Below are 50,412 nucleotides of genomic sequence, written 5' to 3'. Positions count from 1 at the left end.
AGCTTCTTCCTTATTGTCTTGTGGATAATTATTGTTATATTGTACCATAAAAAAATAAAGTTTTCCACAGATGTTGAAGAATAAAATCAACAATGTTAATTAAAGTTTTCCACAGACTGTGGAAATTAGAAAAGCTTAGAGAATCAACAGAAAAATAGCAAAATACCTTGTGGATAAGTTTGATTAAATAAAAAAATAATCAACACCCTTATTTTAGAGTGTTGATAATTCTGTTTAATTCTTCTTGGTTATCGAAAGCAATCTTTATATTGCCAGCACCATCTTTATTAATAGTAAGTTTCACTTTGCTACCTAGAAATTGAGCTAACTCATTTTCTTGATGTTTTAGAAAGACATCTTTATTTTGAAGTGACTTATGATTTGTTTTCTTTTCTTGTTTTAATAACTTCTCTAGTCGTCTTACACTAATATCTTCAGTGAGGATTCTCTGATACCAATCTTTTTGTTGACTAGCATCTGGTAGACTGAGTAGTGCACGCGCATGACCAGAGGAAAGTTTTCCTTCTTCAATAGCTGAAGTAATTAGTGGCGGTAAATTTAGTAGTCGTATCGTATTTGATATATAGGGACGAGATTTTCCCATATATTTTGCTAACTCTTCATGTGTCATACTTTTCTTTTGTAGAAGTTGAGAGTAGGCTTTAGCCTCTTCAATAGGTGACAAATTAGATCGTTGTAAATTTTCGACAATAGCTAATTGCATACTATCATCATTATTATAGGATTTTATAATTGCAGGTATACTTTCCAATTTAGCTAACTTTGCGGCTCTTAGCCGTCGTTCTCCGGCTACCAGTTCGTAACCAAAGACTGCTGACGGTCTTACAATAATGGGTTGAATAAGGCCATTAATTTTAATAGAGTCGGCTAATTCTTCTAGTTCTTTTGTATTAAATTCTAGGCGAGGTTGATACGGATTTGGAGCAATATGATTGATGTTGATCGTTTCTAAATATTCCATTTTAGACCTCAGATTCTATAGACTTACTAAAGGGATTAGTCTATCTGACCAACCCCTTTAATTTTACTATATCTTAGTTAAAATAACTAGAATTGATTTAGTTATTTGCTCGTTGTTTAGCTAAATCTTTACTAGTTTTAGTAAGTTTTATAGTTACTGTTTGTTTATTTTCACCACGATAAAAGGTTACTGTTATGGAATCCCCTACCTGGTGGCCATAGAGTAAACTTTGTAAATCACTTGGAGATGCTACTTCTTTATCGTCAACTTTAGTAATGACATCGTATTTCTTTAGTTTGCCTTGAGCTGGCATGCCAGATTGGATAGATGCTACTACAATACCATTAGTAACATTACTTGGGATTTTCAGTTTACTAATAACATCGGATGGTAAATTACTTAATCCAGCCATAGAAATACCTAGAGCAGGTCTCTCTACTTGTCCGTTACTCTCAAGTTGATTGATAATCTTAACAACATCATTTGAAGGAATGGCAAATCCCATACCTTCAACGCTATTTCCTGACGATTGTCCTGAGGTTTGATTTGATGTAGAAGAAATTTTACTAGAATTAATTCCAATAACCTGTCCTTCAATATTGATAAGTGCTCCACCTGAATTACCAGGATTGATAGCAGCATCAGTCTGGATAGCATTTGTAGAAACTGTTTGTCCTTCTTCATTAGTCATTGTTACAGTTCTTTTTAAACTAGATACAATACCTTGAGTTACAGAATTTGCATACTCAGTTCCAAGAGGGCTTCCGATCGCTATAGCAGTTTCACCAATGTTGAGTTTTGATGAATCAGCAAATTCTGCAATATTTGAAACCTTATCTGATGGAATTTTGACGACGGCTAAATCAGAGTAGGTATCTGACCCAACAAGTTTCCCAACTGCTTTTGAGCCATCAGCTAGTTGAATTTCAATTTGTTTAGCCCCATCAATGACGTGGTTATTAGTGACAACATAGGCATTTTTACCATCTTTTTTATAGATGACTCCAGAGCCTTCACCGTAAACTTGTAAGCCCTTATCAGTGTTGCCCCCCTGATTACCAAAAAAATGACTATAGAAGTCTGATAGGTCAGAACGACTCTCTTGTTGTTTATAATTGATAACAGAAACAACACTATTTTGTACCTTTTTAACAGCTTTTGTTGTAGGCGTTATGTTATTATAATTTACTTTACTAGTTTTAGTGACACCACCATTTGGAATATTGTCATTATGATTCATGACAAAACTAGCAAATGCTCCACCAGCAAAGCTAACAATAATGATTAGAGAACACTTTAGAAGTGATGAGACTAATTTTTTTTTCACAAATAGCTACCTCCGTAAATTTTTATACTAATCTTATGACAAGCTTCTTAATTATACCTTAAAAGCTAAAAAAAGGAAATATCCACAACTTGTGGATAACCTTGATTATAGTTATAGAATGCCTATAAAATAAGGGGATATGTAAGGATAAACATGTGGATAAATTGTGAAAATATTGTGGATTATGTTATAATGTAGCTATGAAATTAAAAATAATTACAGTTGGAAAATTGAAAGAGAAATACCTTAAAGAAGGTGTTGCAGAGTATCAGAAACGTCTGAATCGCTTTTCTAAAATTGAGACAATTGAGCTAGCTGATGAAAAGACACCTGATAAAGCTAGTATATCTGAAAATCAAAGAATTTTAGATATAGAAGGGGAACGTATTTTGAGTAAAATAGGTGAGAGGGATTATGTCATTGGTTTGGCTATAGAAGGGAAACAATTGCCATCTGAATCATTTAGCCATCTAATCGATCAAAAAATGATATCCGGCTACTCTACTATTACTTTTGTTATTGGTGGTAGTTTGGGTTTATCTCAAAAAGTGAAAAAACGTGCTGATTATTTAATGAGTTTTGGACTGTTAACCTTACCTCATCAACTTATGAAATTAGTCTTGATGGAACAAATTTATCGTGCTTTTATGATTCGTCAAGGCACTCCTTACCACAAATAATCGTTCCATTTATGAAACAACCGCTAAAAACAAATAAAAAAGCCTAGATAATCTATCTAGGCTTTCATTATCTGATTCCAGCAGGATTCGAACCTGCGACCGTTCGCTTAGAAGGCGAATGCTCTATCCAGCTGAGCTATGGAACCATCAACTCTGTTATTCTACCAAAATATTAGGCAGGCTGTCAAGTTTTCATATGTACTATTTATGAGTTGGAAATATATTTTTTTGCTCATAAGTAGGTTCAATTTTTTTGTAAAAATTATTGAACAAAAGTATAGACAAACCTTTTTTTTCTGATATAATATTAAGAGTACTAAGGAAACACCTAACCTATGGTCCGTTGGTCAAGGGGTTAAGACACCGCCTTTTCACGGCGGTAACACGGGTTCGAATCCCGTACGGACTATTGATAACTGCTTTGCAGTTTTTTATTTATCCGGCATAGCTCAGTTGGTAGTAGCGCATGACTGTTAATCATGATGTCGCAGGTTCGAGTCCTGCTGCCGGAGTGATAAGACACATCTAAACGTTGATTTGTCGGCGTTTTTTTGTTAATAAAATAGGATGAGAGTACTCTCATCCTATTTTATTTTTTCCAAATTTTAAATAATAGACAGTAAATAATACTATTCCAGTAATAGATAGGCCTACCCCAAATTTAAAGCCGTAAGGGATAAAAATTAATGTTACTTTGCCTTTTCCTTTAGGAATATTTATTTTCATAAAACCTTTCTGAGCTTTGAAAATTTTTATTCCTTTATTATTTTGATAAGCTTTCCAACCTCTATCATAGGGAATAGTGAAGAAAAGAGAACTTCTATTAGGACTTGTATAATTAGCAATAACTTTATTGTGATCAGTTCTTACTTTTACTTTTCGTTTATTAATAACAGTCATAGCTTTTTGATAAGCTTCTAACTTGAGCCCATAAAAGTGGGGAATTGGGAAAGAAACTTGATCATTGTGTGGAAATTGAAATTTTACTTTGATACGACTGTTTTCAGCAAAGGAACCAATATTAAAAAATGAATAAGCATTATCAAGAGTATTAGGTACAAATGGTCCATTATTAACGGAGATTTGAACAATTTTATTTTCCTCATTATTAAAATTTATAAACGGCATACTAACATATAACTGACTGTTTTTAGGGATAGTTATGTTATAGGTAATTTCAGTATTCCCTTGTTTATTCTTTTTAACAAATACTTGTTTATTAAGAGTGGTTTGCCCAGAAACGCTATTTGGAATAAGATGCTCAAAATACGTCTCTTTCAAACCACTTAATTGATTTAAAAGAGTTGTCTGATTATCCAAAGTATTCACAGTAAATGGTTTATCTTGATATACTTGATTCGTTAGTATAGCTAATTGACTGGCAAACTGATTTTTGTAAAGAATGGTTTGTTTATCTTGAGCTTTTCTGATAAAACCAAATTTATCAAAAGGATATTCTGTAAGGTTATATTTTACACCAAATAGACTATCTGCGATCAAAGTATTATTTTGATAACGTAAATTTAAATTTGTACCATCTGATTTAAAGCCAAGTCTATCAAGCACTTGACTGGAAGAACGATTTCTAATAGATGAAAATTGTGAAATTCCATTATAATTATATTTCATAGAGTCGTTGCCGGTTTGTCCTAACCAGCGCTCTGTACGGAAGAATGTAGAGTTATTTCTCTCAGTCTTTCTGACAAGTTTGCTAATGCTGTGATTATATTTAGCATATCCTTGCCTAGATGGAAATATCCATTCATCGTTAAGACTATTTAGTTGGTAAAAGGTGTTTAATGTCATCTCTAATACAACAAAACCAATAAGAAAGGGATAAAAAACTAATTTAGGGATTTGCTTACTGACAAAACTAATAGTTAGAATAATATAAGCTGAGAGGAAAGTTAAGGTTAAAAGAAGTAATTCAAGATTAAGGTAATGATAATGCTTTTTAAATAAAAACGTGATTATGAAACCACTTACTAAAATTAAATTGACCCCTAAAATCTTTTTCCAAGAAATGTTGTCTAAATACTCAAGGCATTCAGCAGCTAGCAGACAGATAAGTACTGAAAGTACCCAAGAGTAGCGATGGAGAAACATATTTGGAGCATGCATCCCTTGCCAAAATAAATCTAGAGGTGTTATATAAAAACTAGCAATAACAAATATTAGTAAAAATCCATATGCTAATCTAGTCCTTCGAGGAACTTCCTTTATTGTAAAGTAAAGTAAAGAAAGGAGTAAAGGAAGTAAACCTACATAAATCATAGGAATAGAGCCAAATTTTGTTGTATCATAGGCTCCAATCATATTTTTAGCAAACAAATCCATGTACCAAGAATTTTCTGTAAACATCTTCGATACCTTTGTCAACTTTTCACCATGAGTAGTTAAATCAAAATAAGTTGGCAAAATCATAATGCTACTAGTCATACCAGCTAAAAGAGATAAAAAGGTAAAATGAAGAAATTGTTTAAATGCAACCTTACTATCAGTATTACGGGTTATTTGTACGATGAAGTAAAGGCTAGTAAAGATGGCAGTCATAAAACCAAAATAATAGTTTTGGATGAATAAGGCTGTCAGAGAGAGGAAATAAAGTATAGGTTTTCTTTCCCATAGTAGCTGATCAACTCCTAAAACAACAAGGGGAATTAGAATAAATACATCTAGCCACATATTAATTTCAATTTGGCTAATTGAGAAACTCATTAAGCTATAGCAAGTAGAAATTACTAAAAGTAAGACACGATTAACTTTACAATGACGTTTACAAATAGTGACAAACATTGACAAACCTATCAACCCTATTTTACATATTGTTAAAAGGTAGATAGCATCAGGCATATTTTTTAGGTTAAAGAAATAAACTATTGGGGATAAAAAACTTCCCAAATAGTAACTACTCAGAGCATAAAAATTTAAACCTAAACCGCTTGTAAAGGTATAGAATAAGCTGTTTGAACCATGAAGAATATTTCTTAATGCTTGATTAAAGATAACATATTGATGAAAGCCATCGCTTGCTAATATGGTTGTTGGACTTCCCCAATAAATATTCTTAGTAAAGAGGATGCAGACTATGATTATGAAGGGGAGTAGAAAGCTTATTGTATAGTAAGGTATACGAAGCTTATAGTGGTTAATTGTCATATATATCTCCTAAGATAAAAAGGCTGGACACTATTTGTTCCAACCTTTTTATTTAAATGATTAATATAGTTTTAAGATTTTCAATCTTGACACGTTTATTAGGTTAGAGATATGCCAAAGGATTATTTCCAGAGTTGAGCGACCTTAGCTTGTACTTCGGCATTTTCAAGAAATTCATCGTAAGTTTCATCGATACGATCGATAACTCCGTTTTTAGAAAGAACAATAATATGGTTCGCTAAAGTTTGAATAAACTCGTGGTCATGACTTGCAAAAATAATAGATTCTTTGAAATCTTTTAGTCCATCGTTGAGACTTGAAATAGATTCCAAATCTAAGTGGTTTGTTGGATCATCAAGAACAAGAACATTAGATTTTAATAGCATTAATTTCGAAAGCATAACGCGTACTTTTTCACCCCCAGATAAGACATTAACAGATTTGTTAACCTCATCTCCAGAGAAAAGCATACGACCTAGGAAGCCACGTAAGAAGGTATTATCGTCTTCTTCTTTACTAGCAAATTGACGAAGCCATTCTAAGATTGACTCGCCAGAAGCAAAGTCTCGTGAATTGTCTTTTGGAAGGTAAGAACGACTAGTTGTTACTCCCCATTTGATTGTTCCTTCATATTCGATATCCCCCATCAATGCTCGAATAAGTGCAGTAGTTTGGATATCATTTTGTCCAATAAGTGCAGTTTTATCACCAGGACGAAGAATGAAACTGATATTATCAAGGATTTTTTCCCCATCAATAGTGACAGAGAGATTTTCAACGGTCAATAAATCATTTCCCATTTCGCGTTCGGCTTTAAAGTTAACGAATGGGTATTTACGGCTTGATGGTACAATCTCTTCAAGTTCAATTTTATCAAGCATTTTTTTACGAGAAGTTGCTTGTTTTGATTTTGAAGCATTCGCTGAAAATCGTGCAACGAATTCTTGAAGTTGTTTAATTTTTTCTTCTGCTTTAGCATTACGATCAGCTTGTAAACGAGCTGCTAATTCTGATGATTCTTTCCAGAAATCATAGTTACCGACGAACAGTTTAATTTTTCCAAAATCAAGGTCAGCCATATGTGTACATACTTTATTCAAGAAATGACGGTCGTGGGAAACTACAATAACTGTATTTTCAAAGTCAATCAAGAAATCTTCTAACCAAGTAATAGACTGGATATCAAGTCCATTGGTAGGCTCGTCAAGGAGAAGTACATCTGGTTTACCAAAGAGAGCTTTTGCAAGGAGAACTTTAACTTTGTCTCCATTAGCTAATTCACTCATATTTTGATAATGAAGCTCTTCCGAAATATTTAGATTTTGGAGTAATTGAGAAGCCTCACTTTCAGCCTCCCATCCACCGAGTTCAGCAAATTCTCCTTCTAATTCCGCAGCGCGAACACCATCTTCATCAGAAAAATCTTCTTTCATGTAGATAGCATCCTTTTCTTTCATGATACTATAAAGTGTTTCATTACCCATGATAACGACATCAATGACGCGCTCATCTTCATAATCAAAATGATTTTGGCGAAGTACAGAAAGGCGTTCATCTGGGCCAAGTGCAATATGTCCTGTTGTTGGTTCAATATCACCAGCTAAAATTTTAAGGAAAGTTGATTTACCAGCGCCATTTGCTCCGATAAGACCATAGGTATTTCCTGCTGTAAAGTTAATGTTAACTTCATCAAATAATTTGCGATCACTAAAACGTAGTGAAACATCTGAAACTGTAAGCAATTTTGTTACCTCTTGTGTATATTCTATCTGCTATTCTACTAGAAAAAGCTTTAATTATCAATCGATTACATTGGCATAAGAATGTCTTCATCAAGACGTCCATGATTTTTTTGAAGACTAAATCCACGTCCAGAAGCTTGTGATGTTGGAGTTACTGTTATGAAGGCTGTTTCGTCAATTTCTGCTATTGCCTCTTGTAATTTAGCAAACTCATAACCAGCAATAGTTGTCATAAGCATGATTTGATTAGTTCCAGAATATCCCCCTTTAACGGGAATTTCTGTTACTCCTCTATCTGCGACAGTATTGATATATGTCTTAATTTTTTGGTGCTCTTGAGAAACGATTAAGACAGTGCTTAAGGTTGTAAATCCAGTTTGGATAGCATTAATAATATAACTAATAGTTATCAACCCAATAATAGAAAACATAACCGTATCACTGTCAAAAGCTAGGAAACCAACAATTGTAACAAGTCCATCAATCAATATAACCCCTTGTCCAAGGCTTATAGGAGTATATTTTCCTAAGAATTGAATGATAATCCCCGTTCCACCAGTTGAAGAGTCGCTCCAAAAAACAATCCCCAAACCACATCCTACAATAACACCTCCAAAAAGTGCTGCGAGGAGTGGGTTGTGGGTCAAAGTTGGTACACTTTGTGTTAACTTAATAAAAACAGGAAAAATCCAAGAACCATAGACAGTTTTTAAAAAGGTTTGTTTACCTAAGCCAAAGTAGCAAAGAAGGAGCAATGGAATATTGATAATCATAATAAAAAAAGCAGAATCCCAACCAAATACTTCATGAAAACTAACTGCCAAACCACTAATCCCCCCCGTGACAATATGATTATGAAGGAAGAAAGCGTTGAAACCAAATGCAACAATTAGAGATCCAATATTTAATAGTATAAAATTCTTAATTTTTTTAGACATGATAAGCTCCTTAACTTTAGTAATAATAACATGATAAAAAGAGAAAGCTGTCAATAAATAATATTGACAACTCAGTCATAACATTTTTATTTTATCAAAACTTATTATTACCTATTATCTAACAGCGAGACTTGGTAGTCAAGTAAATTTAGAAAAGAAATTTCTCGATATTTTTAAGTTGAATGCCGATTTTATTGGTATATAATAGAAAACATGATAATACAAGAAGGAGAATTTGCTATAATGCGCAGAGATGATATTATAATGCCACAAGATGGAAGAAAAATGGCTGTATTATTGGGTTTTATTGGTGGTTTTATTGACGTTTATAGTCACATGCAGTTTCACTCCCTTGTTGCAACACAGACAGGTAATATTATCTTGATGGTGGCAAATCTCGGACAAAATGATTTTCACTTTTTTATCACTAAATTATTTTCTATTTTCTTTTTTTCAATTGGTTTTTTGGTTGGTATTGTGATTAAAGAACGTGCAGTAACAGCTTTTTGGCGTCTATATGCATTATGTCCCCTTTTACTGTCTACTATGTTTATTCCTTTTGTTGAAAATGTAAACCACAATATCTGGGTAGCTTTATTAGCCTTTAGCACAGGTATTTTAATGTTGACATTTTCAGGAAGTCGCATTGAATCTGAACCATATACTATCTTAATGACTTCTGGTAATTATCGAAAAATGCTACAATTTTGGTATGAGTATATTGTTAATCGTCAGAGAACGGCTATGCAAAAAAGACGAGCTATCAATTATTCACTGGTAGTTCTAGCATTTATTGTTGGAGCATTGGTAGCTGCAATAGTTTACGATATCTTTGCATATAGAGCTATTTTAGGTGTGACGATAACGCTTTTAATTATTATGATTCATTATACGATTGAAATTATTAAGAACGATTTAACGTTACATAATGTTTAATCATCTTAATAAGGTGAATGTTTCTTGTAGAGATGAATTGCAATAGGGCTTGTGACATGATAAGATAACTATATGAAATGATATCTTTGGTATATTAAGGAGTAAACATGACGAAACCAATTATCTTAACAGGTGATAGACCGACAGGAAAGTTGCATATTGGACATTATGTAGGTAGCTTAAAAAATAGAGTTCTACTTCAAAATGAGGGTAGCTATACTTTATTTGTCTTTTTAGCAGACCAACAAGCATTGACAGACCATGCTAAAGATCCGCAAACTATTGTTGAATCAATTGGTAATGTTGCACTTGATTATTTAGCTGTTGGGCTAGATCCAAACAAGTCGACTTTATTCATTCAAAGTCAAATTCCTGAGTTAGCAGAATTAAGTATGTATTATATGAACTTGGTTTCACTTGCACGTTTGGAACGTAATCCAACTGTAAAAACAGAAATTGCTCAAAAAGGTTTTGGTGAGTCTATTCCAGCAGGATTCTTAGTTTATCCTGTTGCACAAGCAGCTGATATAACCGCTTTTAAAGCTAACCTTGTTCCTGTAGGGACTGACCAAAAACCAATGATTGAACAAACACGTGAAATAGTTAGATCTTTCAATCATGCTTATAATTGTCAGGTTTTAGTTGAACCAGAAGGAATCTATCCAGAAAATGATGCAGCAGGTCGTCTGCCAGGGTTAGATGGTAATGCAAAAATGTCTAAGTCATTAAATAATGGAATCTTTTTAGCAGATGATATGGATACAGTTAAGAAAAAAGTTATGAGCATGTATACTGATCCAAACCATATTAAAGTAGAAGAACCAGGACAAATAGAAGGTAATATGGTATTCCATTACCTTGATGTTTTTGGAAGAGATGAAGACCAAAAAGAGATTACTGCTATGAAAGAACACTATCAAAAAGGTGGACTTGGAGATGTTAAAACAAAACGTTATCTACTTGATATCTTAGAGCGTGAATTATCACCTATTAGAGAACGTCGCCTTGAATATGCTAAAGATATGGGACAAGTTTATCAAATGTTACAAAAAGGTAGTGAGAAAGCTCAAGCTGTTGCAGCCTCTACTTTGGATGAGGTTAAATCAGCCATGGGTTTGAACTATTTTAAATAATATATGTCCTATAATAAAAGAGAGCTAGATATATCTAGCTCTCTTTTATTATAGGAATGCCTAAGGAGTGACATTAATAAGGAGTGTATGTAATGGTAATCTACATTGTTTAATTTGCAACAATTTGTGTCCCTGCATTTTCTGCTAAGACATTATCAATATTTTCAAGTGAAGTAATGATAGCACGCGCTTCTGGTTTATTTTCAACAAAAGCAATCGCAGCTTCTACCTTTGGTAGCATACTGCCAGGGGCAAATTGATTTTCAGTGATATATTGTTTCATTTGTGAAACAGTAACTTCTTCTAATTTTTCTTGATTAGGTTTATTAAAATTAACAAAAACGTTGTCAACGCCAGTTAAGACGATGAATAAGTCAGCATCAACAAGTTCTGATAAAGTTTGACTGGCAAAGTCTTTGTCAATAACAGCTTCAACCCCTTTTAATGCCTTTGTATTAGCATCTTCAATAACTGGTACACCTCCGCCACCTGCGCTAATAACAACCACACCAGAGTCCACTAACCGTCTAATAACAGAAGCTTCTTTGATACCAACCGGTTTTGGTGAAGGAACGACTTTACGCCATCCACGACCAGCATCTTCTTTAAATTTTGAACCTGTTTCTTGGGCTTGTTTCTTGGCATCTTCTTCAGATAAGAATGGGCCAATAGGTTTTGTTGGATTAGTGAAAGCTTGATCTTTTTCATCTACAATAACTTGAGTTACCACTGTTGCAACCTCTTTGTCAATGCCTTGTTCTTGTAATTCATTGTTAAGAGCATTTTGTAACCAAAAACCAATACTTCCTTCTGTCATGGCAACACAAGTATCCAAAGGCATTGCTGGATTTTTTTCAGAATCTGCAGCTGCTTGCTGTAGCAATAAGTTACCAACTTGGGGACCATTTCCATGAGTAACAATGACATCATGGCCTTCTTTAATCAGTTTGACCAGTGATTTTGATGTGTTGATTAATGCTTCTTGTTGTGCTTTTGCTGAAGCATCTGTTGATAGAATAGCGTTACCACCTAAGGCAACTACGATTTTTTGATGTTCTTTTACCAATTTATCCCTCTTTCTAATGACTAACCTGCTAGGATTGCAGCAATGTCAATTTGTCCAGTCATAATTTCAATAATACATAGTAAGCAAAGCGCTAGAATGACAATGGCACTAATTTTTTCATATCCCACAAAGATAGGAAGCTTGTCATCTTTTCTCATTTTAATATAGAGAATCATACCTAGAGTGTAAGCAATCATTGTCAAAAGTAAGTAATCAAAACCACCAGCATAGATAAGGTAAACAGCATAGATTGTAGCGAGGATACCGATAATTAAATTCTTTTGATGTCCTGGAGTTGACTTATCCTCACGGAGTGTGAATTGTAATTGATATAGTGCTGTAAAAGCATAAGGAATTAAGATAGCAGATGATGCTAATGCGAAACCAAAACGATAAGCACTTTGTGTGAATAAGAACGTGATTAAGAATGCTTGTACACAAAGATTAGTGACTAAGAGTGAGTTGATTGGAGCTTTGTTTTTATTTTCTTTTGCAAAGAATTTAGGAAAAGCACCTTCTTTAGCAGCTTGATATGGTAATTCTGCTGCAAATAAAGTCCAAGCAAGAATAGCGCCAAATACTGAAATGATAACACCAAGGTTAACTAAGATAGCGCCCCAGTGACCAACAGCCTTTTCTAGAACGTAAGCCATAGCTGGTGTTTTTAAGTTTGCAAGTTCTGGACGTGACATGATACCAAGTGATAAAACAGAAATCAATACATAAAGTGAAATCATAGTGAATAATGCTAGGATACTTGCTTTACCAATATCAGAGTGTTTTTTAGCACGACCTGAGAAGACAACGGCGCCCTCAATACCAATAAATACCCAAACAGCGGTTTTCATAGTTGAATTGACTTGGTTAAAAATTGATTGATGTAATCCATTTCCCCAGATATCAAGACTAAAAATGTTAAATTTGAAAGCTAATAACGCTGAAATTAAGAAAATAATAACAGGTACTAATTTTGCAAAGGTAACTATGGTATTAATAAATGCAGCTGTATTAACACCTCTTAAAATTAAGAAATGGACAACCCAAATAACTATACTTGCTCCAATAATTGAGATGATATTATTTCCATTACCAAAGAATTTAAAGAAATAACCGAGTGAACTGAATAAGAGTGCAGCGTAGGCAACATTTCCAAGCCAAGCTGATAACCAATAACCCCATGCAGAGTTAAATCCCATAAAGTTTCCAAATCCCTCTTTAGCGTAACTAAAGATTCCAGCTGTTAGGTCCGGTCTTTTTTCAGATAAATTTTGAAAACTTAAAACGAAAGTCCCCATCCCGATAGCAGTAATTACCCAAGCAATAAGCATTGGTACCAAACCGGCTCTGGAACTCATATTTTGCATTAAATCAAAGATTCCGCCACCGATAAGAGAGCCAATGACAAGCATTGTTAGTGGTAAAAGACCTAATTTTTTTTCTTTTTCCATTTTATACCTCATTTCCTAAAATAGGGAATTGACTATATGTCAACTCCCTATAGTCGTTTAATTTAAACTTTTGGAATGAAAAGATTTCCAAGGGTTGCAGCCATTACAGCTTTAATAGTGTGCATACGATTTTCAGCTTGGTCGAAATGACGGGCATATTTGCTACGGAAGACTTCATCAGTAACTTCCATTTCCTTGACGCCAAATTTTTCAGCGACGTCTTTGCCGTAAACGGTATTTGTATCATGGAATGCAGGTAAGCAGTGTAAGAAGATAAGATTATCATTATTAGCTTTTTTAATCAGATCCATGTTTACTTGATATGGTTGAAGAAGTTCAACGCGTTCTTTGAACTTATCTTCTTCTCCCATCGATACCCAGACATCAGTGTAAAAGACATCTGCTCCCTTTACAGCTTCGTCTACATTATCAGTAACGAGAACGTGAGCCCCAGATTCTTTGGCATATCCTTCAGCCAATTTAACAATCTCTTCAGCAGGGAAAAGTTCTTTTGGAGAAAAGATGTGTACATTGACCCCCATCAAAGTCCCAGCCACTAAAAGTGAGTTGGCAACGTTGTTACGTCCGTCACCACAGTAAACAAGAGTAATACCTTCAAGTTTACCGAAGTTTTCTTTGATAGTAAGGTAGTCAGCTAGCATTTGTGTTGGATGCCATTCATCTGTTAAACCATTCCAAACAGGTACTCCAGAAAATTCAGCAAGCTCTTCAACCATTCTTTGGCTAAAACCACGGAATTCAATACCATCAAACATACGCCCTAAAACCTTAGCAGTATCTTCTGTTGATTCTTTTTTGCCAAGTTGAATATCATTTGCACCAAGGTATTCCGGATGAGCGCCTAGGTCAATTGCTGCAGTTGTAAAGGCTGCGCGAGTACGAGTAGATGTTTTTTCAAATAAGAGAGCAATATTTTTACCTTCAAGATAGTGATGAGGAACACCACGTTTTTTAAGGTCTTTTAAATGAGCTGAAAAATCAATAAGATATTCAAATTCCTCACGAGAAAAATCTTTTTCTGCTAAGAAACTACGTCCTTGAAATACTTGTGTCATATGTTAATGTCTCCTTTAAATTAAATATTTTTCGAGTGTTTGACAGGATTCCCCGTCTTCCATATAAATATTCCCAATAGCTTGATACCCAAGTGTCTGGTAGAAATCTTTTGCTGTCAATTCAGCATGTATAGTTAGATAGTGATAACCATTTTCTTTTGCATAATTTTCTAGTGCTATAATAATTTTGGTACCATAGCCGTTACCACGATAACCTTTTAAAGTCGCAATTCGAGTCAAACGAGCTTCTGTTTGAGTTTCAGGAAGAAAGCGTCCTGTTGAAACTGGCTGTTTCCCATCATAAAGAACAGCATAAATAGTATCTTGCTCGTCATTATCATCGAATTCTTCTTCCATTTTTATATTTCTTTCGATAACGAAAACAGAAAAGCGAATATATAGGCTTGCAGCTCTTTGGTAAGGCAAGTGATTGACTAATAGCTTCATAAATTTTAAAGGTCTTCACGTTCAAATGGCATTGACATGCAGCGTGGTCCACCACGCCCACGAACTAATTCACTTCCATTAATCTTAATTAATTTCAATCCTTTGGACTCTAAGATTGCATTTGTAATTGTATTTCTGTTGTAAACGACAACGACACCTGGTGCTATAGTTAATGTATTTGAACCATCATTCCATTGTTCACGTCCAGCAGCGACTAAGTTGTCACCCCCGCAACGAATCAATTCCACTTTCTCAACTCCTAGGTTTTTCGCTAGAAGATCTGCCAAATCACCTTTTTCTTCTTCAATATGAAGATCTTGGTTTTCGTAAGTTACAGAGTAAACGCGAAGATCGCCTTCAATTTCTGGGTGAATTGTAAACTTGTCATAGTCAACCATTGTAAAGACTGTGTCAAGGTGCATAAATTTACGATTATTTGCAAATTCAAATGCTAAAACCTTTTTAAAACCTAAATTTTGTTTAAAAATATTGACTAAGAGTTTTTCAATAGAGGCAGCATCAGTACGTTGAGAGATACCCACGGCAAGGACGTCTTTAGAAAGGACGAGCTCATCTCCACCTTCAATACGAGTTGTTTCTTCACGATCATAGACCATAGGGACTTTTCCACCGTACTCTGGGTGATGTGTAAAGATATATTTACCGTATAAAGTTTCACGATTACGTGTTTCAGAGAACATATGGTTTAATGAAACTCCATTCCCAATAGTTGCAAATGGATCACGTGTAAAGTAAAGATTTGGCATCGGATCTATGGCAAATGGATAATTAGATTCGACAAGATCAGTTAGACCTTTTTCAGAAGATGGGATTTCAGGTAGCTCAGACTTTTGGATACCTGCCATAGTTTTTTCGATAAGTTCTTTATTATCTTTGATATTGAGTAATAATTCTCGAATAGCTTTTTTAGTAGCACGACCGCGAACATTTGCTTCGCCAATGTACTCATCGATAAATTGTTCACGAATTTCTTGGTTTGTTAACGACTCGGCAGCAAGATTTTCAAGGTAAAGTACTTCGACTCCTTCGTTGCGAAGTGCTTGTGCAAACGCATCGTGTTCTTTTTGTGCATCTTCCAAAAATGGGATATCATCAAACAAGAGTCTCTCTAAATAATCAGGCATCAGATTTTCTATTTCTTTACCTGGACGGTGTAGCATAACTTTTTTAAGTTTTCCAATTTCTGAGAAAACATGAATTGGATGTGTTTGAGTCATATTTTACTCCTTTCTTAGTTAGAGATTTGCATTGAAACAGGATTTATCTCTATATCTACACTTACATTCTACTTTCTTTTGAATATAAAATAGGGAAGTTATTCGCATTAAAAGTGTTAAGAATGTCACGATTATATCCAAAAAAATTTAAATTTATAAAAATGAAAGCGATTTCTATACAATTTTTTTCTTTTATCGTTGGAAAGTGAGAAATTATTAACCTAAAAAAATAACGAAAAGTAAAATTTTTACTTTTCGTTTTAATGTTATAGCGTTATTTCACTGTGTTCTTTATCTAATATGATGGTCTGTGTTTTAGCTTTTAGAAAACGATTTGTATTGGTGGCGATAAAGTCCAACGCTTCTTTAAAAATAATTTCTCTTCTATTATCAATTAATTCGATAACTAAAAAAGCGTTCTGAGTATTATCGGTAATCATAGTACGTTTTCCATCACGCCAATTAAAACAGCGGCAAACTGCTCCAACATCATCAACATAGGCAAGCTCACCTGAAAGAGTTGGTCTGTTAAAATCTTCGCCAATCAAGTAAAATTCATCACCACCATTGGTAATAGTTAGTTTTAAATCACCTCTAAATGTATCGCTATCCTCAGCACCAATAGGTAATCCAAACCTAAGGCTAGCGGCATTATAGATATCAACTAGAGGATTTATACTAGTAATTTCGTTTCCTGAATTAACTCGCTTCAATAATGCTTCGATACTTGAACGTGCACCTTTTTTAGTTTTAAAGGTTTGATATGCCTTGCGATAAGTTTGAATAACTCTGTTTTGACTGAATTCTTTCTCTTGCAAATATTTTTTTGCTAAAGAATGACTATCAGACAGTAACTGTTTAAGTTCTGTTTCAAGGTTCCTGTCCATGTGATAATCTTTGATTAATATTACTCCAATTTTAGAAGTTGGAAACAAATTCCAGTACGATGAATCAACAATAAATTTAGTCATGAAGGCCTCTCAATTTTTTTAAAAGATATCAGAACAATTACATTTTCTCAAAAGCGTTTTCAAAATTCAACGAAAAACATTCTTTCTACGAATTTTTTTGCTATAATGAAGGAGGATTTATCGTGACAAGAAAATTTTATACATTAAAAAATTTTCATTATACAAAAAATGTTCGCATCTAATGATTAGAAAGGTCTAGAAAATCAGGTGATTACAAAAGAACAATATTTTTATTTCAGACAACTAGATGATTTTAAACACTTTACTATTGAACAATTTGACCATATTGTGAGCCACATTAAACATCGTACAGCTCTAAAAAATCATACCTTATTTTTTGAAGGTGATTACCGTGAAAAACTGTTTTTAATCCAGTCAGGACATGTAAAAATTGAACAATCAGACGCTTCTGGTTCTTTCATTTATACAGATTATGTTAGACAAGATACAGTTTTTCCTTATGGAGGTCTCTTTTTGGATGATGATTACCATTTTTCAGCAGTAGCTATTACGGATATTGAGTATTTTTCTCTGCCAATGGCTTTATACGAAGAATACTCTCTTCAAAATATCAATCAAATGAAGCATCTTTGTCGGAAATATTCTAAGCTATTACGAGTTCATGAAATACGACTTCGTAATATGGTGACTTCAAGTGCCAGTATGAGAGTTATCCAATCACTTGCAACTCTACTTTTGCAAGTTCCTACAGAAAGGGGACATTTACCTTTTCCTATTACAACGATTGAAATTGCCAATATGAGCGGAACTACTCGCGAGACAGTTAGTCATGTTTTAAAGGAATTACGCCAAAAAGATATCGTTGAAATGAAAGGAAAGAAACTTCTCTATAATAATAAAAATTATTTCAAGAAATTCATTGAATAAGGAGTTTATATGAATAAAAAAGAAACAAGACACCAATTAATTCGTTCCTTAGTCTCTGAGACTAAGGTGCGTACACAACATGAGTTAAGGGAATTACTAGAAAAAAATGGCGTTTCAGTGACGCAAGCAACATTATCTCGAGATATGAAAGAACTTAATTTAATTAAGGTTAACGAAAGCAGTGATAATGCTACAGAAACTTATTATGAGATTCATAGTATATCTCAGAAGCGTTGGGAAGAACGGTTACGTTTTTACATGGAAGATGCCCTAGTCATGCTGTTTCCAGTTCAAAATCAAATCGTTTTGAAGACACTACCTGGCTTAGCTCAATCTTTTGGCTCCATATTAGATTCGATTTTATTACCTGAGATTTTAGCAACTGTCTGTGGTGATGATACTTGTTTGATTATTTGTAATAATAGTGAAGAAGCTCAAAAGTGTTTTGAGAAATTAAGTCAGTATACGCCGCCTTTCTTCTTCTCAAAAAAATAGAAAATTAAGAAGATTTTTTCATTACTTTAAAGAGCTAGAAGCTATTAATTCTATGCTCTTTTTATATTGACAAATGATTTTAGCGTGATATGATAGTAACAATATAATTTTAATGGGATTTTTTATATCTACTATCTAAGAAAAGAGGATTTTTTGATGTCAAATTGGGATACTAAGTTTTTGAAAAAAGGTTTTACTTTTGATGATGTTCTGCTTATTCCTGCTGAAAGCCATGTTTTACCAAATGAAGTTGATATGAAGACAAAGTTGGCTGATAATTTGACATTAAACATTCCAATCATTACAGCTGCAATGGATACAGTTACAGATAGTAAGATGGCTATTGCTATTGCGCGTGCTGGTGGGCTTGGTATCATTCATAAAAATATGTCAATAGTTGATCAAGCAGAAGAAGTTCGTAAAGTTAAACGCTCAGAAAATGGTGTTATTATTGACCCATTCTTCTTGACACCAGATAATACTGTCTCTGAAGCTGAGGAATTGATGCAAAACTATCGCATTAGTGGAGTTCCTATTGTGGAGACACTCGAGAATCGTAAATTAGTTGGAATTATTACTAACCGTGATATGCGTTTCATTTCTGATTATAAACAACTAATCTCAGAGCACATGACAAGTCAAAATCTTGTAACAGCTCCTATTGGTACAGATCTTGAAACTGCGGAGCGTATTCTTCATGAGCATCGTATTGAAAAGCTACCTTTAGTAGATGATGAGGGACGTCTTTCAGGACTTATTACTATTAAGGATATCGAAAAAGTTATTGAATTTCCGAAGGCAGCAAAAGATGAATTTGGACGTCTCTTAGTTGCAGGTGCAGTAGGTGTAACTTCTGATACTTTTGAACGTGCAGAAGCTTTGTTTGAAGCAGGTGCAGATGCTATTGTCATTGATACAGCACATGGACATTCAGCTGGTGTGCTCCGTAAAATTGCTGAAATTCGTGCTCACTTCCCTAATCGCACATTGATTGCGGGAAATATTGCTACAGCAGAAGGAGCGCGTGCACTTTATGATGCAGGTGTGGATGTCGTTAAAGTTGGTATTGGTCCAGGTTCAATTTGTACGACTCGTGTCGTTGCTGGGGTAGGTGTTCCTCAGATTACAGCTATTTACGATGCAGCGGCTGTTGCGCGTGAGTACGGTAAGACTATCATTGCTGATGGTGGTATTAAATATTCAGGTGATATTGTAAAAGCACTTGCAGCAGGTGGAAATGCAGTTATGCTAGGTTCAATGTTTGCAGGAACAGATGAAGCGCCAGGAGAAACAGAAATTTTCCAAGGGCGTAAGTTCAAGACATACCGTGGTATGGGCTCAATTGCAGCAATGAAAAAAGGTTCAAGCGATCGTTATTTCCAAGGTTCTGTAAACGAGGCTAACAAATTGGTTCCAGAAGGTATTGAAGGTCGTGTAGCATACAAAGGTTCAGTAGCCGATATTGTTTTCCAAATGCTTGGTGGCATTCGCTCTGGTATGGGATATGTAGGTGCAGCGAACATAAAAGAACTTCATGATAATGCTCAATTTGTTGAAATGTCAGGAGCTGGCTTGAAAGAAAGCCATCCCCATGATGTTCAAATTACAAATGAGGCACCAAATTATTCAGTACACTAAAATAAGGGCAAAAAGCATCCCCTATGAGGATGCTTTTTGTTGCATAAAAGAAACAAATATAGTAAAGTTTTTGTATGAAAAATTATGGAAAAATTTTAAAAGAGTTGAGAGAAGACAAAGGTATATCCCTAAGTTCTCTAGCCAAAAGTGCTCAATTATCAAAATCAACTCTATCACGTTTTGAAAATGGTGAGACACAAATAGGTATTGATAAATTTATTAAAGCTTTACAAACGTTGGAGGTTGGGGTAACTATCAATGAAGTATCCATTCTAGATTCAAAAGTTAAGGCTGGAACTTCTAATACTGATTTAGAGCAATTAACTTTACTGGAATCTTATCGAGATAATGAAGATATCATGAGAATTTTCAGTTTCCAAAAACAACAATCCTGTGATAGAATAGAAAGCAATGTTCTCAAAATATTGGCTAAACTTTTTATTTCAAATTTAGGGTTAAATATGAGGCTGCCTCAAGATGAGATTAACCTGGTAGTTACTTATCTGAATGGTGTGACACAGTACAATGATTTTTATTTCAAAGTCATCTGCTATTTTCAAGATATTTTACCTGAAGATGTTATTTTAAATAAGATTAGTAATATGACTAAAGAACAGTTACCTTATTCTAAATCACTGGTCAATTTATTGATAAAACAAGTCATTATAGCTTTGGAAAAAGATAGTGTTGATAAAGCTATAGTATTTGCTGATCTTGCTAATAAAGTTAGTCAATAGATTCTCTAGGATTGAAAATAGGTAATACTTAATATTCCATTGTAAGGAGAAAGAATTGGAAGGTTTACTTATTGCATTGATTCCCATGTTTGCGTGGGGAAGTATTGGATTTGTTAGTAATAAAATTGGAGGACGTCCAAATCAACAAACATTTGGAATGACTTTAGGAGCATTGCTATTTGCGATTATCGTATGGTTATTTAAACAGCCAGAGATGACTGCCTCATTGTGGATTTTTGGTATCTTAGGTGGTATCCTATGGTCAGTCGGCCAAAATGGTCAATTCCAAGCAATGAAATATATGGGAGTCTCTGTTGCTAATCCACTGTCAAGTGGTGCACAATTAGTAGGTGGAAGCCTAGTTGGTGCTTTAGTCTTTCATGAATGGACTAAGCCAATCCAATTTATTTTAGGATTGACAGCGTTGACATTATTAGTTATCGGCTTCTATTTCTCAAGTAAACGTGATGTCTCAGAACAAGCTTTGGCAACACATCAAGAGTTTTCAAAAGGATTTGCTACAATTGCTTATTCAACTGTAGGTTACATCTCATACGCAGTTTTATTTAATAACATTATGAAGTTCGACGCTATGGCCGTTATTTTACCCATGGCTGTTGGAATGTGTCTAGGTGCAATTTGTTTCATGAAGTTTCGTGTTAACTTTGAGGCTGTTGTTGTTAAAAATATGATTACAGGTCTCATGTGGGGCGTTGGTAATGTCTTCATGTTATTGGCAGCAGCTAAAGCAGGGCTAGCAATTGCTTTTAGTTTTTCTCAACTTGGTGTAATTATCTCTATTATTGGTGGTATTTTATTTTTAGGTGAGACAAAAACGAAGAAAGAGCAGAAATGGGTTGTCATGGGTATCCTTTGTTTTGTTATGGGTGCTATATTACTTGGCATTGTTAAATCTTATTAAAAAGCAACAGATTAATCTGTTGCTTTTTTTTCATTAATACTAATAGTACCATCACTAATGTTAAAGATTTTGAGTTGATCAGGTAAAGCACTTAAATGTTCTAAACTTGTTGTAGTAATAAATGTTTGAACATTCTTTTTGATTCCCTCTAAGAGTTTTAGTTGACGATGGTTGTCAAGTTCACTCATAACGTCGTCAAGTAAGAGAATCGGATAATCGTTGGTAACGGTTTTTATTAGCTCAATTTCTGCTAATTTCAATGATAAAATAAGGCTTCTTTGTTGCCCTTGGCTACCAAAAGTAGCATTGATATCATTAATAAAGAAAGTAATATCATCACGATGAGGCCCGATGCTTGTGTTTTTCTTAAAGATGTCTCTTGAGTGGCTTTTAGATAATTGGTTTAAAAAATGTTCCCTAATACTTGACTTATCTGTAAACTCTATTGACGATTTGTAGTGAATAGATAAATGTTCTAACTCAGTACTGATAATGTAGTGATGCTTGTCCGCTTCATCATTTAGGGCTTGGATAAAATCAAAACGGTGTTCAATGACACGACTTCCATAATCAGCTAATTGTTCATCAAGGACTGATAAAAAAGTTTTGTCGACGTTATTAGTAGTTTTTAGATAAGTGTTTCTTTGTTTTAATACATGATTGTAATTTGAAAGTTCAGCTAAGTACGTTGGCTTAATTTGTCCAATATCTATATCTAAAAATTTCCGTCTTAGGCTAGGTGCACCTTTAACTAATTGAAGATCTTCAGGGGCAAAAAGTACGACAGTCATAGCCCCAATATAATCAGATAATTTTGCCTGTTTAAGATGGTTAACCTTAGTGATTCTTCCTTTTTCAGATAATTGAATATCTAAGCTAAGATGGCCGCTTTTGCGGATTACCTCACCTGTAATTTGTACATCATGGTGTTTAAAATGTACAAGTTCTTTATCAGAACGGGTACGATGACTTCGAGTCAAAGCCAAGAAGTAGATTGCTTCTAAAAAATTTGTCTTTCCTTGAGCATTGCGGCCAATGAAAATATTGAGGTTGGGTGAAAAATCTACTTGTGCTTCTTCATAATTACGATAATGTTTTAAAGAAATATTTTTTATCCACATTTTTATGTCCCTGGAAAGCGAACTGGTTTTTTGCTAGTTTTTGATTTATCTTTGTTGGTGTTTTTATTCATTTCTTTAACGATTGCTGAAACACGCTGTTTTTCAGCTATTTCTACATTACGTTCTTCAATTTCTTGATCTGATGGCTTCCTTATAATGATCTCGATATTTTGATCAGGAATAGTAATAATATCCCCCAGGCGGAGTTTCTTTCCACGCCTATTTTCAAGGTCACCGTTAAACAATACTTGATTATCCGCTAAAAATTTTTTAATGGCTCCGCCACTTTGAATGATACCAATCTCTTTTAGAAGTGATTGTAAAGTAATATATTCATCAAATAATTTATAATCCATGACTTTTTAATCTCCAATTTTAGATATCACATCATTATAGCATAAAATTATTTTTTGAGTTGAACTTATGATATGGAGACAAGATATAAAAAATGGGAGTAAATATTGGTTGACGACTTTGTCAATTTTGAAGAAGATTGAAATTTAGAATTAATCATATCTTGGATGTTTAATCTTTTTTAACGCCTTTAAAAATGATATAATCTTAGCTAACAATACAGAACACAAAGGATATTGAATGAAAATAGTTGAAGGCGTTTCTCTACATTTAATTAAAAACCAACAATTTAAGACTAATCATCTTACTTTTCGATTTTCAGGTGATTTTAATAATAAAACAGTAGCACGTAGATCGCTCGTTGCTCAAATGTTAGTTACTGCAAATGCTAAGTACCCTAAGGTACAAGAATTTCGAGAAAAGTTAGCTTCCTTATATGGTGCTAGTTTATCAACTAAGATTTCTACTAAGGGTCTTGTTCACATTGTTGATATTGATATTGTATTTGTTAAAAATACCTTTACTTTAGAACAAGAAAATATCGTTGAACAAATTATTACATTCTTGGAGGATATGCTGTTTTCTCCTTTAATTTCTTTAGAACAGTATCAAACATCTATTTTTGATACTGAGAAGAAAAACCTTATTCAATATTTAGAGGCCGATATTGAAGATAATTTTTATAGCAGTGACTTAGCACTAAAATCTTTATTCTACAATAATAAGACACTTCGTTTACCTAAGTATGGTACAGCATCTTTAGTGGAATCAGAAAATTCATTTACAGCTTATCAAGAATTTCAGAAGATGCTTAAGGAAGATCAATTAGATATTTTTGTCGTAGGAGATTTTGATGACTATCGAATGATTCAGGCATTTAATCGTATGGCATTTGAGCCACGTCACAAAGTATTAGCTTTTGATTATACGCAGACTTATGAAAATATAACGAGAAGTCAAGTAGAAGATAAGGACGTTAATCAATCTATTATGCAATTGGCTTATCATCTTCCAATAACTTATAAAGATGAAGATTATTTTGCTTTAATAGTATTTAACGGTTTATTTGGTGCTTTTGCCCATTCCTTGTTGTTTACAGAAATTCGAGAAAAGCAAGGTTTAGCCTATACTATAGGTAGTCAATTTGACAGCTTTACAGGTCTCTTTACGATATATGCAGGTATTGATAAAGAGAATCGTGAGCGTTTTTTGAAGCTTATTAATAAGCAATTCAATAATATTAAGATGGGCAGGTTCTCTTCTACATTATTGAAACAAACAAAAGATATATTGAAAATGAACTATGTTTTAGCTTCTGATAATCCTAAGGTCATAGTTGACCACATTTATCATGAACATTATTTAGATCAGTTTCATACTTCAGCACTATTCATTGACAAAGTGGACGATGTAACAAAATCAGATATTGTCAGCGTAGCAACAAAATTAAAATTACAAGCTTTTTATTTTTTGGAAGGAAACTAGGATGACAGTTAATAAAATAACTTATCAGAACCTTCAGGAGGAAGTATATAAGTTAACATTAGAGAGCGGGCTAAATGTATACCTTATTCCAAAACCATCATTTAAGGAAACTGTTGGAGTATTGACAGCAAATTTTGGATCACTCCATACAAGATATACGAGGAATGGTTGTGTAGAACATTATCCGGCAGGAATTGCTCACTTCTTAGAACATAAATTATTTGAACTGGATAAAGGACAAGACGCTGCAACTCAATTTACTAAATATGGCGCCGAGAGTAATGCCTTTACAACTTTTGATAAAACTAGTTTTTATTTTTCAACTATAAGTCACATTACAAACTGCTTAGATATACTACTTGACTTTGTATTGACAACAAACTTTACAGAAGAGTCAATTACTAAAGAAAAAGACATTATCAAACAAGAAATTGAAATGTATCAAGATGACCCTGAATATAGGCTTTATCAAGGAGTGTTATCGAACCTTTATCCCAACTCTCCATTAGCATTTGATATCGCTGGAGATTACCAATCAATCTCTCAAATAACCTTAACCGATTTACAAGAAAATCACAAAGACTTTTATCAGTTGTCTAATATGAATTTAGTTCTTGTTGGACAATTTAGTCCACAAGAAATTATAACTTACCTTCAAAAAAATTCTCATTTAACAAGTTACTCACAGAATATTGACCGAGATTCTATTAGTCTTGAACCTGTTATAAAAAACAACTCTTGCCATATGACAGTGACAAAACCTAAATTAGCTATTGGTTATCGAAAATCAAGTCATATGAGACATGGTTCTTACCTAAAAGAGAAAATCGGATTACAGCTATTTTTTGCAATGCTTTTAGGATGGACTTCTACAATTAATCAAGACTGGTACGAATCTGGTCAAATTGATGACTCTTTTGATATAGAAATTGAAGTTCATCCAGATTTTGAGTGCGTTATTATTTCTTTAGATACGACAGAGCCAATTGCTTTTTCAACTCAGTTGAGGTTATTGCTAAAAAATGCTTTGCAATCATCTGATCTTACCGAAAGCCACTTACAAAACGTTAAGAGAGAGCTCTATGGCGATTTTTTAAGGAGCTTAGATTCTATTGAAAATCTCGCAATGCAATTCGTCACCTATTTATATGATGGAAAAACGATGTATTTAGATTTGCCATCTATCGTTGAAGAATTAGACTTGGAAGATGTCATTACGATTGGTAAGGATTTCTTAGATAATGCTGACACATCTGACTTCGTTATTTTTCCAAAATCTTCGTAAATAATCTGAAATTTTGATATAATAAGGAAGCTTAGACATCTATAAAGTTGGTATGTCAAAAGTCTTTTACTAGTTTTGAAATAACATAATATAGGAATACTATGTTTCCAAAAGGAGAATTTATGGTGAAGAAAGAAAATATTCCGAATCTATTAACTGTAGTCAGAATTTTAATGATTCCGTTATTTATAGTATTAACTTCAGTAACAACAAGTACAACTTGGCATATTGTTGCAGCTATTGTATTTGCTATTGCAAGCTTGACCGATTACCTAGACGGTTATCTAGCACGTAAATGGCAATTAGTAACAAATTTTGGGAAATTTGCAGATCCATTAGCTGATAAAATGCTAGTTATGAGTGCTTTTATCATGTTAGTTGGACTAGACTTAGCACCGGCTTGGGTTTCAGCTATTATCATTTGTAGAGAGCTAGCAGTTACAGGTTTGCGTTTACTTTTAGTTGAAACAGGTGGAACAGTACTTGCTGCAGCTATGCCAGGGAAAATAAAGACGGCTACTCAAATGTTTGCAGTTATTTTTTTGTTAGTACATTGGATGACACTTGGTAACATCATGTTATACATTGCTTTATTCTTTACCTTGTATTCAGGCTACGACTATTTTAAAGGTGCAGGCTTCTTATTTAAGGATACTTTTAAATAATGACAAATATTATTACCGTTAATAATCTCTTTTTTAAATATGATAGTAATCAAACACATTATCAATTGGAGAATGTATCGTTTCATGTGAAACAAGGAGAATGGCTATCTATTATTGGTCATAATGGTTCTGGGAAATCCACTACTGTTCGTTTAATAGATGGGCTTTTAGAGGCGGAGTCAGGCCAGATTATCATTGATGGACAAGAGTTAACCGAAGATAATGTCTGGGAGTTACGTCACAAGATTGGCATGGTATTTCAAAATCCTGATAACCAATTTGTAGGGGCAACTGTTGAAGATGACGTCGCCTTTGGTTTGGAAAATAAAGGTATTCCTTTGAAAGACATGAAAGAAAGAGTGGACCAAGCACTTGATTTGGTAGGCATGTCTGAATTTAAAATGAGGGAGCCTGCACGTTTATCTGGGGGACAAAAGCAGCGTGTAGCCATTGCAGGAGCTGTAGCTATGCGTCCACAAGTTATCATCTTGGATGAGGCGACTAGTATGCTTGATCCTGAGGGACGATTGGAACTGATAAGAACGATACGAGCTATTCGTCAAAAATATAATCTTACTGTTATTTCAATTACACACGACTTAGATGAAGTTGCATTGAGTGATCGTGTCATCGTTATGAAAAATGGTAAAGTTGAGTCGACATCCACTCCAAAAGCGTTATTTGGTCGTGGAAATCGTTTGATTAGTTTAGGTTTAGATGTTCCCTTTACAAGTAGGTTAATGGCAGAACTGGCTGCTAATGGTCTTGATATAGGGACAGAGTATCTTACAGAGAAGGAATTAGAAGAACAATTATGGGAATTGAATTTAAAAATGTAAGTTATACCTATCAAGCCGGCACTCCTTTTGAAGGGCGTGCCCTTTTTGACGTCAATCTGAAAATTGAAGATGCTTCCTATACCGCGTTCATTGGGCACACAGGTTCTGGAAAATCAACTATTATGCAACTTTTGAATGGTTTACATATTCCTACAAAAGGTGAGGTAATTGTCGATGATTTTTCTATTAAAGCAGGGGACAAGAACAAAGAAATCAAATTTATAAGGCAAAAAGTTGGTTTAGTTTTTCAATTTCCAGAAAGTCAGCTTTTTGAAGAGACAGTTTTAAAAGATGTTGCTTTTGGACCACAAAATTTTGGTATTTCTCAGATTGAAGCTGAAAGGCTGGCTGAAGAAAAATTAAGGTTAGTTGGTATCAGTGAGGATTTATTCGATAAAAATCCATTTGAACTTTCTGGAGGGCAGATGAGGCGGGTTGCTATAGCTGGTATTTTAGCGATGGAACCCAAAGTACTAGTACTAGATGAGCCAACAGCTGGACTTGATCCTAAGGGAAGAAAAGAATTAATGACTCTTTTTAAAAATCTTCATAAAAAAGGAATGACTATCGTCTTAGTGACTCACTTAATGGACGATGTAGCGGATTATGCTGACTATGTGTATGTTTTAGAAGCAGGGAAAGTAACCTTATCAGGACAACCAAAGCAGATTTTTCAAGAAGTAGAACTTTTAGAAAGTAAACAATTAGGAGTTCCCAAAATCACCAAGTTTGCTCAAAGGCTATCTCATAAGGGATTAAATTTACCTAGTTTACCAATTACTATTAACGAATTTGTGGAGGCTATTAAGCATGGATAAATTGATTTTGGGACGTTACATACCAGGTAATTCTCTCATTCATAAATTAGATCCTCGAAGTAAGTTACTAGCCATGTTGCTTTTTATCATTATTGTTTTTTGGGCAAATAATGTAGTGACAAATGTGATCGTATTCATTTTTACGTTGGTTATTGTGGGTTTATCTCAGATAAAATTTTCCTATTTTTTCAATGGTATTAAACCGATGGTTGGTATTATTTTATTTACAACCCTGTTCCAGATGCTGTTTGCACAAGGCGGGCAGGTTATCTTCTCGTTTTGGATTTTTAGCATCACTAGCCTTGGGTTACAACAAGCAGCACTTATTTTTATGAGATTTGTTTTAATTATCTTCTTTTCGACATTACTTACCTTAACTACTACTCCGTTAAGTTTAGCAGATGCTGTTGAATCTTTGTTAAAACCATTGGAAGTACTGAGAGTACCAGCACACGAGATTGGTTTGATGTTATCCCTTAGCTTACGTTTCGTTCCTACTTTAATGGATGATACAACACGTATCATGAATGCTCAAAGAGCTCGTGGAGTTGATTTTGGAGAGGGAAACCTAATTCATAAGGTTAAGTCCATTATCCCTATTTTGATTCCATTATTTGCTTCTAGTTTTAAAAGAGCAGATGCGTTGGCAATTGCTATGGAAGCAAGAGGTTATCAAGGCGGAGCCAATCGTAGTAAGTACCGTTTATTGAAGTGGACTGTTCGGGATACTTTTAGTATATTACTGATGTTATTATTGGGTTTGAGTTTGTTTCTATTAAAAAATTAAAAGGTTAAGGTCAGTTTATGGTCTTAGCCTTTTCATTTATATAATGTGAAAAGCTCAACAACTTTACTTAAAGAAAACTAAAAATTGTTTTTTGGAGGCCTTTTCTTTATTAATTTACAATTTATTTGTAATAAATTTCATCTAAGGCAAAACAATTAGTAATATTTACAAGGTATGATAGTACGCGTATCAATTAATGAAAGAGAGCATATATTATGTCAATAACCTCGGTTAAAAAATCAAAACCATTTAAATTAGGAGTGGCAGGTCTTTTAGTGGGTGCTTCATTAGCTTTACCACTTTCAGTAAGCGCAGCATCTTATACCGTGAAATCAGGTGATACCTTATCAGCTATTGCTAAAAATCATAAAACTACGGTACAAGAGTTAGTGTCTCTCAATAGTATCAGTAATGCTGATGTCATCAGTATAGGTGATGTTTTAAAATTGGATAATTCTACAGCTAGTCAAGCAGAAGCAAAATCTCAACCAACAATTGAAAATTCAATGAATTCTTCATCAAATTTGAGTTCAAGTGATTCAGCCGCAAAAGAAGAAATAGCTCGTCGTGAATCAAATGGTAGTTATACTGCACAGAATGGACAATATTATGGAAGATATCAACTGTCTCAATCTTACCTAAATGGCGACTTATCTCCTGAAAATCAAGAAAAAGTAGCGGACAATTATGTGGCTTCTCGTTACGGATCTTGGTCGGCAGCGCTATCATTTTGGAATAGTAACGGTTGGTATTAATAAAAGTTGATAAAACAAAGAGATTTACTTAAAATTAAATCTCTTTGTAATATTTTTAACATCTATTCAATTGCAAGGTAACAAATAAAGTATAATATAGGTAACATGAATAAAAGAAGAAAATTATCAAAATTGAATGTAAAAAAACAACATTTAGCTTATGGAGCTATCACTTTAGTAGCCCTTTTTTCATGTATTTTGGCTGTAACGGTCATTTTTAAAAGTTCACAAGTTACCACTGAATCTTTGTCAAAAGCAGATAAAGTTCGCGTAGCCAAAAAATCAAAAATGACTAGGGCGACATCTAAATCAAAAGTAGAAGATGTAAAACAGGCTCCAAAACCTTCTCAGGCATCTAATGAAGCCCCAAAATCAAGTTCTCAATCTACAGAAGCTAATTCTCAGCAACAAGTTACTGCGAGTGAAGAGGCAGCTGTAGAACAAGCAGTTGTAACAGAAAACACCCCTGCTACCAGTCAGGCACAACAAGCTTATGCTGTTACTGAGACAACTTATAGACCTGCTCAACACCAGACAAGTGGCCAAGTATTGAGTAATGGAAATACTGCAGGGGCTATTGGCTCAGCAGCTGCAGCACAAATGGCTGCTGCAACAGGAGTCCCTCAGTCTACTTGGGAACATATTATTGCCCGTGAATCAAATGGTAATCCTAATGTTGCTAATGCCTCAGGAGCTTCAGGACTTTTCCAAACGATGCCAGGTTGGGGTTCAACAGCTACAGTTCAGGATCAAGTTAATTCAGCTATTAAAGCTTATCGTGCTCAAGGTTTATCAGCTTGGGGTTACTAGTGAATAGCTATAAATTAACTTTACACTGTTGTCAACAATAATTACAGATTGCTAAAACAAATAAATAAAAACGCTACAGCTTTACTGTAGCGTTTTTATTTATTTTCAGGGAAAGAGTAGAAAATTGATAAACTTTATTCCCCAAAAATTTCTTTACTATAACGTCTTCCTGTCGGCGTGGCAGCAAGTCCTCCTTCTGCAGTTTCACGAAAAGCAGTCGGTAAACTTGATCCAACTTGATACATTGCATCAATAACTTCATCTACTGGAATTTGCGATTCAATACCAGCCAAGGCCATATCAGCAGCAACAAGTGCAAAACTTGATCCAAGAGCATTCCGCTTCACGCAAGGGACTTCAACTAAACCTGCAACAGGGTCACAGATAAGTCCAAGCATATTTTTAATAACAAATGCTATAGCTTGGCTAGCTTGGAAAGGAGTACCTCCAGCAGCCATAACTAAAGCAGCCGCAGCCATAGCACTAGCTGACCCAACTTCAGCTTGGCAACCTCCTTCTGCACCTGAGATAGAGGCATTATTACCAATGACGAGACCAAATGCGCCGGCTGTAAATAGAAAATTAAGTTGCTCTTCTTCTGTTAAATTAAGCTTTTCAATGGCTGTAGAAATCACAGCTGGTAAACATCCTGCACTACCTGCAGTTGGTGTTGCACAGACCAGTCCCATCTTAGCATTTAACTCATTAACAGCCATAGCATTCCTAACGGCAGCTAGGATTGTGGTATCTGAAATAGTTTTTCCTGATTGTAAATATTGATCCATCTTGACAGCATCACCGCCTGTTAAACCACTGATTGATTTACTAGGGGTTAATCCATCAATAACAGAAGCTTTCATGACTTCAAGATTTCGGGACATAATATAACGAATTTCTTCACGACTTCTACCAGTCATTTCAATTTCCGTTTGGATCATGAGCTCTGCTATGTTACCCTTATGTTGGCTATTAGCTTGCTCTACCAGCTCTTCAATTGTATAAAACATAGTTACCCTTTCTCTTAATCAAAGAAGTTGACATTGTGTAAATGAGGAATAGCTTCTATCTTTTTGACAGCTTGTTGACAATCTCGTGAATCTACTTCTATAATCATGATAGCTTTTTCTCCTGCACTTTCGCGTGTTACATTCATTTGAGCAATATTAATGTTAAAGTCAGATAAAATATCAGTTACTTTAGCAATCATGCCAGGGATATCTTGGTGAACGATGATTAAAGTAGGAGTATTCATTGTTAATGAAACTGAGAACCCATTCAACTCAGTAACTTGGATGTTTCCGCCACCAATTGACACTCCTGTAATACTCATGCTCCTATCCCCATTTTTAACAGTTATTTTCGCAGTATTTGGATGTGGTGAATTACTATCTTTTAGGATATCCCAGTAAATCTTAATTCCTTTTTGATGAGCAATTTCAAGAGAGTTTTTAATATCTGGATTATCTGTATCCATTCCTAGAATCCCTGCAACCAATGCTTTATCAGTACCGTGTCCTTGGTAAGTTTTAGCAAAAGAATTGTATAAATGAAAGGTTACTTCACTAGGTTCACCAAAAATAGAATGGACAACTTTACCAATGCGGACAGCTCCTGCAGTATGACTACTTGATGGTCCAATCATAACAGGACCAATAATGTCGAAGACCGATTGAAATTTTAAATGTTTCATAGTTTTTCCTCGTGATTTTTGTACATTCTCATTATAACAGATTATTTCTAAAAAATATCATAAAAAGATAAAAAAACTGCAATGTAATAAATATTTATCATAACAAAAACATACAACTTGACAACAAATAGTGCTATAATATATAAGCACTTTTATAGTGTTTCTTAGTCAATATGATTGATCTAAGAACAACTTGGCCCTTCAAGCCTAAGTTAAAAATAAAACTTTTTGATGGGAGGAATTCTTATGACTGATAATTCAAACATTCGTGTCGTTGTAGGCATGAGTGGAGGTGTTGATTCATCAGTAACTGCCCTGCTTTTAAAAGAGCAAGGTTATGATGTTATTGGTGTTTTTATGAAAAATTGGGATGACACAGATGAATTTGGTGTTTGTACGGCTACTGAAGATTATAAAGATGTTGCTGCTGTTGCTGATCAGATCGGCATACCATACTACTCTGTCAACTTTGAAAAAGAGTATTGGGACAGGGTTTTCGAATATTTTTTAGCAGAATATCGAGCAGGTCGTACCCCAAACCCAGATGTTATGTGTAATAAGGAAATTAAATTTAAAGCATTTCTAGATTATGCGATGACATTAGGTGCTGACTATGTAGCAACAGGTCATTATGCACAAGTAACACGTGATGAAAACGGAATAGTTCATATGCTCAGAGGAGTAGATAATAATAAGGATCAAACTTATTTTCTAAGTCAATTATCTCAGGAGCAATTGCAAAAAACGTTATTTCCACTTGGTCATTTACAAAAACCAGAAGTTCGCCGTATAGCTGAAGAAGCAGGACTTGCGACCGCTAAGAAAAAAGACTCTACTGGTATTTGTTTTATTGGAGAAAAAAATTTCAAGGATTTCCTGGGTCAATATTTACCGGCTCAACCAGGTCGTATGATGACTGTTGATGGTCGTGACATGGGTGAACATGCTGGTTTAATGTATTATACTATTGGTCAAAGAGGGGGCCTTGGTATTGGTGGGCAACATGGTGGAGATAATAAACCTTGGTTTGTAGTTGGAAAGGATTTAAGTAAAAATATTCTTTATGTCGGTCAAGGTTTCTATCATGAGTCATTGATGTCAACTAGCTTGACAGCTTCTGAAATCCACTTTACACGTGATATGCCTAATGAATTTAAGCTAGAATGTACGGCTAAGTTCAGATATCGTCAACCTGACAGTAAAGTTACAGTTTACGTAAAAGGTAATCAAGCAAGGGTTGTGTTTGATGATTTACAACGAGCAATCACACCAGGTCAAGCTGTTGTTTTTTATAATGAACAAGAATGTTTAGGTGGTGGGATGATTGATCAGGCTTATCGTGATGATAAAATCTGTCAATACATTTAATTGACACTTAATTATTAAGTGAGGTAATCGTATGATTTCAAAATTTATTTTAGCTTTCATGGCTTTTTTCGCCATTATGAATCCCATTTCTAATTTGCCAGCTTTTATGGCTTTAGTAGCTGATGATGATCAGAAGATTTCACGTCGGATTGCAGCAAAAGGAGTATTACTTGCTTTTGTCATTATTGTAATCTTTGTATTAAGTGGCCACTTACTTTTTAACTTATTTGGGATTACCCTAGCCGCCCTAAAAATATCTGGTGGAATATTGGTCGGCATTATAGGTTATAAAATGATTAATGGCATACATTCACCAACCAATAAAAACCTAGAGGAACATAAGGATGATCCAATGAATGTGGCAGTTTCACCATTAGCAATGCCCCTTTTGGCAGGTCCGGGTACTATTGCAACTGCTATGGGTTTATCAAGTGGTGGTTTATCTGGCAAACTCATTACTATACTTGCTTTTGCCATACTATGTGTGATAATGTATGTTATTTTAATAAGTGCAAACGAAATTACTAAATTTCTTGGAAAAAATGCAATGACTATAATCACCAAAATGATGGGACTTATTTTGATGACTATCGGGATAGAGATGCTAATAACAGGCATAAAAATTGGTTTTCATTTAACATAGTCTGTCCCCTCTGGTTGACTTTTAAAAGATAAATGCTAAAATAAATTTAACAATAACTATGATGGTCAAAGCTCATGGAATTTGTAAGTCTTTTTGACGTACAATTTTCGAGAGTTTTGGCTATTTTTGTGTTTTAATGAATTAGACTTTGAAATTGGAAAGGAATAAAATGACACATAATTTTGCAGAAAACTATGATATTATCGTTGTTGGAGCGGGTCATGCAGGTGTGGAAGCTAGTCTAGCTGCTAGTCGTATGGGATGTAAGACACTTCTAGCTACTATCAATTTAGAAATGTTAGCATTTATGCCTTGTAATCCTTCTATAGGTGGCTCTGCTAAAGGTATCGTTGTCAGAGAGATTGACGCTTTAGGTGGTGAAATGGGTAAAAACATTGATAAAACCTATATCCAAATGAAAATGCTCAATACAGGTAAGGGGCCTGCTGTCCGTGCCTTAAGAGCACAAGCTGATAAAGCCCTCTATGCACAAACAATGAAGCAAACTGTAGAAAAGCAAGAAAACCTTACCTTAAGACAAGCTATGATTGACGAAATACTTGTTGAAGATGGAAAGGTTGTGGGGGTTCGTACAGCAACTAATCAGAAATTTTCAGCAAAATCTGTTGTTATAACAACAGGTACTGCTCTTCGAGGAGAGATTATATTAGGTGATCTTAAGTACTCCTCGGGCCCTAATAATAGTTTAGCTTCTGTGACATTGGCAGATAATTTAAGAGACCTAGGATTAGAAATTGGTCGTTTCAAAACTGGAACACCTCCTCGTGTAAAAGCCTCCTCTATTAATTATGAAAAGACAGAGATACAACCTGGGGATGAGCAACCAAATCATTTTTCATTTATGTCTAGGGATGAAGATTATATTACTGACCAGGTACCGTGCTGGTTGACCTATACGAATACTTTGAGTCATGACATCATCAATCAAAATCTACACCGTGCTCCTATGTTTTCTGGAATCGTTAAGGGAGTTGGTCCTAGATATTGTCCGTCAATTGAAGATAAAATTGTGCGTTTTGCTGATAAAGAGCGCCACCAACTCTTCTTAGAACCAGAAGGTAGACACACTGAAGAAGTTTATGTCCAAGGGCTATCAACGAGTCTTCCTGAGGATGTTCAAGTTGATTTATTACGTTCTATAAAAGGGCTTGAAAATGCTGAAATGATGCGTACAGGCTATGCTATTGAGTATGATATTGTATTGCCTCATCAATTAAGAGCAACACTCGAAACAAAAGTAATTGCTGGTTTGTTTACTGCAGGACAGACTAATGGTACTTCAGGTTATGAAGAAGCTGCTGGTCAAGGGTTGGTTGCTGGGATCAACGCTGCTCTTAAAGTTCAAGGGAAGCCAGAACTTATTTTAAAACGAAGTGATGCTTACATTGGTGTCATGATTGATGATTTAGTTACCAAAGGGACTCTAGAACCATATCGTCTGTTGACAAGTCGCGCAGAATATCGTCTGATTCTTCGTCATGATAATGCAGATATGCGTTTAACAGAAATCGGTTATGAGATTGGCCTAGTAGATGAAGAGCGTTATGCGATATTTAAAAAGCGTCAAATGCAATTTGAAAATGAATTAGAACGTTTAGACTCTATAAAGTTAAAGCCAGTTTCTGAGACAAATAAACGGATTCAAGAATTGGGCTTTAAACCTTTGACAGATGCTTTAACTGCCAAAGAATTTATGCGCCGCCCACAAATCACATATGCAGTAGCAACGGATTTTGTTGGTTGTGCTGATGAGCCATTAGACAGTAAGGTTATTGAACTTTTGGAAACTGAAATTAAATACGAAGGCTATATTAAAAAGGCTTTAGATCAAGTTGCAAAAATGAAACGAATGGAAGAAAAACGTATTCCCCCTCATATTGACTGGGACGACATTGATTCTATCGCAACAGAAGCTAGACAAAAATTCAAAAAAATTAACCCAGAAACGCTAGGTCAGGCTAGTCGTATTTCAGGAGTTAATCCAGCCGATATTAGTATTTTAATGGTTTACCTTGAAGGAAGACAAAAAGGCCGTAAAAATATCAATTGATAATAGTGTTCGCCCCTGTTTATCAGGGGCGTTTTGTGTTATAATTAGGTCTTAAGAGGTTATTTAATGAAAAGATTTCGTTTTGCAACCGTCCATTTAGTTTTAATAGGCCTGATTTTATTTGGACTATTAGCTATTTGTGTTAGGTTATTTCAATCCTATACGGCTCTATTATTGGCTATTTTTGTTGCTTTATCTTTTGTTGTTGCCTTATTATATTACCAAAAGATAACTTATGAACTATCTGAAGTTGAACAAATTGAATTACTTAATGATCAAACAGAAGTTTCTCTTAAGAGTCTTCTTGAACAAATGCCAGTTGGTGTTATACAATTTGATCTTGAAACAAATGATATTGAGTGGTTTAACCCTTATGCAGAATTGATTTTCACTGGGGATAATGGCCATTTTCAGTCTGCTACTGTTAAAGATATCATTACTAGTAGACGTAATGGAACGGCTGGGCAATCATTTGAATACGGTGATAACAAATATTCAGCTTATTTGGATACAGAGACGGGTGTTTTCTATTTCTTTGATAATTTCATGGGGAATAGAAGAAACTATGATAGTTCAATGCTACGTCCAGTTATTGGTATTATTTCCATTGATAACTACGATGATATTATGGATACTATGTTAGAGGCTGATATGTCAAAGATTAACGCCTTCGTGACTAGTTTTATTTCTGATTTTACACAGTCTAAAAATATTTTTTATCGTCGTGTCAATATGGATCGATACTATATTTTTACCGACTATAGCGTTTTAAATACATTGATAAAAGATAAATTTGATATTTTAAATGAGTTTCGAAAACGCGCTCAGGAAAACCATTTATCATTAACATTAAGTATGGGAATTTCTTATGGTGATGGTAACCATAATCAAATTGGGCAAATTGCTTTAGAAAATCTTAATACAGCACTCGTTCGCGGAGGAGATCAAATAGTAGTACGTGAAAATGATAGTAGTAAAAAAGCACTTTACTTTGGTGGTGGTGCTGTTTCAACTATTAAACGTTCACGAACACGTACCAGAGCTATGATGACTGCTATTTCTGACCGTTTGAAAGTAGTTGATAGTGTCTTTATTGTGGGACACAGGAAATTGGACATGGATGCACTAGGTGCATCTGTAGGGATGCAATTTTTTGCTAGTAATATTGTTAATGCCAGTTATGTAGTTTATGACCCAAATGACATGAATTCTGATATTGAAAGAGCAATTGATTACTTGCAAGAAGACGGCGAAACACGTCTCGTAAGTGTTGAGAGAGCTTTTGAACTAATTACTCAAAATTCTTTATTAGTCATGGTAGACCATTCTAAAACAGCTTTAACCTTATCTAAGGAATTCTTTAACAAGTTTGCAGATGTTATTGTGGTAGATCATCATAGAAGAGATGAAGATTTTCCCAAAAATGCTGTCCTTTCATTTATAGAAAGTGGCGCAAGTAGTGCCAGCGAATTAGTTACAGAATTGATTCAATTTCAACAAGCTAAAGATAAATTAAGCCGCAGTCAAGCAAGTATTTTAATGGCTGGTATCATGCTTGATACAAGAAATTTTGCATCTAATGTAACGAGTAGAACTTTTGATGTGGCAAGCTATTTACGCGGTTTAGGTAGTAATAGTATGGCTATTCAAAAAATATCAGCTACAGATTTTGATGAATATCGTTTAATTAATGAATTGATTTTAAAAGGTGAGCGTATTTATGATAACATCATTGTTGCTACCGGAGAAGAACATAAAGTTTACTCGCATGTTATAGCTAGTAAAGCAGCTGACACCATGTTGACAATGGCAGGTATTGAGGCTACTTTTGTTATTACTAAAAACAGTTCAAATATTGGTATTTCAGCGCGCAGTAGAAATAATATCAATGTCCAGCGCATTATGGAAAAACTTGGTGGTGGCGGACATTTTAGTTTTGCTGCTTGTCAAATACAAGACAAGTCTGTAAAGCAAGTTAGACGCATGTTACTTGAAATAATTGACGAAGATTTAAGAGAAAATAGTACAGTCGAAAATAGAAGGGATTAATTGAGATGAAAGTTATTTTTTTACAAGATGTTAAGGGGAAAGGAAAAAAGGGTGAGGTTAAGGAAGTACCTACTGGTTATGCTCAAAACTTCTTATTAAAAAAGAATCTAGCTAAAGAAGCAACGACACAAGCTATCGGTGAATTAAAAGGAAAACAAAAGTCCGAAGAAAAAGCGCAAGCAGAAATTTTAGCACAGGCACAGGAGCTGAAAACACAATTAGAATCCGAAACTACACGAGTGCAATTTATTGAAAAGGTAGGTCCAGATGGTCGTACGTTTGGTTCTATCACAGCCAAAAAGATTGCTGAAGAGTTACAAAAACAATACGGCATTAAAATTGACAAACGTCATATTGATTTAGATCATACTATTAGAGCGATTGGTAAGGTTGAAGTACCAGTAAAATTACATAAACAGGTTTCTTCACAGATTAAGCTTGATATCAAAGAAGCGTAAACTGAGAGATGATAAAGGTTGACAAGTCAGGAGGAATGAAGTTTGGCAGAAGTATCTGAGCTAAGAGTACAACCTCAAGACCTGTTGGCAGAACAGGCCGTTTTAGGATCTATCTTTATCTCACCAGAGAAACTGATTATGGTGAGAGAATTTATAAGTCCAGATGATTTTTATAAATATTCACACAAAGTTATCTTCAGAGCGATGATTACCTTAGCTGATAGAAATGATGCAATTGATGCTGCTACTGTTAGAAATATTTTAGATGACCAAGGTGATCTTCAAAACATTGGTGGGTTGGGCTATATTGTTGAATTAGTTAATAGTGTTCCAACAAGTGCTAATGCGGAGTTTTATGCCAAAATAGTTTCTGAGAAAGCCATGTTGCGAGATATCATTTCTAAGTTGACAGATACTGTCAATATGGCCTATGAAGGAAATGATTCTGATGAAATTATTGCTACCGCTGAGAAGGCTTTAGTTGATATTAACGAACACAGTAATCGTAGTGGGTTTAGAAAGATATCTGATGTTTTAAAAGTTAATTACGAAAACTTAGAATTACGTTCACAGCAAACCTCAGATGTCACAGGTTTACCAACTGGATTTAGGGATTTAGACAGGATTACTACAGGTTTACATCCAGATCAATTAATCATCTTAGCGGCTCGTCCTGCAGTAGGTAAAACAGCCTTTGTTTTAAATATTGCTCAAAATGTTGGAACTAAACAAAATAGACCTGTAGCTATTTTTTCACTTGAAATGGGGGCTGAGAGTTTAGTTGACCGTATGTTGGCAGCAGAGGGAATGGTTGATTCCCATAGTTTACGAACTGGTCAGTTGACGGATCAAGATTGGAATAATGTAACGATTGCTCAAGGAGCTTTGGCGGATGCGCCAATTTATATTGATGATACGCCCGGGATTAAAATTACAGAAATTAGAGCACGCTCTAGGAAGTTATCTCAAGAAGTTGATGATGGTTTGGGTTTAATCGTCATTGACTACCTCCAATTAATTTCAGGAACTAGACCAGAAAATCGTCAGCAAGAAGTTTCTGAAATTTCAAGGCAGTTGAAGATTTTAGCTAAAGAATTAAAGGTTCCTGTTATCGCATTAAGCCAGCTCTCTCGTGGGGTTGAGCAAAGGCAGGATAAACGACCGGTCTTATCTGATATTCGTGAATCTGGATCGATTGAACAAGATGCTGACATTGTTGCTTTCTTATATCGAGATGATTATTATCGTAGAGAGGGCGAAGAAGCAGAGGAAATTGTAGAAGATAATACCGTTGAGGTTATTTTAGAAAAGAACCGTGCTGGTGCGCGTGGGACAGTAAAATTAATGTTTCAAAAGGAATATAATAAATTTTCTAGTATAGCTCAATTTGAAGAATAGGAGATGTTAATATGAGTGATGCATTTGCAGATGTTGCAAAAATGAAAAAAATAAAAGAAGATATCAAGTCACATGAGGGACAGATGGTAGAACTTACTCTCGAAAATGGTCGTAAGAGGGAAAAAAATAAAATTGGGCGCCTAATTGAAGTTTACCCATCTTTGTTTATCGTAGAGTATAAGGATACTGCAGCTGTACCAGGAGCAATTGATAATACTTATGTAGAGTCTTACACTTATTCAGATATTTTAACTGAGAAAACTTTAATTCGTTATTTTGATGACGAGTCAGCAGAATAATATGAAAACCTCGACTGAGGTTTTTTGTTTCTATAAAAAAATTTACTAATTCTCTATTGGTGGTTAGAATTAAGAATTTTTCTTATTATAATCGGAAATACTTATTAGATATCTATTTGTATTTAAGGTTTAAGAGATATAAAAACTTGATTCAATATTATTTTCATGATATAATATAGCTTGTGTGAAATAACAGCAGAAAAATATGAAGCTCGTCAACAGGTGGTTAACTAATCTAGTACCCTTTGCTGTTTAGGCGAAAATCCCCTGCACGAATCAGGATTTTTTAAATCGTTATTTCCTCAATTATTTTAGAGGAGGACATTTAGATGTCACGTTATACTGGTCCATCATGGAAACAATCACGTCGCCTTGGTTTATCACTTACAGGCACAGGTAAAGAATTGGCACGTCGTAACTACGTACCTGGTCAACACGGTCCTAATAACCGTAGCAAGCTTTCAGAATATGGCTTGCAGTTAGCTGAGAAACAAAAACTTCGTTTTTCATACGGACTTGGTGAAAAACAATTCCGTAACTTGTTCGTACAAGCTACTAAAGCAAAAGAAGGAACTCTTGGTTTTAACTTTATGGTTCTTTTAGAGCGTCGTCTTGATAACGTTGTTTATCGTTTAGGACTTGCAACAACTCGTCGCCAAGCTCGTCAATTTGTTAACCATGGTCATATCCTTGTTGATGGTAAACGTGTTGATATCCCATCATACCGCGTTACTCCAGGACAAGTTATTTCAGTTCGTGAAAAATCAATGAAAGTACCTGCAATCCTTGAAGCTGTTGAAGCTACTTTAGGACGTCCAGCTTTCGTATCATTTGATGCTGAAAAACTTGAAGGTTCATTGACTCGCCTTCCAGAACGCGATGAAATTAACCCAGAAATCAATGAAGCACTTGTCGTTGAATTCTACAACAAAATGCTTTAATTTTAAGATATATCTTACAGAAAGCCTACAACAGTGGGCTTTTTGTCTTATCTTAAAACATTGATTTCTGGGTTTGCTTACTTTTTTGCTAACTTTTGATTTTTTACTATATTGAGTTAATTGCTGTTTCAAAGAATGAGACAGCTTTTTTTGCATTCTCTTTTGATAAATGGCTATAAATATCCATAGTCATAGATAGAGTAGAGTGCCCTAATCTATATTGGAGTTCTTTGTAGGGGATACCTGTGTTCAGCAATAAACTAGCGTGAGTGTGACGAAAACCATGGAAGCCTATATTCGATACATTTGCTCTTTTAAAATGTGTTCTTAATCGAGTTTGTAAGGTTCTATTGTTTGGGTACTTATGGATAAAATCAGAAAATACCACTGTTTCTGAACGCCCTAACTTCCATGCTTCTTGAATCTGTCGTCGTCTATACTGCTTAAGCATTGTAACTGTTTGATTATCTATGTCAATTTCACGATAGCTTGACTTTGACTTTGGACTATTAATTTCTTGCTTGTAATTTAGCGTTTTTGTGACATGAACAACGGCATTATCCAAGTCGATATCTGACCAGTTTAGAGCTAACGCTTCATTAATGCGACAACCTGTAGCTAATAAAAACTTATAAAGTGTGACTTCATAGAAGTATCTGTATTTACTTTTATCTAGATTGTTTAAGTAGTTGAAAAATGTTCTTAGTTCATCATTTTCGAAATGCTTTACTCTTTTAGTGTTAGCTTTCTTAGTGTTGCGAGGGAGAATGACCTCACGCGCAGGGTTGAATGGTATAGCTTGCATGATAACGCCATACTGTAGTATACGTTTATTCAGCGCGTGTATTCTGTCATAATGGAGGTAAGCTTTTCTTTCTCCTTTATTAGTTTTATCAGCTAGTTTATTGATGATAGACTGTATAAGTGGTGTCGTTAACTTATCAAGCTTATATGCTCCAAAAATTGGTATGACATGAACGGTTAACAGCTTTTCAGTAGCTAGCTGAGTATTGTATTTTACGGTATGTTTGTAACTATCCCACCATAAGGTTGCAAGTTCCTGATAACTTGTTACGGAAGTAGCTTTGAAGCGAGTAGAACCATTTTTTATAAACTCGACAGCTTCTTGCTTAGCTTTTTCTCTAACTTCTTTCTTAGTTCGTCCTGTTATTTTAGTAGTTACTTTTTTACCTGTTACTTTATCAGTACCAAGATAAATACTGGCACGATAAATTACCGTACCATCTTTCTTTTTTACTTCAGTTATTTTCATGATCATAAACCTTTCCATCAGCAGGCAAGCTATTATTAAAGGGATTTTAGGTTTATATCATGCCAGAGCTTACGAGAAGATTCTTATTTCGTTTGTTTTGGAGAAGTCGGTAAAATTACCTGGTTAAAGGTTAAAATGCGATTATGGATGATTTAAAGCTGTTTTTCAGGGGTTTTTGACAAAGTTAGCTTACTGGATAGCTAACAAAATCCTTTACATTTAGAACGTGCGTGATATAATATAGTTAACAAAGATAACTTGTGAAGGATTAACGCTGGGTCCCAGAATGGGGTAAGCCTTCGGGCTGAGCATTCCTATGTGCCAGGGGTTATCTTTTTTATTTAGATTTTTTCAGACTTTCAACAAAATGTTGAGGGTCTTTTTCTATTTCAGAGATAATAAAATCAACGAATTTTTGAGAATAAGTGTAGTGTTCAGATTTACCTATTTTATGGCAATAAGAATATTTTTCATCAGACTTTATTGAATAGAAATCAATCACTAATGTTAGGACATATTGATTAAAACCAGATTTATAATTAAGTTTAATATTCTTTTTATTTAGTCTATCATTTACAACAGATATAATATTTGCATATGAATATTTGTGCGTTTCTGATGGATCTTTTAAATCTTTTAAAATAGCAACTTGAGAAGGTGATTGATTTGCAATTGATACTATAAAATCGGCTTCAGATTTTTTCTTAGTAATATAAAGATTTTGTTTAATACCAATAGCGAATTTATCAGAATTATACTCTGTCACTAAGACATCTATGGCATTTGCCTGTTGGATGAATTTTTCAGCAATTTCCGCAGGATATTTTAATCTAATTTGTTCGTTAGATAATGGTTCGTAAGTTGCAGTGATAGTTAAAAAATTTTGGGAAATGGCCTTTGTAACGTCTCTTGAATGAAATCGTTGAAGTTCATTGACATAGTTAAGTACACAAGCTTGGAAAAGTGGAGCATACTTTAATTCATAATCTTCTGTTATGTAGTGAGTACTAATATTCCTTAGTTCAATAATGCGCTCAAGATTAAGTCGAATTCTAGTGCTGTTGTCCGAGTATATTTTTTTTATAACACCTTCTAAGCTTAGTGTTCTATCAGGATTATCCTTAAAATAGATAGATTGATTACGATTTAACATTTCAGCTTTAAGCATCAATTCCCAAGCATTACAAATAAAGAAACTAAAGCCCTCAATTCGGTACTTAATCGTTGGTTTATTGTATATTTCAAGTCCCATAATAAAAGCTTCAATACTTTTATCAACTAACCTTGTACTTAAATTCTCCATATATTTCCTTTCTAGTTTTTTTCACGCGCTTCGAAATCGATCTGTACAATTTTATTAACATCAACAAAATACTTAACCACAAGTTTTCAGAATTTTTTCTAATTTAGTATCTTTAAGGTTACCCCCATCATAAAAAAATGTTGTTCAATCCAAGTTTTGAAACCGGTGGGAAGGGTCAACTGTCCAAATATTTGCTTTTTTTATCGCACGACCCCCCACCCCGAAGATAAGAATACTAAATTATCACATCATTAAAGAGACAAACGTTTCTAACTGCCATTGCTTTTATTGGAGGAGTAGTTGCATAAGTTGGAAATCGATTATACTTTTGCAAAGTGAATGATGAAAATAGCTCATGAATTACCAAATTTCCCGACGTTAGGAAATATCGGAACAGAAGCTCTCTACCTTATTGCCACCCTACCAGATAACCAAAAGCAAGAACAGCTTGATTGCTGAATTAGCGTGAATCTTTTTCAGATACGGAATACAGTAAAAGCTGTGGAAGATAATAATTCTTTATATATAGAAATTTCCATCTTGATCGGCTGGTTTTAGGATTGCTAAGATTCCTTCAACAACTCCAATGAATCCAGGGATAAATGTCCAACAGAAAATAAGGTATAGGATTCCTGTTCCTGTTTTACCGGCATAAAATTTATGTAAGCCAAATTCACCTAAAAACAGAGCTAATAGAACATAAATTACTTTATTTACTTTTCTTGGCATAAATTTTTCTCCTTTGTATAAAGCGTTTAAATACAGATACCATGGTTTTGTTTATATAGATAAAACCCTTGAAAATACTGGCGCGTGGGCTTTAAAAAAACTTGAAGTTAAATCTCAAATACGTTGGCTAATAAAGTCATTAAATCCATGTTAACAATGGTTTCACTAGCTTGTAGTGGTTCGCCATCTATATAATAATCAGTGATACGGCCATCTTTCATGATGGCTTTTACATTGTCTTTGGCAATTCTGCCAGTGGTTACTTGTTGGTGTAAGTCATTTAAATCTATCATACTTATTTATTCGTAATTTGTGAGGGAAAGTAAGGAAAGGTTGATATATTTTTTTCTTAGCATGTGGACGGTTGAAACGACCTTACTAATAGTAATGTCTGTTTTGGGGTGTTTTCAAGTCACGCCATACTTTTAGGGTATAGTGTGGACGGTTGGGGGAGTACGTGTAAATTTTAATAATTTCTTTCTTTCTCTATTATTGCTTGATATTCTGAAACTGCTCTATACAATACTAGATCATATAAATCTAACGCATATTCATATATTTTAGTAGATAATTCATCATGCTTTAATGAATTGAGTGAACGTATTATATTAGTTATACTTTCAGCCTCGTTACGAGCGCTGATAGAAGTATTTTTTAATGTATCAATCTCATTTTTTAAAGTTTTGAGAAACTCTAATCTATCTCTTTGAAGTATGTTTATATCATCTCCAAAATAATCTTTACCTACATGGGTAATTTCATTCAAATTAAAATCTGATTGGCCTAATAAATAAGTTATGTTTGTATCTAATAAATCAGCTAGAATTTTTATTTTATCTGATGGGATTGGGCTTTCCGACCGTTCCCATCTAGTAATTGTCCTAGGATTCACTTTTATTTCATGAGCAAGTTCTTTTTTAGTAAACTTGCTTTTTCTTATAAGTTCCGCTAAACGATTTTTTACATTAGACATATTGGGTGCTCCTTATTTTACACCACAAATATATCATCAAAGTGACAAATATGTCAACACATAGGCAAAAAAACTTGACAAGTGACATAATTGTCATTATAATTATTTTATAAAGTGACAAATATGTCTGTAGGAGGTCGGAAAATGACAAATAATTTTAGAGTTGTTTTAGCCAAGAAGCGAAAAAAAATCGCTGACGTGGCAAAAGCTACAGGTTTATCAAAAACAACGCTAACAGCTTTGTACTATGAACGTACCAAGAACCCCGAAGTAGAAACGCTTTTGAAGATTGCTAACTTTTTGGGTGTTACGCTAGATGAATTACTAACGGTTGAAGAATAGGAGGAACATCATGAATCTAGTATATTTAGACGGCAAGAAAGAGCCGTATACGACACAAGACATCATAGCTGAACATGCTGAAATTGATAACATTTCAGTGAGAAAGCTAATTGATAAGCACAGAGAAGATTTAGAAGCCTTTGGGGTTTTGTCATTTGAAATCCATAAACCCCACAAAGGTTCTTTAGGTGGGCGACCTAGAAAAATCTATCGCTTAAATGAACAGCAGGCGACTTTATTAGTTACTTACCTAGATAATACCAATCCAGTTAGGGTGTTTAAACAAAACCTAGTCAAGGCATTCTTTGGAATGCGAGAAGAACTCACTCAAATTAGGTTACAGCGTTCTCTTGAAGCTCCTAAACGAAAAACGCTTAATGAAGCTATCAAGACATGGGAACACGCGCCTAAAATGGCTTATCCGACTGTGTACAATCTATTGCTTAAAGCTGTTACTGGTAAGAATAGCAAGCAATTAAAAGCAACCAGAGGTTGTTATTCTGGTATTGACTGCTTAAACTCAATTGAGCTAGCACAGTACACCGCTTTAGAAGATATGGCAATCGCTCTTATCAATCTTAATTTTACCTATCAAGATATTAAGACAATGGCATTAAAAAACACGCTACAAGGCGCGTGAGAACAACAAAAAAGGCTTTGACAGCGACCAAACTTCCAAGCCTTTGACTAGTATAACTAAACTCAATTAATAAAGCAGGCAAGCTATTATTAAAGGGGTTTTAGTAAAAGATTTGATACTTCCATTGTATCATACTACCGCAGAGCAGGCAACGACTTAACAGTTGCAGTTCTCCCCGACAAAACAACAATAATCAAATAACGAGGTAAAACAGTGAATATCATAAAACAAGTAAAAAGTTCTTTTGGAGAACTTGAAATTGATTTTTATCTGGACAGGAATAGAAATATTTTTGTGACGATTGAACAATTAGCGCAGGGATTTGGATATAAGAGCCGAAATGCTATTGAAAAGATGATAGAGCGCCAACCCTACCTCAAAGAAAAGCGATTTTCAGTTACTGACAAATTGTCAGCTACTGATGGCAAACAATACGAGACCCGACTATTCAATAAGCGAGGAATTTTTGAGATCGGTATGCTGTCCAAAACGGAGAAAGGTAAAATCTTTCGTCAATGGATTTATGACCATATCGAAGAACTAGAAAGAGAAAACGCTAACTTTAAACTGATACGAGAGCTTGAAAAGTCTAATCATAAAGAATTAACACAAGCTATCAAGGATTGGGAACACTTTAATCAATGGAGCTACAAGGCTATTAGCGACCTTTTGCTAAAATCTGTCACAGGACAGACTGCTAAACAACTGAAACAGTCACGGGTAGGTTATGAAATTGCATTAGATTGCCTAAGTGCTGATGAGTTGACGCGATATAGAAAACTTGAACAAAAAGTAATTGTCCTATTGGAGCTCAATGCAGAATATAACGATATTAAAAAATTAGTCCTTTAACAACTGAATAGAGTACGCAAAAAAGTTTGATTTAGGGGTTGACTTATGTACGTGCTTATCATATGATATAAGCACGGGCTTAAATGAAAGGAGGAACTCCTATGAGTCCAAAAATGGGCAGACCTGTAAAAGGTACAGCTAAACGTGATAAACGGCTGGAAGTTCGTTTGACCGCTGACGAGTATAATGCAATACAAGAAACAGCGGATAAAAATGGATTATCTAAAGCGGATTTAATCGTTAAAGCTGTAAACTCTTATGAGTCTGAAAAATAAAAAAGTTCCTAACGTGGTATAGTTTGGCGACCGTACACGTTAGGAACTCCCAGCACCCACAAAGTAGGTACGTAAATAGTATATCATGCGTACTCTATTTTGTGAACCTAAAATTCATAGAAAGGGAGTGCGCTTTTTGTGTGCTCAAAAATCAAAACAACATGATTAAGAAAAAAAGAAATCCGAGAGTGTTATTTAGAAACGTCGCTTATAAACTATCTGAAATTGAAGGGAAAACATTAACAGAAACCGCTTCTTTTTCTTGGTTTTGGGAATTCAGAAGTTTGCAGAAGCGCCCTATACAAATGGAAGCGTAAAAAATGGCTAAAATTCGACCTCAAAAACGGTCATTATCGTAATGTTGAAGTATTACATGAAGTTACGCTTGAAAAAATGGCTAATAAGGAATTAAAAGAGCAAGGACTCATTTATAAAGCTAACATTTACTATGAACAAGTGGTCTCGACATCCGAAATTATAGAAGACATTAAAACCAAAACACAAGATAGAATTAAAGCCATCCACTTACAACAAAAAGCGCTAGAGCGTATCCCTAGCGAGTTATTCGCAGAATTATACACTAACATGAACTAATCAGGGAGCTACCCCTTAAACCTAGCATGAATCTAGTATAGGAAACCGGCAATTACACAGAAAATAAAATTAAGCGAGAAAAAACATAATGAAATATAGAGTAGAAACAAATCCTTTTTCAAAAGATAGATACACTCCTGAACAACGAGAAATGTTCAAAAATCGCCAACTCAGCAAAGATAAAGCTGAAGTCTATTTCACTCGACTATATAACCAACATATTGCTCGGGTGATTATTGCTAATGTAATGGCAGAGTATACGACTACATTCAGGAAAAGTGCCACTACTTTTGAAGAAGCATGGGGCGCTTTAGGTTATAAACAAACCACAGAGATTGTCTTTAGAGCCGTTAACGGTTTACCTTGTTCAGAGAAAGACACAGGGGAATTAGAAACTTATTTAAGTGAGGTATCGGCATGATGCAAGAACTTAACCTTACACCAACACAGACACTTATTTTATTCATTGTTTTAGGTCTCTTAGGGCTTCTTCTTAGCCGTTCTAAGCCATTAATAGAGATTGACTTACCAGAAGATACCCAAGCACCTAAACTACCTCAGAACGCAAACTATGGGGCTTATATTCAATCACAGAACCATTATTACAATTAGAGAGGAACTGCATGACAACGGAAGAATATTTTAAAAAATTGCTAGAAGATAGCGAAAAACATCCTACAAATTGGTTAAGTGATAGGGTTTTAGACAAAAATATCAAAATGCTAGATGAAGATATTGAAGCAGAGTGGGACGATTTTCCGTTATTCACGAAAAAAATATTTATCAATACTACACAACGTGACTATAACAAAGCTGATGCCGTTGTTAAATTTTTGGAATCAATGCCAATAGAGATGGAATATAAAAAAGTGCTAAATATAGTTATACAAGCATTGAACGAGTTAAAAGATAGTCTTAAAAATCAAGTGCTTGGTGTTATTGATAACCAAATCCTGTTTCCAAATGATAAGGAGGACACGAAATGACACTACCAGAGAATTATAGACGTGTCCTTAATCTGATCAAGGTTGGGGCAGACAATCCCATTACAGGGGCAGAGATTGGCTTAATACTGAAACTTGAAGAACGTTCCGTCCAAAGTATCATCAGTAACTTAATCACGCGCTATAACGTCCCTATTGTCGCTATAAGACATGGGTTTAATCGTGGCTACTTCATCCCAGCTAATAAGGAAGAATTACTAGAGGGTGCCAAAGCCTTTTATAACCAAGTACAAAAAGAACAAGAACGTTTGTCTGTATTAATGAATGCGGACCTAGAGAGTTATAAGAAGTTACTGAAGGAGGCTGATATGAATGTTTAGTTTAAGTAAAGAGAGTGAACAGGATTTAACTCAGGGGGTACTGGAGCTGGTAGGAAATTACCTGGAAGTACGTGAGCAAACCCAGCCCAGACTATTAGGGTTGATAACAGCCCAGCAAATTAAAGATGAACTAGGCATAAAGGCCAAGACATTAAAGCGTTGGGAAGATAACGGTCTAAGACGATACCAACCACCACTAGAAGATACGAGGAAGCATTACTATAAAGTCAGTGATATTCTTATTTTTTTGGGGGTGGATACGTAAATGGCTATTTATGAAACAAGAGGTTTTAGTTCTTATCTCTACCCCTACAAAGGACAGTTAGAACCATTTGACTATATTGCTCATTTTAAACCTTTGAAACCTCCTGAAGGCATCGATATTGAAGAATACAAGCGAACACAAGCTCCCTACTGCCTGAGTGGCAAAGTCACAGCAGAGAAAAAC

54 protein-coding genes, 3 tRNA genes and 1 pseudogene (1 of these 58 only partly in view) are annotated in these 50,412 nt (G+C 34.6%); 37 read left to right on the top strand and 21 right to left on the bottom strand.

What is annotated here, in order from left to right; all coding sequences use genetic code 11:
• Positions 1-208 precede the first annotated feature (208 nt).
• Together QOR44_RS10225 and QOR44_RS10220 are read right to left on the bottom strand one after the other, a co-directional pair.
• The gene (locus QOR44_RS10225; RefSeq protein WP_000456085.1) at positions 209-982 is read right to left on the bottom strand and encodes a ParB/RepB/Spo0J family partition protein; all 774 of its coding nucleotides are present in this window, start codon (positions 980-982) and stop codon (positions 209-211) included.
• A gap of 97 nt (positions 983-1,079) precedes the next feature.
• Positions 1,080-2,309 carry a S1C family serine protease gene (locus QOR44_RS10220; protein WP_000728357.1) on the bottom strand — a complete coding sequence of 410 codons (1,230 nt, stop codon included), beginning with the start codon at positions 2,307-2,309 and terminating at the stop codon, positions 1,080-1,082.
• Positions 2,310-2,509: 200 nt separating this feature from the next.
• Here QOR44_RS10220 and rlmH point away from each other — a divergent pair, with 200 nt between their 5' ends.
• Positions 2,510-2,989, top strand: a complete 480-nt coding sequence (rlmH, locus tag QOR44_RS10215; protein ID WP_000768335.1) for a 23S rRNA (pseudouridine(1915)-N(3))-methyltransferase RlmH — start codon at positions 2,510-2,512, stop codon at positions 2,987-2,989.
• Positions 2,990-3,061: 72 nt separating this feature from the next.
• On the opposite strand, the gene QOR44_RS10210 is transcribed toward rlmH, so the two are convergent.
• A tRNA-Arg gene (locus tag QOR44_RS10210) sits at positions 3,062-3,135 on the bottom strand.
• A 191-nt stretch (positions 3,136-3,326) separates the two neighbouring features.
• Here QOR44_RS10210 and QOR44_RS10205 point away from each other — a divergent pair.
• Together QOR44_RS10205 and QOR44_RS10200 are read left to right on the top strand one after the other, a co-directional pair.
• Positions 3,327-3,398: transfer RNA gene (locus QOR44_RS10205), tRNA-Glu, on the top strand.
• Between the two features lie 29 nt (positions 3,399-3,427).
• Positions 3,428-3,501, top strand: a tRNA-Asn gene (locus QOR44_RS10200).
• Positions 3,502-3,568: 67 nt separating this feature from the next.
• On the opposite strand, the gene QOR44_RS10195 is transcribed toward QOR44_RS10200, so the two are convergent.
• The 3 genes from QOR44_RS10195 to QOR44_RS10185 form a co-directional block, all read right to left on the bottom strand.
• The gene (locus QOR44_RS10195) at positions 3,569-6,148 is read right to left on the bottom strand and encodes a YfhO family protein (RefSeq protein WP_283572699.1); all 2,580 of its coding nucleotides are present in this window, start codon (positions 6,146-6,148) and stop codon (positions 3,569-3,571) included.
• Between the two features lie 122 nt (positions 6,149-6,270).
• A complete protein-coding gene (locus QOR44_RS10190; RefSeq protein ID WP_000958803.1) occupies positions 6,271-7,890 on the bottom strand; it encodes an ABC-F family ATP-binding cassette domain-containing protein in 1,620 nt (539 codons plus the stop codon).
• A 65-nt stretch (positions 7,891-7,955) separates the two neighbouring features.
• The gene (locus QOR44_RS10185) at positions 7,956-8,828 is read right to left on the bottom strand and encodes a YitT family protein (protein ID WP_000037681.1); all 873 of its coding nucleotides are present in this window, start codon (positions 8,826-8,828) and stop codon (positions 7,956-7,958) included.
• 243 nt (positions 8,829-9,071) lie between these two features.
• Between QOR44_RS10185 and QOR44_RS10180 the strand changes: the two genes are divergently transcribed.
• Together QOR44_RS10180 and trpS are read left to right on the top strand one after the other, a co-directional pair.
• Positions 9,072-9,764: a YoaK family protein gene (locus QOR44_RS10180; RefSeq protein ID WP_001250494.1), complete on the top strand. Its 693-nt coding sequence runs from the start codon at positions 9,072-9,074 to the stop codon at positions 9,762-9,764.
• Between the two features lie 107 nt (positions 9,765-9,871).
• The gene (trpS, locus tag QOR44_RS10175) at positions 9,872-10,897 is read left to right on the top strand and encodes a tryptophan--tRNA ligase (RefSeq protein ID WP_000165475.1); all 1,026 of its coding nucleotides are present in this window, start codon (positions 9,872-9,874) and stop codon (positions 10,895-10,897) included.
• Positions 10,898-11,006: 109 nt separating this feature from the next.
• Here trpS and arcC read toward each other — a convergent pair whose 3' ends face one another.
• From arcC to QOR44_RS10145, 6 genes are all read right to left on the bottom strand, one after another.
• Positions 11,007-11,963 (bottom strand): carbamate kinase, encoded by a 957-nt coding sequence (arcC, locus tag QOR44_RS10170; RefSeq protein ID WP_000237847.1) that lies wholly within the window; start codon positions 11,961-11,963, stop codon positions 11,007-11,009.
• Positions 11,964-11,983: 20 nt separating this feature from the next.
• Positions 11,984-13,411, bottom strand: a complete 1,428-nt coding sequence (gene arcD, locus QOR44_RS10165; protein WP_000410015.1) for an arginine-ornithine antiporter — start codon at positions 13,409-13,411, stop codon at positions 11,984-11,986.
• Positions 13,412-13,473: 62 nt separating this feature from the next.
• Positions 13,474-14,487, bottom strand: coding sequence for an ornithine carbamoyltransferase (gene argF / locus QOR44_RS10160; protein WP_000195399.1), 1,014 nt, complete (start codon positions 14,485-14,487; stop codon positions 13,474-13,476).
• 15 nt (positions 14,488-14,502) lie between these two features.
• The gene (locus QOR44_RS10155) at positions 14,503-14,934 is read right to left on the bottom strand and encodes a GNAT family N-acetyltransferase (RefSeq protein ID WP_000772112.1); all 432 of its coding nucleotides are present in this window, start codon (positions 14,932-14,934) and stop codon (positions 14,503-14,505) included.
• A gap of 5 nt (positions 14,935-14,939) precedes the next feature.
• A complete protein-coding gene (gene arcA, locus QOR44_RS10150) occupies positions 14,940-16,172 on the bottom strand; it encodes an arginine deiminase (protein ID WP_000194839.1) in 1,233 nt (410 codons plus the stop codon).
• A 266-nt stretch (positions 16,173-16,438) separates the two neighbouring features.
• Complete coding sequence (locus QOR44_RS10145) at positions 16,439-17,143, bottom strand: B3/B4 domain-containing protein (protein WP_000159981.1); 705 nt, start codon at positions 17,141-17,143, stop codon at positions 16,439-16,441.
• Between the two features lie 207 nt (positions 17,144-17,350).
• Here QOR44_RS10145 and QOR44_RS10140 point away from each other — a divergent pair, with 207 nt between their 5' ends.
• From QOR44_RS10140 to QOR44_RS10120, 5 genes are all read left to right on the top strand, one after another.
• On the top strand, positions 17,351-18,031 hold the full coding sequence (locus tag QOR44_RS10140; RefSeq protein WP_000628848.1) for a Crp/Fnr family transcriptional regulator: 681 nt from the start codon (positions 17,351-17,353) through the stop codon (positions 18,029-18,031).
• Between the two features lie 9 nt (positions 18,032-18,040).
• Positions 18,041-18,526 (top strand): arginine repressor, encoded by a 486-nt coding sequence (locus QOR44_RS10135; RefSeq protein WP_001034427.1) that lies wholly within the window; start codon positions 18,041-18,043, stop codon positions 18,524-18,526.
• 156 nt (positions 18,527-18,682) lie between these two features.
• Positions 18,683-20,164, top strand: a complete 1,482-nt coding sequence (gene guaB / locus QOR44_RS10130; RefSeq protein WP_000073440.1) for an IMP dehydrogenase — start codon at positions 18,683-18,685, stop codon at positions 20,162-20,164.
• Between the two features lie 74 nt (positions 20,165-20,238).
• Complete coding sequence (locus QOR44_RS10125) at positions 20,239-20,901, top strand: helix-turn-helix domain-containing protein (RefSeq protein ID WP_001865840.1); 663 nt, start codon at positions 20,239-20,241, stop codon at positions 20,899-20,901.
• 55 nt (positions 20,902-20,956) lie between these two features.
• Positions 20,957-21,823: a GRP family sugar transporter gene (locus tag QOR44_RS10120; RefSeq protein WP_000398683.1), complete on the top strand. Its 867-nt coding sequence runs from the start codon at positions 20,957-20,959 to the stop codon at positions 21,821-21,823.
• Positions 21,824-21,834: 11 nt separating this feature from the next.
• Here QOR44_RS10120 and recF read toward each other — a convergent pair whose 3' ends face one another.
• Entirely contained in the window at positions 21,835-22,944 is a 1,110-nt protein-coding gene (gene recF, locus QOR44_RS10115; RefSeq protein WP_000264871.1) for a DNA replication/repair protein RecF, read from the bottom strand.
• 2 nt (positions 22,945-22,946) lie between these two features.
• On the bottom strand, positions 22,947-23,300 hold the full coding sequence (gene yaaA / locus QOR44_RS10110) for a S4 domain-containing protein YaaA (protein WP_000384867.1): 354 nt from the start codon (positions 23,298-23,300) through the stop codon (positions 22,947-22,949).
• Positions 23,301-23,538: 238 nt separating this feature from the next.
• Here yaaA and yfmF point away from each other — a divergent pair, with 238 nt between their 5' ends.
• The 8 genes from yfmF to QOR44_RS10070 all read left to right on the top strand — a co-directional run bounded on the left by yfmF (position 23,539) and on the right by QOR44_RS10070 (position 30,742).
• A complete protein-coding gene (yfmF, locus tag QOR44_RS10105) occupies positions 23,539-24,783 on the top strand; it encodes an EF-P 5-aminopentanol modification-associated protein YfmF (protein ID WP_000706188.1) in 1,245 nt (414 codons plus the stop codon).
• 1 nt (position 24,784) lies between these two features.
• Complete coding sequence (gene yfmH, locus QOR44_RS10100) at positions 24,785-26,068, top strand: EF-P 5-aminopentanol modification-associated protein YfmH (RefSeq protein WP_000217765.1); 1,284 nt, start codon at positions 24,785-24,787, stop codon at positions 26,066-26,068.
• Positions 26,069-26,190: 122 nt separating this feature from the next.
• The gene (pgsA, locus tag QOR44_RS10095; protein ID WP_000239222.1) at positions 26,191-26,733 is read left to right on the top strand and encodes a CDP-diacylglycerol--glycerol-3-phosphate 3-phosphatidyltransferase; all 543 of its coding nucleotides are present in this window, start codon (positions 26,191-26,193) and stop codon (positions 26,731-26,733) included.
• Positions 26,733-27,572 (top strand): energy-coupling factor ABC transporter ATP-binding protein, encoded by an 840-nt coding sequence (locus QOR44_RS10090; RefSeq protein ID WP_000181757.1) that lies wholly within the window; start codon positions 26,733-26,735, stop codon positions 27,570-27,572. The genes pgsA and QOR44_RS10090 overlap by 1 nt, the downstream gene beginning before the upstream one ends.
• A complete protein-coding gene (locus QOR44_RS10085; protein ID WP_000510606.1) occupies positions 27,548-28,390 on the top strand; it encodes an energy-coupling factor transporter ATPase in 843 nt (280 codons plus the stop codon). Before QOR44_RS10090 ends, QOR44_RS10085 begins: the two co-directional genes overlap by 25 nt.
• On the top strand, positions 28,383-29,177 hold the full coding sequence (locus QOR44_RS10080) for an energy-coupling factor transporter transmembrane component T family protein (RefSeq protein ID WP_000359358.1): 795 nt from the start codon (positions 28,383-28,385) through the stop codon (positions 29,175-29,177). The genes QOR44_RS10085 and QOR44_RS10080 overlap by 8 nt, the downstream gene beginning before the upstream one ends.
• 215 nt (positions 29,178-29,392) lie before the next feature.
• A complete protein-coding gene (gene apf, locus QOR44_RS10075) occupies positions 29,393-29,932 on the top strand; it encodes an aggregation-promoting factor (RefSeq protein ID WP_000029067.1) in 540 nt (179 codons plus the stop codon).
• Positions 29,933-30,037: 105 nt separating this feature from the next.
• The gene (locus QOR44_RS10070; protein WP_001883194.1) at positions 30,038-30,742 is read left to right on the top strand and encodes a transglycosylase SLT domain-containing protein; all 705 of its coding nucleotides are present in this window, start codon (positions 30,038-30,040) and stop codon (positions 30,740-30,742) included.
• A gap of 134 nt (positions 30,743-30,876) precedes the next feature.
• Here QOR44_RS10070 and sdaAA read toward each other — a convergent pair whose 3' ends face one another.
• Together sdaAA and sdaAB are read right to left on the bottom strand one after the other, a co-directional pair.
• Positions 30,877-31,749, bottom strand: coding sequence for an L-serine ammonia-lyase, iron-sulfur-dependent, subunit alpha (sdaAA, locus tag QOR44_RS10065; RefSeq protein ID WP_000500148.1), 873 nt, complete (start codon positions 31,747-31,749; stop codon positions 30,877-30,879).
• 14 nt (positions 31,750-31,763) lie between these two features.
• Positions 31,764-32,432 (bottom strand): L-serine ammonia-lyase, iron-sulfur-dependent subunit beta, encoded by a 669-nt coding sequence (sdaAB, locus tag QOR44_RS10060; RefSeq protein ID WP_000681579.1) that lies wholly within the window; start codon positions 32,430-32,432, stop codon positions 31,764-31,766.
• A 246-nt stretch (positions 32,433-32,678) separates the two neighbouring features.
• Between sdaAB and mnmA the strand changes: the two genes are divergently transcribed.
• The 8 genes from mnmA (at position 32,679) to rpsD (ending at position 41,659) form a co-directional block, all read left to right on the top strand.
• A complete protein-coding gene (gene mnmA / locus QOR44_RS10055; RefSeq protein WP_000131749.1) occupies positions 32,679-33,800 on the top strand; it encodes a tRNA 2-thiouridine(34) synthase MnmA in 1,122 nt (373 codons plus the stop codon).
• A gap of 31 nt (positions 33,801-33,831) precedes the next feature.
• A complete protein-coding gene (locus QOR44_RS10050; RefSeq protein WP_000623752.1) occupies positions 33,832-34,443 on the top strand; it encodes a MarC family protein in 612 nt (203 codons plus the stop codon).
• Between the two features lie 169 nt (positions 34,444-34,612).
• Positions 34,613-36,514, top strand: a complete 1,902-nt coding sequence (mnmG, locus tag QOR44_RS10045) for a tRNA uridine-5-carboxymethylaminomethyl(34) synthesis enzyme MnmG (RefSeq protein ID WP_000149486.1) — start codon at positions 34,613-34,615, stop codon at positions 36,512-36,514.
• 66 nt (positions 36,515-36,580) lie between these two features.
• Positions 36,581-38,563, top strand: coding sequence for a DHH family phosphoesterase (locus QOR44_RS10040; RefSeq protein WP_000819771.1), 1,983 nt, complete (start codon positions 36,581-36,583; stop codon positions 38,561-38,563).
• A gap of 5 nt (positions 38,564-38,568) precedes the next feature.
• A complete protein-coding gene (gene rplI, locus QOR44_RS10035; RefSeq protein ID WP_000864243.1) occupies positions 38,569-39,021 on the top strand; it encodes a 50S ribosomal protein L9 in 453 nt (150 codons plus the stop codon).
• Between the two features lie 42 nt (positions 39,022-39,063).
• On the top strand, positions 39,064-40,419 hold the full coding sequence (gene dnaB / locus QOR44_RS10030) for a replicative DNA helicase (protein WP_000852645.1): 1,356 nt from the start codon (positions 39,064-39,066) through the stop codon (positions 40,417-40,419).
• A gap of 11 nt (positions 40,420-40,430) precedes the next feature.
• Positions 40,431-40,718 (top strand): Veg family protein, encoded by a 288-nt coding sequence (locus QOR44_RS10025; RefSeq protein ID WP_001278152.1) that lies wholly within the window; start codon positions 40,431-40,433, stop codon positions 40,716-40,718.
• 329 nt (positions 40,719-41,047) lie between these two features.
• Positions 41,048-41,659 carry a 30S ribosomal protein S4 gene (gene rpsD / locus QOR44_RS10020; protein ID WP_000092759.1) on the top strand — a complete coding sequence of 204 codons (612 nt, stop codon included), beginning with the start codon at positions 41,048-41,050 and terminating at the stop codon, positions 41,657-41,659.
• A 106-nt stretch (positions 41,660-41,765) separates the two neighbouring features.
• Here the strand turns inward: rpsD and QOR44_RS10015 are convergent, their stop codons facing one another.
• The 5 genes from QOR44_RS10015 to QOR44_RS09995 all read right to left on the bottom strand — a co-directional run bounded on the left by QOR44_RS10015 (position 41,766) and on the right by QOR44_RS09995 (position 45,937).
• Positions 41,766-42,932: a tyrosine-type recombinase/integrase gene (locus QOR44_RS10015; protein WP_025194117.1), complete on the bottom strand. Its 1,167-nt coding sequence runs from the start codon at positions 42,930-42,932 to the stop codon at positions 41,766-41,768.
• 337 nt (positions 42,933-43,269) lie between these two features.
• A complete protein-coding gene (locus QOR44_RS10010; protein WP_000429451.1) occupies positions 43,270-44,235 on the bottom strand; it encodes a DUF3644 domain-containing protein in 966 nt (321 codons plus the stop codon).
• Positions 44,236-44,754: 519 nt separating this feature from the next.
• Complete coding sequence (locus tag QOR44_RS10005; protein ID WP_001137532.1) at positions 44,755-44,964, bottom strand: TM2 domain-containing protein; 210 nt, start codon at positions 44,962-44,964, stop codon at positions 44,755-44,757.
• A gap of 107 nt (positions 44,965-45,071) precedes the next feature.
• Entirely contained in the window at positions 45,072-45,257 is a 186-nt protein-coding gene (locus QOR44_RS10000; protein ID WP_000566299.1) for a competence regulator inhibitor paratox, read from the bottom strand.
• 173 nt (positions 45,258-45,430) lie between these two features.
• Positions 45,431-45,937: a helix-turn-helix domain-containing protein gene (locus tag QOR44_RS09995; protein WP_000073166.1), complete on the bottom strand. Its 507-nt coding sequence runs from the start codon at positions 45,935-45,937 to the stop codon at positions 45,431-45,433.
• Positions 45,938-46,081: 144 nt separating this feature from the next.
• On the opposite strand from QOR44_RS09995, the gene QOR44_RS09990 reads away from it, so the two are divergent.
• From QOR44_RS09990 to QOR44_RS09940, 11 genes and pseudogenes are all read left to right on the top strand, one after another.
• On the top strand, positions 46,082-46,279 hold the full coding sequence (locus QOR44_RS09990; protein WP_001879466.1) for a helix-turn-helix domain-containing protein: 198 nt from the start codon (positions 46,082-46,084) through the stop codon (positions 46,277-46,279).
• 10 nt (positions 46,280-46,289) lie between these two features.
• Positions 46,290-46,919, top strand: coding sequence for a Rha family transcriptional regulator (locus QOR44_RS09985; protein WP_001055230.1), 630 nt, complete (start codon positions 46,290-46,292; stop codon positions 46,917-46,919).
• A 213-nt stretch (positions 46,920-47,132) separates the two neighbouring features.
• Positions 47,133-47,771, top strand: a complete 639-nt coding sequence (locus QOR44_RS09980; RefSeq protein WP_001021393.1) for a BRO-N domain-containing protein — start codon at positions 47,133-47,135, stop codon at positions 47,769-47,771.
• Between the two features lie 101 nt (positions 47,772-47,872).
• The gene (locus QOR44_RS09975) at positions 47,873-48,046 is read left to right on the top strand and encodes a plasmid mobilization protein (protein ID WP_000074662.1); all 174 of its coding nucleotides are present in this window, start codon (positions 47,873-47,875) and stop codon (positions 48,044-48,046) included.
• A gap of 161 nt (positions 48,047-48,207) precedes the next feature.
• A pseudogene (locus QOR44_RS10280) lies at positions 48,208-48,640 on the top strand (hypothetical protein).
• An 88-nt stretch (positions 48,641-48,728) separates the two neighbouring features.
• Positions 48,729-49,061 (top strand): hypothetical protein, encoded by a 333-nt coding sequence (locus QOR44_RS09965; protein ID WP_000877497.1) that lies wholly within the window; start codon positions 48,729-48,731, stop codon positions 49,059-49,061.
• Positions 49,061-49,252 carry a hypothetical protein gene (locus QOR44_RS09960; protein ID WP_017645222.1) on the top strand — a complete coding sequence of 64 codons (192 nt, stop codon included), beginning with the start codon at positions 49,061-49,063 and terminating at the stop codon, positions 49,250-49,252. The genes QOR44_RS09965 and QOR44_RS09960 overlap by 1 nt, the downstream gene beginning before the upstream one ends.
• 11 nt (positions 49,253-49,263) lie before the next feature.
• Positions 49,264-49,626 carry a hypothetical protein gene (locus QOR44_RS09955; RefSeq protein ID WP_000206025.1) on the top strand — a complete coding sequence of 121 codons (363 nt, stop codon included), beginning with the start codon at positions 49,264-49,266 and terminating at the stop codon, positions 49,624-49,626.
• Positions 49,623-49,964 (top strand): hypothetical protein, encoded by a 342-nt coding sequence (locus QOR44_RS09950; RefSeq protein ID WP_000174500.1) that lies wholly within the window; start codon positions 49,623-49,625, stop codon positions 49,962-49,964. The genes QOR44_RS09955 and QOR44_RS09950 overlap by 4 nt, the downstream gene beginning before the upstream one ends.
• Entirely contained in the window at positions 49,957-50,229 is a 273-nt protein-coding gene (locus tag QOR44_RS09945) for a hypothetical protein (protein ID WP_000492120.1), read from the top strand. The genes QOR44_RS09950 and QOR44_RS09945 overlap by 8 nt, the downstream gene beginning before the upstream one ends.
• Positions 50,230-50,412 carry the 5' portion of a primase alpha helix C-terminal domain-containing protein gene (locus tag QOR44_RS09940; protein WP_001029300.1) on the top strand. It continues 675 nt past the right edge of the window, so 183 of the gene's 858 nt are visible here — the first part of the coding sequence; it begins with the start codon at positions 50,230-50,232; its stop codon lies beyond the right edge, outside the window.

The sequence above is a fragment of the Streptococcus agalactiae genome (genome assembly GCF_949788565.1).
GTDB lineage: Bacteria > Bacillota > Bacilli > Lactobacillales > Streptococcaceae > Streptococcus > Streptococcus agalactiae.
Note: the sequence above shows the minus strand (reverse complement) of the source record. Positions and strands in the feature narration are given on the sequence as shown.

Coding starts and splice junctions, on each gene's coding strand:
- QOR44_RS10225 (WP_000456085.1), bottom strand. CDS start 982: ATGGAATATTTAGAAACGATCAACATCAATCATATTGCTCCAAATCCG.
- rlmH (WP_000768335.1), top strand. CDS start 2,510: ATGAAATTAAAAATAATTACAGTTGGAAAATTGAAAGAGAAATACCTT.
- QOR44_RS10195 (WP_283572699.1), bottom strand. CDS start 6,148: ATGACAATTAACCACTATAAGCTTCGTATACCTTACTATACAATAAGC.
- QOR44_RS10185 (WP_000037681.1), bottom strand. CDS start 8,828: ATGTCTAAAAAAATTAAGAATTTTATACTATTAAATATTGGATCTCTA.
- QOR44_RS10180 (WP_001250494.1), top strand. CDS start 9,072: ATGCGCAGAGATGATATTATAATGCCACAAGATGGAAGAAAAATGGCT.
- trpS (WP_000165475.1), top strand. CDS start 9,872: ATGACGAAACCAATTATCTTAACAGGTGATAGACCGACAGGAAAGTTG.
- arcD (WP_000410015.1), bottom strand. CDS start 13,411: ATGGAAAAAGAAAAAAAATTAGGTCTTTTACCACTAACAATGCTTGTC.
- argF (WP_000195399.1), bottom strand. CDS start 14,487: ATGACACAAGTATTTCAAGGACGTAGTTTCTTAGCAGAAAAAGATTTT.
- QOR44_RS10155 (WP_000772112.1), bottom strand. CDS start 14,934: ATGAAGCTATTAGTCAATCACTTGCCTTACCAAAGAGCTGCAAGCCTA.
- arcA (WP_000194839.1), bottom strand. CDS start 16,172: ATGACTCAAACACATCCAATTCATGTTTTCTCAGAAATTGGAAAACTT.
- QOR44_RS10145 (WP_000159981.1), bottom strand. CDS start 17,143: ATGACTAAATTTATTGTTGATTCATCGTACTGGAATTTGTTTCCAACT.
- QOR44_RS10135 (WP_001034427.1), top strand. CDS start 18,041: ATGAATAAAAAAGAAACAAGACACCAATTAATTCGTTCCTTAGTCTCT.
- guaB (WP_000073440.1), top strand. CDS start 18,683: ATGTCAAATTGGGATACTAAGTTTTTGAAAAAAGGTTTTACTTTTGAT.
- QOR44_RS10125 (WP_001865840.1), top strand. CDS start 20,239: ATGAAAAATTATGGAAAAATTTTAAAAGAGTTGAGAGAAGACAAAGGT.
- recF (WP_000264871.1), bottom strand. CDS start 22,944: ATGTGGATAAAAAATATTTCTTTAAAACATTATCGTAATTATGAAGAA.
- yaaA (WP_000384867.1), bottom strand. CDS start 23,300: ATGGATTATAAATTATTTGATGAATATATTACTTTACAATCACTTCTA.
- yfmF (WP_000706188.1), top strand. CDS start 23,539: ATGAAAATAGTTGAAGGCGTTTCTCTACATTTAATTAAAAACCAACAA.
- yfmH (WP_000217765.1), top strand. CDS start 24,785: ATGACAGTTAATAAAATAACTTATCAGAACCTTCAGGAGGAAGTATAT.
- pgsA (WP_000239222.1), top strand. CDS start 26,191: ATGGTGAAGAAAGAAAATATTCCGAATCTATTAACTGTAGTCAGAATT.
- QOR44_RS10090 (WP_000181757.1), top strand. CDS start 26,733: ATGACAAATATTATTACCGTTAATAATCTCTTTTTTAAATATGATAGT.
- QOR44_RS10085 (WP_000510606.1), top strand. CDS start 27,548: ATGGGAATTGAATTTAAAAATGTAAGTTATACCTATCAAGCCGGCACT.
- QOR44_RS10080 (WP_000359358.1), top strand. CDS start 28,383: ATGGATAAATTGATTTTGGGACGTTACATACCAGGTAATTCTCTCATT.
- apf (WP_000029067.1), top strand. CDS start 29,393: ATGTCAATAACCTCGGTTAAAAAATCAAAACCATTTAAATTAGGAGTG.
- QOR44_RS10070 (WP_001883194.1), top strand. CDS start 30,038: ATGAATAAAAGAAGAAAATTATCAAAATTGAATGTAAAAAAACAACAT.
- sdaAA (WP_000500148.1), bottom strand. CDS start 31,749: ATGTTTTATACAATTGAAGAGCTGGTAGAGCAAGCTAATAGCCAACAT.
- sdaAB (WP_000681579.1), bottom strand. CDS start 32,432: ATGAAACATTTAAAATTTCAATCGGTCTTCGACATTATTGGTCCTGTT.
- mnmA (WP_000131749.1), top strand. CDS start 32,679: ATGACTGATAATTCAAACATTCGTGTCGTTGTAGGCATGAGTGGAGGT.
- QOR44_RS10050 (WP_000623752.1), top strand. CDS start 33,832: ATGATTTCAAAATTTATTTTAGCTTTCATGGCTTTTTTCGCCATTATG.
- mnmG (WP_000149486.1), top strand. CDS start 34,613: ATGACACATAATTTTGCAGAAAACTATGATATTATCGTTGTTGGAGCG.
- QOR44_RS10040 (WP_000819771.1), top strand. CDS start 36,581: ATGAAAAGATTTCGTTTTGCAACCGTCCATTTAGTTTTAATAGGCCTG.
- rplI (WP_000864243.1), top strand. CDS start 38,569: ATGAAAGTTATTTTTTTACAAGATGTTAAGGGGAAAGGAAAAAAGGGT.
- QOR44_RS10025 (WP_001278152.1), top strand. CDS start 40,431: ATGAGTGATGCATTTGCAGATGTTGCAAAAATGAAAAAAATAAAAGAA.
- rpsD (WP_000092759.1), top strand. CDS start 41,048: ATGTCACGTTATACTGGTCCATCATGGAAACAATCACGTCGCCTTGGT.
- QOR44_RS10015 (WP_025194117.1), bottom strand. CDS start 42,932: ATGAAAATAACTGAAGTAAAAAAGAAAGATGGTACGGTAATTTATCGT.
- QOR44_RS10010 (WP_000429451.1), bottom strand. CDS start 44,235: ATGGAGAATTTAAGTACAAGGTTAGTTGATAAAAGTATTGAAGCTTTT.
- QOR44_RS10005 (WP_001137532.1), bottom strand. CDS start 44,964: ATGCCAAGAAAAGTAAATAAAGTAATTTATGTTCTATTAGCTCTGTTT.
- QOR44_RS10000 (WP_000566299.1), bottom strand. CDS start 45,257: ATGATAGATTTAAATGACTTACACCAACAAGTAACCACTGGCAGAATT.
- QOR44_RS09995 (WP_000073166.1), bottom strand. CDS start 45,937: ATGTCTAATGTAAAAAATCGTTTAGCGGAACTTATAAGAAAAAGCAAG.
- QOR44_RS09990 (WP_001879466.1), top strand. CDS start 46,082: ATGACAAATAATTTTAGAGTTGTTTTAGCCAAGAAGCGAAAAAAAATC.
- QOR44_RS09985 (WP_001055230.1), top strand. CDS start 46,290: ATGAATCTAGTATATTTAGACGGCAAGAAAGAGCCGTATACGACACAA.
- QOR44_RS09975 (WP_000074662.1), top strand. CDS start 47,873: ATGAGTCCAAAAATGGGCAGACCTGTAAAAGGTACAGCTAAACGTGAT.
- QOR44_RS09965 (WP_000877497.1), top strand. CDS start 48,729: ATGAAATATAGAGTAGAAACAAATCCTTTTTCAAAAGATAGATACACT.
- QOR44_RS09960 (WP_017645222.1), top strand. CDS start 49,061: ATGCAAGAACTTAACCTTACACCAACACAGACACTTATTTTATTCATT.
- QOR44_RS09955 (WP_000206025.1), top strand. CDS start 49,264: ATGACAACGGAAGAATATTTTAAAAAATTGCTAGAAGATAGCGAAAAA.
- QOR44_RS09950 (WP_000174500.1), top strand. CDS start 49,623: ATGACACTACCAGAGAATTATAGACGTGTCCTTAATCTGATCAAGGTT.
- QOR44_RS09945 (WP_000492120.1), top strand. CDS start 49,957: ATGTTTAGTTTAAGTAAAGAGAGTGAACAGGATTTAACTCAGGGGGTA.